The organism is Anoxybacillus sp. UARK-01 (assembly GCF_002075365.1).
Taxonomy (GTDB): Bacteria; Bacillota; Bacilli; order Bacillales; family Anoxybacillaceae; genus Anoxybacteroides; species Anoxybacteroides rupiense.
On record NZ_NASY01000054.1, the window covers coordinates 1 to 43,398 of the forward strand.

Below are 43,398 nucleotides of genomic sequence, written 5' to 3' on the forward strand. Positions count from 1 at the left end.
ATTGTGTAAACGTTTACAATTTAAACGCTTTACATCGCTAAAATATCTTGATAAAACCTAATTTAAAAATGTTTTGATCTAATAGTCTAGCATATTGAAAATGTTATTTTTTTATTACGTTTATAAAACGTCTTATATTATTCTCGTATTATTAAGAGGGGTGGAGAAATGAAACGAGGGATGAAAGTTGGAGATACAGCTGTTGTGGAGGTGGTTGTCACTCCTGATATGTTTGCGCAATTTGAAGGCCATGTCGTTCATCCGGTTTATTCGACGGTTTCGATGGTGTATCACATGGAATGGGCATCGCGAAAAATTATATTGCCGTATCTTGAAGATCATGAGGAAGGAATGGGGGCAGCTGTTTTTGTTAAGCATGTGGCCCCAACTCTGGAAGGATCGACGGTAACCGTTACGGCCACGGTAACGGAGCTTCGCGATCATGTTGTGATGACGAAGGTGGAAGCGAAAAATGGCGAAAGATTGATTGGTGTGGGCGAGGTCAAGCAAGTCATTTTGCCAAAGGAAAAAATTAAGGAGATGCTTCAAGCGACACTACATTCATAGGAGGAAGAGGGAATGAATGCGGTTACAAATGAATGGAAATCCATTGATTTATTTACACAAATGAAGGAGCATGAGCAAGTCATTTTTTGCAATGATGAACAAACAGGCTTGAAAGCGATTATTGCCATTCATAATACGACGTTAGGGCCGGCTCTCGGTGGCTGTCGTATGCAGCCGTACCCTACTGTTGATGCAGCGCTTTTTGATGTGCTTCGCCTTTCAAAAGGAATGACGTATAAATGCATTGCGGCCGATGTCGATTTTGGTGGAGGAAAGGCGGTTATCATTGGTGATCCGAATAAAGATAAAACACCGGAATTGTTTCGAGCGCTGGGCCAGTTTGTTGAATCGTTAAACGGCCGTTTCTATACAGGAACAGATATGGGGACAACTCCAGAAGATTTCGTACATGCGATGAAGGAAACGGACTGTATCGTCGGTGTGCCGCAAGAGTATGGCGGAAGCGGTGACTCCTCCGTTCCGACAGCGTTGGGTGTGATTTACGGCCTGCAAGCGACGAACAAAGCGTTATGGGGAAGCGACGACCTCCAAGGCAAAACGTATGCGATTCAAGGGCTTGGCAAGGTTGGTTATAAGGTGGCAGAGCAGCTGTTAGAAAAAGGTGCCAATCTTTATGTTTGCGACATTAACCAAGCGGCTGTTGATTCGATTGTTTCCTATGCGAAAGAAATCGGCGGCTCGGTAAAAGTGGTACAAGGTGACGAAATATACCGAACCGATGCAGATGTGTTTGTGCCATGTGCTTTTGGAAATGTTGTCAACGACGACACCATTGATGCATTTAAAGTAAGAGCCATTGTCGGTTCTGCCAATAACCAATTGCTTGATGTACGGCATGGTCAGATGCTGCAAGAAAGAGGCATTTTATACGCGCCGGATTATATTGTCAATGCAGGTGGCCTCATTCAAGTATCGGATGAATTATACGGCCCAAATAAAGAACGCGTGCTGCAAAAGACGAAAGCCATTTATTCGACGCTTCTTGATATTTATACACAAGCGGAAAATGAACAACTTACAACGATCGAAGCTGCGAACCGCTTCTGTGAAAAGCGGCTGGAAATGCGAAGCAGAAGAAACAATTTCTTCTCTCATAAAAAGCGTCCGAAATGGGATATTCGTCTGTAAATAATGAAGAAAAGAGGGTGATGGGATGGAACAGCAATTTCCAATGATTCAAGTGATGAATAACGATGGGGAACTTGTAATGACAGAATACCGTGAACAAATCACAAAAGAATTGGCCATGACCTTTTACCGCCATTTAATGCGCACAAGAACGTTCGACCGAAAATGTGTCAGCCTTCAGCGGCAAGGACGAATCGGAACGTATGCGCCGTATGAAGGACAAGAGGCAGCGCAAGTCGGCAGTGCGCTCGCGCTAAAGGATGATGATTGGTTGTTTCCGACCTATCGCGATCATGGGGCAACGATGACGTTTGGCCATTCGTTAACCCGCATTTTGCTGTATTGGAGAGGCCGAAACGAAGGGTGCGTTCCGCCAAACGGCAAGAAAATCTTCCCGCCAAGCGTGCCGATTGCGACGCAATTGCCGCATGCAGCGGGTGCAGCGTATGCAGAAAAAAGAAAAGGAACAAAAAATGCGGCCATCGTTTATTTTGGAGACGGAGCGACATCGGAAGGAGATTTCCATGAAGGTTTAAATATTGCCAGCGTCTTTCAAGCGCCAGTTGTCTTCTTCAATCAAAATAATCAATATGCGATTTCTGTGCCGATAACAAAACAAATGAATTCGCAAACGATCGCGCAAAAAGCATTAGCATACGATATTCCGGGTGTTCGCGTCGACGGAAATGATGTGTTCGCGGTATATTTTGAAACACAGAAAGCGCTTGAACGGGCAAGAAATGGTGAAGGACCGACGCTCATTGAAGCAATCACATGGAGATATGGGGCGCATACGACAGCGGATGATCCGACAAAATACCGCAATCAAGATGAAAGCAAAAAGCGTCGCGAGCTGGCTGATCCAATCCAGCGTCTTGAGCGATTCATGAAACGAGAAGGCTTTTGGGATGAAACGTGGGCACAATCGGTTCAAGAAGAAGTGGGACGGGAAGTCGAGCGAGCAATAACGGAAATGGAAAACTACCCAGAAGCCAAATCGGACGATATGTTTGATTACGTATTCGCTCAGCCAACGTGGACGATTGAACAACAAAAGAATGAATATAATGCATGGAAACGGGGGAGTATCCGATGACAATGGCGGTTAAAACAAATACGTTGACGCTTGTTCAGGCAGTGACAGATGCGATGCGGACCATGTTGCGTGAACGGGATGATGTCCTTGTGCTTGGAGAAGATGTCGGCAAAAACGGCGGAGTATTCCGCGCCACTGACGGGCTGCAAGCGGAATTTGGAGAAGATCGGGTGATCGACACGCCATTAAGTGAAGCGGGATTTACGGGCGCGGCCATCGGCATGGCGGTTAACGGATTCCGACCGATTGTTGAAATTCAATTTTTAGGATTTATTTATCCAGCCTATGAACAAATTATGACACATGCATCTCGAATCCGTTCGCGGACAATGGGACATTTTACGGTGCCAATAGTCATTCGTGCGCCCTATGGGGCGGGAGTGCGCGCGCCCGAAATCCACTGTGATAGCACCGAAGCCCTATTTACCCATATGCCGGGAATCAAAGTCGTTTGCCCATCGACTCCGTATGATGCAAAAGGGTTGCTGATCGCGGCTATCGAGGATCCGGATCCCGTTTTATTTTTAGAACCGATGAGATGCTATCGTTCATCTCGCGAGGAAGTGCCGGAAGGAAAATATACGATTGAGATTGGCAAAGGAAAAAAGTTGCGTGAAGGGGACGATGTGACGGTTATCGCTTGGGGAGCGATGGTGCCGGTAGCCATGAAAGCAGCGGAGGAAGCGGCGAAAAAAGGTATTCAAGCCGATGTCATTGATTTACGCACCCTTTATCCGCTTGATCGGGATCTCATCGCCGAATCAGTACAAAAAACAGGGCGCACGGTCATCGTTCAGGAAGCGCACGCGACAGGCGGAGTGGCCAACGATATCGTCTCAATTATCAACGATACATCATTCTTATATCAAAAAGCGCCCGTTGAGCGAGTGACGGGTTTTGATGTCCCTGTGCCGTTTTTTGCGCTTGAGGATTACTATTTGCCGACACCAGAACGGGTATTGCACGCAATTGAGAAAGCAGTGAAGTTTTAGTTGGAGGGGGTATAGGAAATGTTGGAAGTCAAGCTTCACGATATTGGTGAAGGAATGACCGAAGCGGTTGTCATCCATTATTTTGTCAAAAAAGGCGATGATGTAAAAGCCGATCAGCCGCTTGTCGAGGTGCAAACGGATAAAATGGTGGCCGAAATTCCTTCGCCAGCGGCGGGGACCGTCCTTGACATTTTCGTTCCAGAAGGTCAAACAATCGCGGTCGGAACGACATTGTTGTCTTTGCAGACGGAAGCGGTTGGACATGAGCAAGCGAAGGAGCAGGCCGCTGTGACGGTCGAAGCGGAAGTCGAAATTGAAAGCGAACCAGTCATAGGCGAGCCTGCCAGAACAAATGAAAGCAAAACAAAACCACAACGAATTCTTGCTTCGCCATACACAAGAAAAATTGCGCGTGAGCATGGCATAGATTTATCTCTTATTCAAGGAACAGGACCAGCAGGACGCATTACTGATGAAGATGTGTATCGCTATCTTCAAGGGCAACAAGCGCCAACACAACAAGAACAAGCAACACGGCTAGCTGCTCCAGCGGCCGAACGCGAGCCTGCGTCCGTTACGGTGACAAAAGAAGAAACGAAAGAGGAAATGATCATTCCGTTCCGTGGCCGCCGCAAGCAAATCGCGAAAAAAATGACGCAATCGCTCTTTACCATTCCGCATTGCACGCATTTTGAAGAAATCGATGTAACGGAGCTTATTGCGTTGCGCGAGGAATTAAAGGAACATAATGTGAACATTTCGGCAACAGCGTTTTTCATTAAAGCGCTCTCGTTGGCGCTGAAACAGTTCCCGATTTTCAATGCAAAGCTTGATGAGGAAAACGAATGCATCCGCCTTGAGAAAGAACATCACTTTGGCATTGCGGTTGACACAGAAGAAGGATTGATTGTTCCGGTCATTAAAAATGTTGAAAAGAAATCGTTGCGCCAAATTCATGACGAAGCGAAAGCGTTGACAAAGAAGGCGATGGAAAATCAATTGTCATTAGCTGAAATGACAGGCGGAACGTTTACGATCAGCAATGTCGGCCCGCTTGGAGGAAGCATTGGGGCAACGCCAATCATTAACTATCCGGAAGTGGCGCTTGTGGCGTTCCATAAAACGAAAAAACGCCCTGTCGTAATGGAAAATGATGAAATTGCTGTGCGCTCGATGATGAATCTTTCGATGTCGTTCGATCATCGCGTTGCCGACGGAGCGACAGCGGTCGCATTTACGAATTGTTTTGCCAAACGAATCGAAAATCCGAAATTGATGTTGATGGAGTTGATCTAAATGGTCGTAGGAGAGCTTGCTCACGAACGTGATGTCGTTATCATCGGCGCGGGTCCCGGGGGATATCATGCGGCGATTCGCGCCGCACAGCTTGGACTCACCGTCACATTAGTCGAAAAAGAGGAGCTTGGCGGCGTTTGTCTAAATAAAGGATGTATTCCATCGAAAGTGTTTGCTCACGCGGCGCAAAGCATGACCAGCGTTCATCACATGAACGACATGGGGATCGAATGGGCTCATGTGGCTTTCCATCCTGGAAAGCTTCAACAATATAAAACAAAAGTGATGAGTCAGTTGCGTCAAGGTGTGGAGGCGCTCTGCAAAGGGAACAAAATCGAAGTCATGAAAGGAACGGCTTCCTTTTTAGCGGAGGATCGGATCGGGGTGGAAAAGGGGGATGCGTTTGATGTGTACCGGTTCCGATATGCGGTGATCGCCACTGGCGCTTCGCTCGTTTCGCCGGCTTCTATCCATGTGGACCACAAGCGTGTGTTGAACGCCTACTCTATTTATGGATTAGAAGAGCTTCCAGAGCATCTTGTCGTCTATGGCAGTGATTATATAGCGCTTGAAGTGGCAACAAGCTTTCGTGCCTTTGGCGTCAATGTGTCGCTTATTTTAGAAGCCGATGATTTCGCTTTCGATTCTTCGATTAACCGCGAATTGCAGCGTTTGCTTAAAAAAATGAAAGTAAAAGTCTATAAGAATAGCCGATTGATCAAAGCAGCGAACGATGGTGAACAAGTGACTGTTTCCTTGTCTGTGAAGGAGCAGGAAACAGTGACGATTGAGGGGTCTCATCTGTTTGTTTCGTGCCGTTTGCAAGCGAATATCGAAGAATTGGGCATTGAACGTCTTGATCTAGAGCGGACAGAAGAGGGATTTATTCACGTGGATGCTCAGTCTCGAACAACGTTACCGCATATTTTTGCCGTGGGGGATGTGACAGGAGGACCAGCGCTTGCTGTCAAAGCGATTAAGCAAGGGAAAGTAGCGGCGGAAACGATGGCAGGAAAGCAATCAGAAGCAGATACGACGTTTCTGCCGACGATCGTTCATTCGATTCCGCCGATTGCCAGCGTCGGGATGACGGAAGAAGAAGCCAAAGAGCAATATAAAGACGTTCGCATCGGACAGTTTCCGCTCATTGGAAACGGCTATGCAAGCATCATCGGACAAAAAGATGGCTTTATTAAAGTGATCAGCGATGCCGACAGTGAAATGGTGCTCGGTGTCCATATGATGGGGGCCGGAGCGATTGAACTCATTTCAAGCGGAGTGATCGGACTTGAAATGGTAGGCCGCGAGGAAGATTGGAAGTTTCCACTTTATCCGCATCCAAGTATCAATGAAAGTTTATTGGAAGCAGTTGAAGCGCTGGGTGCTGAAGCGATTCACCTTCCACCGCTGAAACAAAAAGGAGCGGTCTCAAGCTGAGACGGCTCCTTCAAAAATATCACGATGATGTTTTAAAAGAGTTTGTTGCACTTTAGCGAGAGAAGGTGCTCCGTTTTCAAATGTATATGAACCAAGACGAACCAAAGAGTATTCATTGCCAGGATCGAAAACAACTTCGACAACCTCTTCACTTCCGTCCTTCATTTCTTGAATAAAACCGATATCCGATACCTTTACATCTACTTTTTTATATTTTTGCAATAATACATGATACCCTTTTTTTAGCTCTTCCGTAAAAATGGCTTCCGTGCTGATCAATTCATGAACAACCATTGTTCAACTCCCCCGATTTTCTAAAAATGATCCATAGAGAATATACGACTAATCTATGAAAACATGAATCCTGTTTCGCTAACGTTCACAAAATCGTCATATCTATTTGAACGTTATGTGACAGACTGTTTTTGTCTTTATATTCAAGCGATGTGGAACTGGATAGATTCAGAATTGAAAAAATGGACATCAATAAAAAAGCGAAAATATTTCAAGGAATGGAAAGCATGACGGAAAAGTGACCAGATGATCAGCTGATTTTGCCGATCGTTTTTGTTATACGGATCCGTGCTGACAACGACTTTGGAAAACGGCCTAAAGTTTTATCATATAAGAACATGTTGAGTTTCATCTATATGAAGAGGCGAGTGATGAAGCAAGAATTCAATGTATTTATAAATGAGGAAAATTTTGATATGATCACAAAAAGATAGAGAGTGATCGTTTTGGTTAGAAGGAGAGAATCGAATCGTAAGAAAGAATGTGAGAAGGAAAGGAGAAGCTCATAGATGCAGCGGGCAATACTCATGTATTGGAGCGGGACGCGGGGGAGGTTCATTGGCTGAAAAATGGGCTCCTGCATCGATGATTTCTCATGTTTGATTGAATACGGGCGAGAAAACGTTCAGAGAGGAGGAGAATGGAGATTACGCTCATTCGTCACGGAAAATCTGCGTGGCAGGAAAAAAAGCGATGGATGAATTCCGCGCAGTTTGCTCAATGGATTGCCGCGTATGACGCCGCAGGCATATGTCAAGATCATCTGCCTCCCAGCGAGACACTGAAGAAAGCTCGGAAGGCCAGCGTTTTCATTACAAGCTCATTGCCGCGTGCTGTTCAATCAGCTGAACATCTTTCTCCTTTGTGTGTGGTGGAAAAAAACGAACTATTTCGCGAGGCAGAATTGCCTGTTCCATTTTCTTCTATCCGTTTTTTGCGGCTTCCTGTATCTTTATGGTTGGCGCTGGCGAGAATTTGTTGGTTTTGCGGGTATTCTCCCGGGGTGGAATCCTATTCACAAGCAGTGGTTCGTGCTGAGAGGGCTTCCCAGCTTCTCGTGGAGTATGCGAAACTTCACGAAACGGTAGTCGTTGTTGGGCATGGCTGGTTTCACAAGCTAGTAGGAAGACAGTTGATAAAAAAGGGATGGAAATGTTGTACAAGCAAGAGCACTTCTTATTGGCATGCTTGTACATATATTGCAGAATAAATGCTTTGATCCTTTATCTTTCATTCACATATTTTCCCTAATTCTGTCATAAAAATGAATCAGAAATGCAGAACGGGAGAGGGGAAAGTGCGTGAGGGAGAACGAAAGCCATCATGAAGAGACAAGCGAACAAGAACAAGTGAGTCAAGAAGAAGTAGTGCCATCGCGCCAAAGGATGCGAAAGCAGATTGTGTGGCACAAACGCTATCGAGCGTTTTTATGGGCTGCGATTTTGGGAGTTGTTTTTTGTTTTTTTATTGGTGTGATGATGAAAGGGTATGCTGCACTAAAAAATGAAATGAGCAAGGAAGCGGCCGTTCATCAATTTGAACAAGCGCTTAAAAAGAAAGATGTGCGCACATTGAAAAACTATATTCGGAGCGAGGAAATCACGGTGAACGAAAAAACGTTGGCCCCCTTGTTCACATATGTCGATCAGCATCCAAAGGCATATGAGATGCTTGAACGTGATTGGGAGCGGCAATGGAACGAAAAGCATGTCTATATAAAAGGGCTGACATCCATACCGCCCATTTTTACGATGAAGGTGTATGAAAAACAATTTTTTTTGTTTCACCAATACGTGTTTGAGCCGACCCTTTATTCGTTTGTTATTCGTCAAGAAGAGGAGGCTACGGTGCTTGTGGGTGGTAAAGCCGTTCAAGGCCAACCGACAAAAGAACCGTTTGTGAAGAAGTACGGTCCTTATTTTCCTGGCCTGTACACAGTAACGATAACGACTAAAAAGGAAACGAAAACAAAAAAAGTGGTTTTATTTGGCGGCAAGCGAGTACATGAGATCCAATTTTGAGAGAGGGAGATCCATCAAAAGGGATCTCCCTCAATACGTAAAAACAGCATGAACAATAGCGATAATCGTTACATCCTGTGTTTGAATCGGCGGAGCGGCAGATGCGGCGAGAACAGTCGTTCGCGGCTGTGGGGAAGGATGAATCGAAGAGATGGTTTGCTCTTTTAATTCGATTGGGGTGTCGTGTAAAGGAAGGCTGAGCGTGCGGGCAAGAACGATCGCTTTTTCTTGAGCATTTTTGACAGCGAGAGCGAGAGCTTGCTGATAATAGGGCTGTTCATGCGCGAGTTTAAATTGCAGTTCGCGGGCGATATTGGCTCCGTTCGTTACAGCCGCTTCGTAAATCATGCCGACCGTTTTTACATCTTTCACTGTAATTTCAAAAAGATGTTCGACCTCATATCCTGCTAACACGGCGATATTGTTTGTATACGTATATTTTGGATAAATTGAAAACGAGATCGTATCGATTTCTTCCTTATGAATGCCGATCGCTTCGAGCGCTTGAATCATGGCGTTTACCCGCTTCGAGTTGCTGGACAGCGCTTCAAGTGCGTTTGTATGTTCTGTGCGAATACCAAGTGTGATCGTTACAGTATCCGGCTTCACATAAAGAATGCCTTGACCAGTGACAGTGATCGTTCGCGAGCGTGGGGCGGCTCCCGGTACGGAAGGTGTGGCGTAATACGAATACGGGTGAGCATCATGCATAAGAACACCTTCTTTCCTCTATGCTGCGTTGCGATGGTCGTCATCTTCAAGCGCATACCAATAATAGATGCGCGGCAATCTAAAATAACACCAATATTCTTGTAACAACGTCAAGCCAACAAATGCACACATTTGCCAATCAATATATTTCATTTTCAATTCTTCATCTCCTTCATTGGCAATCCTTGCTATAGTCAGCATATTCAGGCTTGAAGTTGTCTTATGACTTTCGAAAATGAAACAAAAATCGCAGTTGCTTCGTATCAAAGGGGAGGACATGGTATAATATCAATAATCCATTTATTTAAGGAAGGGATAAAAATGAAACGATTGTTGATGACCCTTTGGCGGTGGTTTGTTTCGTGGAACGTCGGTTTTATAACAGCCACGATCGTTTTCTTTCTTCTTGATTATCAATTTTTTCTTTCATTTATATCAGGAACAGCTGCTATGGTGCTTACCTCTTTCTGTATGAAATGGAGATCGCAGCGAATTCATGCCGGCGATCTCTTAAAAGAAGAAAAAGACTATATACGCACACAACTTGCAGAAGCGCGAAAAAAATGGCGAAGAATGCGGCGGGCGCGTTTAAAGATTCGATCAATGGTGATGTGGCAGCGGATATCACACATTAGTGCTACCGTGGATAAAATGATTCAAGCGGTTGAACGGCAGCCGCAAAAGTTTCGCGTCGCTCAGTCATTTTTCATCCAAGAGCTGGATTCGGCAGTGACGATGATTGAAAAGTATGCCTATCTTATTCACCAACCTGTTCGCAGTGAAGAAATGAAGGAAGCGCTGCGCAAGACGGAAAAGCTTTTAGAAGAACTGGAGAGCTCAGCTGAACAGCAGCTTTTGGCGATCCTTTCGGATGATGTGTTCGATTTAAAAATTGAAACCAAGCTGCTAGAGCAATCGCTTCTTGAAGAACAAAACAAACCAAAAAACACAGAGTGGAGAGAGGAGAAAAAGTATGAAACCGTCCGATAACGAAGCAAAGAACGAACTTCGCGAGCAAGATTGGACAAGCTCGCTTGATTCGCTCCTCGAAAATCCTTTCTCTTTGCCTGCGGAACAAAAGGCAGGATCTGTTGAAGAAGAGCGACCAAACAAGCTGATTGATTCACTTAAGCAGGAACATCGTGAAAAAGCGCTTCAGCTTGCCAAGCAAATTGATCCGAGCAATCAGCAGGCGATCGTTCAGTACGGAGTAGCTGCGCAAGCAGAGCTGTCAAAGTTTTCGCATACCATTTTAAATCATGTTCAGGCAAAAGATGCAGGACCTGTTGGCGAAGTGATCAGCTCGCTGATGACCAAAATTAAAGAAGTTCGCCCAGATGATTTGTTACCGGAGAAAAAAGGCTTCTTGTCGCGGATTTTTGGCTCTGTATCTAAATCGCTTCAAGGGATGGTAGCGAAATATCAAAAAATCGGTGTGGAGATTGATAAAATTGCGGATCAGCTGGAAAGGCATCGTCAGTTGCTATTTCGCGACATTATGATGCTGGAAACGTTATATGAGAAGAACAAAGAATATTTTGATGCGCTCAACATTTATATTGCGGCAGCCGAATGGAAGCTTGAGGAATTGCGAACCGTGCTCATTCCAGAAAAAAAGGAGAAAGCTCAACAATCAGGAAATCAAATGGAAATGCAGGAAGTCAATGATTTATTGCAGTTTGCTGACCGTTTAGAAAAGCGGATTCATGATTTAAAGTTAAGCAGACAAGTCACCATTCAAACGGCGCCACAAATCCGGATGATTCAGCATATGAACCAAACGTTGGTCGAACGAATCCAATCTTCCATTCTCACCGCCATCCCATTATGGAAAAATCAAGTCGTGATCGCATTGACGCTCTTTCGCCAGCAAAAAGCTGTACAAGCGCAAAAGCAAGTAGCGGAAACGACCAACCATCTATTGCTCCGGAATTCAGAAATGCTGAAAACGAACAGCATTGAAGTGGCGAAAGAAAATGAACGCGGCTTGATTGATATTGAAACGCTAAAGAAGACACAGGAAAACCTCATTACCACATTGGAGGAGACGCTCAAAATTCAACAGGAAGGGCGAGTGAAGCGCCAGCAAGTAGAGCGCGAGCTTGTGAATATGGAGGAACAGCTCAAGCAAACATTGTTATCATTAAAACGAGAGGAATAATCAAAAAAGCTGACCGCATTTATAACGATGGTCAGCTTTTTGGGTTTTTATGATTTGGGTCCAATTCTTCTGCCGTTTCCATTTGTACAGAAGGAATCAAAGGCTTAGCCGGATGTTCTTCGGCGGCTTTGCCATCGCGCAATACGATTTGCTGCATATAGGCGTGAAAAGGCGCTTCACCAAGAGCAACAAGCAACGCTGTGAAAAATGAGGCATTCAATACCGCGGCAGAGGCGGTATAAAAGCTGCCAACTCCTATCCATAGTCCAAAAAAGACAAGGCCAAAATCGGCAATTGTTGCTGACAGATTCCCAAAACGCGTTAAAATCCATAAATCGCCAATTGCATAGGCAAAGCATGTCATCACAAGGCTCAGCCATAAAAGCTCCGCCGTGGATACTCTCAGAAATAAAGGAATAATCGAAAAAAATATGGTTGTAAGTAAAATGTACTTAATCACAAGAGAAAGAATATGCTTCATTGATAAACGCCATCCTTTTATATGAATTATTCCGCAGGACGATTCGGTCCGTTCAGCTTCTTATCCCCGTACCCTGTCTTTTTCGGTTGGGAATGGGATGGATTTGGTTGTTTGCAACTTTTATTGTGTGAAGAGTGTGTCATGTGCTCGCCACCTTTTTAACCATATTTCATGTCATCGTTAGTTTGGCCTATTTTCTCCAGTTTATTACAACCATAACGTTTCTTTTTTATTTTCTTTTACGTTTACATTTAAGAATGAATCGCGAGGAATGGCTCAAAATAGAAGGTGAGTAACGGTTGAGTACACTGTCCATCACGATGATGAAGGAGGAAGTTAGTATGGCTGAAAAGCAACAAGGTGATTTGAAAAGAACGGAAGAGATTCAGAATAAGGAAGTTAACGACCGAAGATCTTTAGGATTTTCAGAAACTCATGAACAAGTGAATGATGTATATATGGAAGGAACAATCGATGAGGTGTCAGAAGAAGAGTAAAGTGTTATCGTTAGGATAAGTTATGTCACATTTTATAACATTATTTGTTTTTTATAAGGGAGACATAATGGATCATGAGTTGACACGTAATGAATATAAACGCAACGGAAAAGTTGAATGGACGATAACTGTAAAAATACAGGCCTTAGAAAATTCTCGTGACTTACTTCACATCTCTACGGAGAAGGGGGGACAATGGGCCGTTATTCACGTTTCTGTGAGCGGCATTGTTCATGTAGGCCGACGCTCCAAGCCTGTTAGGTTTCCTCATCGATTATCATGTCAAAAGAACGCCTTCAACAAGGCGTTCTTTTTTATGTAATAATAATTTACAAAAAAATTAAAAATGTAATCGTTTTCTTAAAAAATAATGGTTGCTACCGTGAAATATATGTAATATATTATAACATATATATGTTATGTATAATAACAAAGGAGAAGGGGAGATGAAGATGAGTCCAAAAGAAATATCGTTAGCGCTTGACTCATTATGGGTCATGCTTGGGGCTGTATTAGTGATTGGAATGCAAGCGGGATTTGCCCTATTAGAAGCAGGATCGACGAGAATGAAAAATTCGGGCCATGTTGCCGGAAAACAAATTTTAAGCTTTTCTATTGCTTCTTTGGCGTTTTGGGCGTTTGGTTTTGCGATTACATTTGGAACTGGTAACAGCTTTATTGGAACGGAAGGATGGTTTTTAAAAGAAGGAGATGGGACATTTGATGCGTTATCGTGGGCAAATGTACCTCTGGCATTGAAGTTTTTATTCCAGCTTGGATTTGCAGGAGTATCGCTGGCGATTGCTTGGGGAGGTTTTGCGGAACGGGCGAAACTGGCAGTGTACTTTATATTCGGAACGATTTTTACCGTATTGATTTATCCGGTGATTGGCCACTGGGTATGGGGAGGCGGCTGGCTTGGAGAAATGGGAATGCAGGATTTTGCAGGTTCGACTGTCGTTCATTTGCAGGGAGCCGTTGCTGCGCTGATTGCCACCATTTTGCTTGGGCCTCGTATCGGAAAATTTAATAAGGATAAAACACCAAATGTGATTCCAGGACATAATCAAGTATATACCGTCATTGGCGGCTTTATCTTATGGGTGGGTTGGTTTGGATTTAATGCTGGAAGCACGATGGCTGTAGGAGACGGATTTTTCGGCTATGTCGCTTTGACAACCAATCTAGCAGCTGCAGCTGGAGCCGTAGCGGCGATTGTTACTTCGAAAATTATGATCGGAAAAGCGGATATTCCAGCGATGGTCAATGGTGTTTTAGCGGCTCTTGTTGCGATTACAGCAGCGTGCGCCTTCGTTGAACCATGGGCTGCGGTCGTCATTGGAGCCGTAGCAGGGGCGGTTACATTTTGGACATCTGTATATTTTGAACGAAAAGGAATTGATGATCCGATTTATGCGTTTTCCGTTCATGGCATCGCCGGAGCGATTGGAACGATTTCGACCGGATTTTTTGCTTCACCGCGCTTGGTAGAAATTACTGGAGTGGGGGAAGCGGGACTTGTTTATGGAGGAGGATTCCATCAATTAATCGTTCAGGTTGTCGGCGTGCTGGGGGCAGCTGTTTATGTCGCAGCGGTGTCATTTATTGTCCTGTTTCTTCTTAAGAAAACGATTGGGTTGCGTGTTACGGCAGAGCAAGAAATTTCTGGACTTGATATTAGCGAGCATGGATCATATGGTTATCCAGAGCAATTAGATCCTGTGTTTATCAACCCTTCCACAAAATCAGTGGTTCAACAGTAAAGATGAGGCTGCTAAAGGATCTTATTCAACAAATCAACCAAGCTAAAACGGTGGAGGAGTTAGGCCGTTTTCATCAGGAGCTAGCCTATCAGCTGCGCGGTGTGATGGAAAGAGAGAGAATTCCCTCTCTTTCCTATGTTTTAAGTGATGTCCATGATGCCATCATGAAACAAGCGATCGCGCTTGCCGAGGAAGCGGCTAGACGCGCGTCTGTAGGCAGACCGCCGGCTAGATGGTGCTGGTATGCGATGGGCAGTATTGGGAGAGGAGAGCCGACGGTATGGACAGATCAAGATCATGGCATTCTGTTTGAATGCGCTGCTGAAGCCGAGGAAGAGTGCTATATATTCATTCGTTATTTAGCTGAGATTGGTACAAAGTATTTATATGAGATGGGTTATCCGTATTGTACAGGAAATGTCATGGCGACAAACCGCAGATGGAGTCAATCGATCCGTCATTGGCAGGAACAAATCGCTACTTATATCGACCACCATTTTCCAGATGATATCCGTTTTCTTCTGATTGCGATGGATATGCGTCCCATCTATGGGGCGAGTGAATTAGTGGTGGAAGGCAAACGGTTTTTGATTGACCGGATTCACCACCATTCTCTTTTATTAAAACGAATAGGGGAGCATGTGATTTTTCCGCGGGTTCCGCTTGGTTGGTTCGGCAATTTTCAACTGGAGCGTTGGGGGCCATATAGCGGTTGCTTGCATTTGAAGTACAGCGGCTATGTCCAATTAGTGAATGCGCTGAAGTTTTTGGCTTGTCAAGGAAATATTGCGTCGATGCGGACGAGAGAAAGATTAGAGGAAATAAGTGCCCAATCGCTTTTGCCAGCTGAACTGGCGGAAGCGACGCGCGAAGCATTTTTCACATACGCATATTTTCGGTTGAAGTATTCGCTTGCGATAGACAACAATGAATATGTTTCCGTTCACATTCTTAATCGGCATGAACGAACGCAATTAAAACAAGCCATGAAGATTTCCCGGCGATTACAGCGTTTAGTGATGAGGCGGGCTGGTGGTTTATCCGATGAATGAACAGCAACGTTTTTGGCAGCGAGCGCTTCGCCTGCTGTCCCTTGGAGTTCCGCGCGAAAAAATATCGGCTGCATCAGAAACGGAAGGGCGAACTTTTCAGCAAGAAGCATGGGATCGAGCGATGCTAAATGAACTGAAGAAAAAGCAGATCAGCATGAATACGCGTCTTGAGCAGATTCCTTTTATTATTGTTGACACAGAAACAACAGGATTTTCTCCAAAGAATGGCGATGAAATTTTTGCGCTGGCCGCTGCCAAAACCATTAATGGAACCATGAAGGATTTTTATTTTACGCTTGTTTGTCCGGAAAAAGAGATTCCGGAGCATATTTCACAATTAACAGGAATTACAATGGAAGATGTCCGGCATGCACCGCGTCTAAAGGAGGAAATGAATCATTTTTTAGCATTGATGGGAGAAGGCATTTCAATGGGCTATCATATTGCGCACGACCTTGCTTTTATTAACCATTTCCTTTGGACCAACTACAGAACAAAATGGACGATGCGCTTTCTAGAGCTGCAGCAGGTGATGGAAGCTGTTCACCGCAAGCCATTTTCTACGCTTGATTCGGCCTTGGAGCATTATCGCATTATCTGTGAAAAAAGGCATACGGCTGATGGCGATGTCCAAGCGATGGTGCTGCTTTGGACGAATTTATTGCAAGAGTTGAAACAAAAGCAAATTGAAACATTGCATGATCTATATACGCTACTAAGCATCTATTCATAAAAAAGCTACCGTCCTCGGTAGCTTTTTTACGGTTTTATGAATGGGTTGGCGTTGGTTCAGCATAACCTTCTTTATATTTCGCATCAATCATGCTGCGAATTTCTGAGATAGATTTGCCTTGCTCGTATGCTGTAATGGACTCGGCCGCAATCTCTAAGCAAACTCCGCATTTCGTGGCGTGGTCATCCCATACAACGGTGCCGTCTTTTTTATTTTCGTAAACAAAGCAGTCATAGTTATTTTTATGGCCGGCAGATTGTCCGCACCCGCAGTAGCAGGGAATGCTTTCAAGCAGTTCGCGATGTTGCGCGGCTTGTTGATAAAGAACGGCCATATTTTCATCATAGGAGTTTAAAAAGCTAGGTAAATGATCAACGGATTTTGTTGTTTCTCGTATATCTCCGGAGCTGGTTGTATAGGTTTTGGCGTGCTGTTGATGGTCTTGATCTTTTGCTTTTTCTGTAGAACAAGCGCTGATAAGTAGGCTTAAGGAGAGGAAGCACGCTGCCAAAGATGTACGTTTCATTGCTTTTCATCCTTTCATTCATCATTACGTACTTTGAATCTAGCATAAGTTATGTGAAACAGCAACTTTTTGGCGACGATGATTTTTCGGCGCCGTCCGTCCTCCTATTCGATATCTGTTGCTTTAAGTCGAATGTGATGCGAAAAAAAGCTGCCCTGATATAAAACAGGCAGCTTTCTTAAAAACTCCTTATTTTTCTAAAAAGTATTTTTCGATGTCGTCTAGCATGAGGTTAGCAGCAAGCACACCGCCAGCTGTATTCCAAATTGTATCGCTGACCTTGTATACCTTTCCTTGTTTAGCAACATTTAAGTTTTTAAAGAGTGGATCGTTAATCCATTCTTTTTCTAGCTCGTTCGCTTTGCCATCCCCTGTTTCATAGGTGAAATAGAACAAAATGTCACCATCCATTGCTGGGATTCGCTCTTTTGTGACGCCAGTTTCAGCAAAATCATTTACGTTTTGTGATTCAGGGCGGGCAAAGCCGAGCTGATCTAAAATGATACCGGAAAAGGAATCTTTATGATAGATTCGGACATCGCCCGCCATAAAACGAACAATGGATACCTTCATATGTAACTTATCGCCAAGTTTCGCTTTTAAGTCGGCAATACGTGAGTCGTATTGTGCAATGATTTCTTTTCCTTTTTCTTCTTTATTTACCGCTTTAGCGTACAACATGAAATTTTCTTTCCAACTGCCGCGAAGGGTTTCAGAAAATACAGTTGGCGCGATTGCTTTCAATTGTTCGTAAATTTTTTCTTGACGTAATTTGTTGCCGATAATTAAGTCGGGCTTTAATGCTGCAATGGCTTCAACGTTTGGTTCACTTTCAGTGCCAACCTCTGTTACATCCTTCATTTGTTTTTTGATATGGTCGTACCAAGGGTCTCCAGTCCATGATTTGACAGCCCCGACTGGCGTGATTCCTAAGGCCAAAAGCGCTTCTGTTCCTTCGTTTGTCAAGATGACGATTCGTTTTGGCGTTCCTTTTATTTCCGTTTTGCCCATCGCATGCTCTACTGTATAGCTTTGGGCTTTTTCCTTTTCAGTTGTTTGTGCTGGTTCTGCTTCCTGTTTTCCGCCGCACGCAGTCAGGCTGATAAGCAAAGCAAAAGCAGCGGCAATAACCGTAGTGAGTTTGAAATGTTTTAGCACAGTAAAAATGCCCCCTTTTTTCTTTTTTAAAAAATGATAATCATTTTCATTGACAGATTCAATAATAAAGTCATTGATAACGGTTGTCAATAAGAATTATGATAAAAAATAGGGACTATATCAAATGATAATACTAATTTTAAAAATATAGTTGACTATGAGATTCATTATCAAATAGACTGATAATGACAAGAAACTTTAGTATTTCTATTATTAAGGGAGCAAGTAAAATGTTAAAGACGAATTATGCAAAAGGGTTAGGACTCATGCTGGCGTGTTTGCTGCTTGGATCGAGCATGTGGATGAGTATTATTTTAGGATACACTAACACGAGCTGGAAAATGGCCATAGACGCATTTTTACATAATGACGGTTCAAACGAGCATATTGTCATTACAACTGTTCGTTTGCCGCGCGCATTAATTGGCGCTTCGGTTGGAGCGAGTTTAGCAATGGCGGGGGCGCTGATGCAGGCATTGACAAAAAACCCGCTCGCTTCCCCAAGTATTTTCGGAATTAATGCAGGTGCTGGATTTTTTATTGTGCTTGTTATTACTTTTTTTCATGTAAGCTCTTTTCAGGCCTTTACATGGTTTGCTTTTTTGGGGGCGGCAATAGCGGCTGTTAGCGTATTTGTTATAAGCGCTTCCGGAAAAGAAGGAATGACACCAATCAAACTCACATTAGCGGGGACTGCTGTCGCAGCGCTATTTTCTTCATTGACCCAAGGAATGCTGTCAGCCAATGAAAAAGCGTTAGAGGAAGTGCTGTTTTGGCTTGCTGGATCTGTGTCTGGAAGAAAGCTGGATATGCTGGCCGCTGTTTTTCCTTACTTGTCCATTGCGTGGATTGGCACTTTTTTGTTAGCTCCAAAGGTGAATATATTAATGCTTGGAGATGATGTGGCGGCGGGACTTGGCCAGCGCATAAATATGGTGAAATTGGCAGCGGCCATTCTTGTCGTTTTGTTGGCTGGCGGTTCAGTGGCGGTTGCAGGTCCGATTGGATTCATTGGAATGATGGTGCCGCATATAGCAAGAGGGGTCGTCGGCACGGATCATCGTTGGTTGTTGCCATATTGTGCGCTTATGGGAGGAATTCTCTTAGTTTTGGCTGATATTAGTGCGCGCTATGTGTTAATGCCTCAGGAGGTGCCTGTCGGAATTATGACGGCGCTGATTGGTGTTCCATTCTTTATTTATATTGCCCGTAGGGGGATTTTGAAAAAATGAAGAAGAAATACCTATCGCTTCGCATGACTAATTATCTTTCTTTTCTTATCGACAAAAAAGCAGTCATTATCAGTCTAGTATTATTGATGCTTGGATTAATCGTGTTTTTAGTGAGCTTAGGAATGGGCAGTGCGTATATTTCTCCGTTGAATGTAGCAAAAACGCTTTTTGGAAGCGGAACAGATATGGAGAAAATCGTGATCCATACCTTTCGTTTGCCGCGCGCCATTGTAGCTTTGTTTGTTGGGATGTCGTTAGCAGTAGCAGGGGCCATTTTACAGGGAATGATTCGCAATCCGCTTGCTTCCCCGGATGTACTCGGTATGACTAGCGGCGCAGCAGCGGCTGTTGTTGCGTTTTTAGCGCTATTTAGTGATCAAAATCATTCGTTGACCATTAGCATTCACTGGCTGCCGCTTGGAGCTTTTGTTGGTGCTACGGTATCGGTGTTTTTGGTTTATATGCTAGCTTGGAAAAATGGGATTTCCCCTTTTCGTCTTGTGTTGATCGGCATAGGCATTTCTGCGCTGATGCAGGCTGGAACTACTTTCTTAATGATAACAGGTCCGATTTATCGTGCGAGTCAGGCAAATGTATGGATTACGGGAAGTATATATGGAGCTTCTTGGAAGGATGTCGCTTTTCTTGTTCCATGGGCGCTGATTTTATTGATGATCAGCATTATATCAGCACGTAAGTTAAATATTCAGGAACTAGGAGATGAAATTGCGCTGGGAGTTGGCGTTTCTTTGCAAAGGCAAAGACTTTTTCTTCTCTTGTTAAGCACGGCATTAACAGGAGGGGCTGTAGCGTTTGCTGGAGGAATTGGATTTGTCGGGTTAATGGCACCGCATATAGCGCGAAGACTTGTTGGTTCATCGTTTGGGGCCTTACTTCCTGCGGCTGCGTTGCTTGGCGCGATTTTGGTCATGCTGGCTGATTTAGTGGGACGTACGATGTTTGCCCCTCTCGAAGTTCCTGCTGGTGTGTTTACGGCAGCACTTGGAGCCCCTTATTTTATTTATCTACTATATAAAAGCCGACAATAGTAGAGAGGGAGGAGTATCATGAATTCGTTGCAAACAAAAGAATTAACATTGGCATATGGGGATAGCGTGATTATTAAGGAGCTAGATTTAAGCATTCCGAAAGGCAACATTACGGTGCTGATTGGAAGCAACGGGTGCGGCAAATCCACTCTCTTGCGTTCCATGGCCCGCCTTCTTAAGCCGGTTAGTGGCGCTGTGCTGCTTGAAGGTGAGGAGATTGCCAAGCTTCCCACAAAGGAGGTGGCTAAAAAATTAGCTATTTTGCCACAATCCCCCTCAGCTCCAGAAGGTCTAACGGTTCTTCAACTTGTCAAACAAGGACGCTATCCGTATCAATCTTGGCTACAACAATGGACAAAAGAGGATGAAGCTGCGGTTAATAGAGCGCTTGAAGTAACAGGGATGAAGGCATTAGCTGAACGTTTAGTTGATTCTCTCTCCGGGGGACAGCGGCAAAGAGCGTGGATTGCGATGACTTTGGCCCAAGAGGCGGACATTATTTTATTGGATGAACCAACTACATATTTAGATATGACCCATCAAATTGAGATTCTTGATTTATTATATGAATTAAATGTGCAGGAAAAGCGAACCATTGTGATGGTGCTCCATGATTTAAACTTAGCTTGTCGTTATGCTCATCATATAGTAGCCCTTCGTGATCAATCTGTATATAGACAGGGAAAACCAGAAGAAGTGATTTCATCAGAATTAGTAAAAGAAGTATTTCAAATGGATTGTATAGTGATCCGTGATCCGTTGTTTGGGACACCGCTATGTATTCCGCACGGAAAAGGACGCTGCATTTCTTCGAAAGAAGGAGGAGTGTAATGGAGCTTTCAGACTATGAGAAAAGCCAGTTAAAACCATTTCGTTTTTCCATGAAGCAGACAGATTCACCTTTGTCTATTTGTGTTGCTCAGTTATTCGCTGAAAAGGATTTACGTTACTATTTCGAAAAGCTACAGCAAAAAATGGGGGCACCGAATATGGCAGTGGCCGCTTCGATATTTATCAAGCGCTACAGCTTTGTTGCTGTGATTGCTTTGTATGCCATGTCAGTGTGGAATAAACGGCTGTTTCTTCCGTTTGACCGTATTTATTTAGAAACTGACGATACTGCGGAAATATGGCTGCCTACGTTTCGGATTGAACCTCTTCAATATACACAATCAGCACAAAAGCGAATTCAATGGAGCAAAGAAACAATAGAAGAATTGTTTGCAAATCATCTTTCTCCTTTAATTGGGCAAATCCATCCTATTGCCAAGATTCCTTCTCTTGTTCTATGGGAAAATATAGCCATTTATCTTTTTTGGCTATATGAAACCGTATTAATGAAGGATGAAGTATTTTCTGACATTGCCGTCCAACTTAACGAAGATTTGCAAACGGTCATTCAAACGATGAACCTTGCACGTTTTTGGGAAAAAAGAAAGAAGGTTGGGCGTCGGGTAACCTGCTGTCTCTCTTATCAAACAACAATGGCGCATTCATATTGTAAAATATGTCCATTAAAAAAGGATCATTTCTAAACCTCTCCCGCTTGTGAAAACGGGAGAGTATTTTGTTTATGAATAAAAGGCCAGCTTATTTGTCGTTTTGATTCATGTGTTCTTCGGTTCTCTGACGGTTGAAATCGGGTTATCACTTGCTTGCCCTAGAACGAATGTTTTGTATCCTAATATATGAAATACAACAAAAAAATGAAAGGAATGGCATCTATAAAAAAACTGTAGTTGAAAGAGTGTTGTAACAAGTTTTTTCTTTGCTCAAAACGATCGTTTATCATGTTATAAAACAGGTTTATAGAGAAAATAGCGGTCTATGATTGTATCTTTACAAGAGAAATACGTTTAGACAGATTGGTGATAGGCGCTTTCATCCTGCGCCAATGGACCCGTTTGGCTTCGTTGTCCTTTTCTGCTAGGCGTTTTCAAGCTGAAGACATGACCGTGAATCGATAATATGCAGACAACGTCATCATGAACTTTATCTACAGCCTGAAGCTTAGGAAATTTTTCTTCGTTTTTCGAAAAAAATGGGTTCATTTTGTTGATTTTTGTTGTTATATTAGTAAAAATGAAAGTGTAAGAATCATAAAAAAATGATAAGCAAGAGGGCGACTTTCTGTTGGAAGAGCAAAAAATATACTGGAGAGGTCATTATTCATATGGAAGATAAATTTTCCACTTTTTTTCAACATTTTGTAGAGTCTATTGCCCTCATTGATCCAAATGGGCGTATTATACATATGAATCCGGCTTTTCAATCTCTAATAGGGAAAGAAGCAGGAAATATTCAAGCACTAGGCTTTTCGTTAGAAGATATGGAAAAAGTTCGTTGTGGCCAGGCTGTTCACTATGAAAAACGGGATGTTCAAAAAGCGGACGGAGGATGTGTCACAGTCAGCGCATCGTTTCTTCCGATCCAAAGTGAAACCGATTGCGCCATCTTGTGCGTGTTGCGCGATCGCATGGAGCTCTTGCGAATGGAAGCGGCATTGCAGGAAAGTAAACAGCAACTACGGATGATTGCGGAACATTCGTTTGATGATCTTTTGATTCTTTCCCCTGAAGGAAAACTATTGTATTGTTCATGGTTTCATATATTTGAAGCTTCTGCGGAGTACATGGATATGGAAGCTGTTTTCTCCCGTCATGTACATCCAGAAGATGTAGCAGCGCTGCGTCAAAAATGGGAAAGATTATATGAAACGAAGGAAGAACAATCGGTAGAGTTTCGCAAGAGAAACAGGCATGGTGAATGGGTTTGGATGCAAGGTTATGGACGGTTTGTTGCAAATGAAAATCAACCTTTTCATTGGTTTATTATCTCTACCAAAAATATTAATGAGCGAAAACAATACGAGGATAAACTTTATCAGCTTACCTATTTCGATCCGCTGACAGGCATTGCCAATCGAAGATATTTTGAAAAATATATTTGGCAGTTGATCGAACAGCAGAAAACGTTCGCCTTATGCTATCTTGATTTTGACAAGTTAAAATGGATTAACGATCATTTTTCTCATCAAGCAGGAGATTACTTTTTAAAAGAAGCGGTTAAAAGAGTAAGAAACGCATTGCGCACCGCTGACTTTTTTGCTCGAATTGGCGGCGATGAGTTTGTCTTGCTATTACCTGACATGACGAAAGAAGCAGTGTCTCAATTCGTGGATCAGCTGATTTGCGCTTTCCATCAGCCGTTTCATTATGAAAAACAAATGATTCAGTCGACGCTTTCTGTCGGTATTTCTTTTTTTCCAACGGACGCGGTGGATGCCAACGAATTAATGAAATATGCCGATCAAGCCCTTAGCTACGTGAAAAAGCGTGGCAAGAACGGTTATTATTTTTACCAGCCTGTCCAAAATCGAGCGACTATCATTGAGCGGGATCTCCCGTTTGCCATTTTGCGGGAGCAGTTTTATTTATGCTATCAGCCGAAAATTGAGCTTGGGAGCGGGACGGCGATGGGGGTGGAAACGCTGCTCAGATGGCGGCATCCATCCTTGGGTGAAATCCCGCCGTTGGAGTTCATTCCGCTGGCAGAACAAAGTGGATTTATTTTCGAAATTACATTATGGGTTCTAGAGCAAGCATGCCGTCAAGTGAAGCAATGGCAGCAGCATTTTCATCATTTGAAGCTGGCTGTAAATTTATCTCCTTTTTTATTGAACCGTAAGGAACTGATCGGACATGTGACCTATATTTTAAAGGCAACAGATTTTGCGCCGGAGCATTTGATTTTAGAAGTGACAGAAAGCGGATTGATGGAAAATATTGAAACAGGAAAGCATATTTTGACTGAGTTAAAAAATATTGGCGTGCAAGTGGCGATCGATGATTTTGGAACAGGCTTTTCCTCACTTGCCTACATCCGTAACTTGCCAGTGTCGCTTTTAAAAATTGATCGCAGCTTTATCCAAGGGATCGCGGACAATTCTAAAGATGCCACCATTGTTGATACGATTATTCATTTGGCGAAAAGCCTTGATATTCAGGTGCTCGCAGAAGGTGTGGAAACAAATAACCAGCTTTTGCTTTTGCGGCAAATGGATTGTGACTTTGCACAAGGGTTTTATTTCAGTAAATCATTGGAGGCGGAAAAACTGCAAAAATGGCTCGCGGACTATAACAAAACGGCCTTTCAAACCAATCGCCCCCTCTAAGCGAAGAGAGGGGTTTTTTGTTGTAACCTATCCAAGGGGAAGCCGCTCGCTTGGAAATGACATGTAGGTGGGAATGGCCACCAATACTCTACTCATGTATTTATGAAGGTGAATCGATCGATTCGAGCAAGGAGAATGTTCATCCTTCCGGTGGTGATCAACTTCATTCAGCCAAGGGCGCCTGTAAAGAAAAAGGAATATTTACGTGGATCAAGAAGTAAAAAAGATAGCGCTAGAGAACGGATACCCGAGCCGTGGTTGGCTAGGGGATTTTCGAGAGACGGAGGAGAAGGAGCATGTTGACATTATACGTCACAAGACATGGAGAAACGGAATGGAATATCGAAAAACGATTGCAAGGCTGGAATGATTCGCCATTGACGAAGAAAGGGAGAGAGGATGCGCTTCGTCTTGGAAAAAGAATGGAGAAGATTGATTTAACAGCGATTTATACAAGTACAAGCGGACGGGCTCTTGAAACAGCCAAACTCATTCGCGGCGAACGTTTGATTCCTATGTATGAAGATGAAAGATGGCGAGAAATCCATCTAGGTGATTGGGAAGGAAAGACACATGAAGAGATTCAGCAATTTGATGCTCTGCGGTTTCACCATTTTTGGAATGAGCCTCATGTATATCAGCCGGCGCGCGGTGAGGCGTTTAGCGATGTGCAGCAACGCGCCTTTGCGGCGTTAGAAAGCATTATTGAACGCCACGCGTCAGGCGATATTTTAATTGTCACCCATGCGGTGGTTTTAAAAGCGTTGACGACTCTTTTAAAAAACGCGCCGCTTGAGCGGCTTTGGGATCCACCGTACATTTATGGTACGAGTGTAACAACGATTCAAGTGGAGAATGGAGCGATGATATTGCTTAGTGAAGGTGATGCGTCGCATCTCGAGGAAGTCAAGCATGTATAATGAAATGTCCCGCCTATTATCGAAAGAAGGCGGGACATTTTTTCTTATAGAAGATCAAACCATTGCACGATGTGAGTGGTTAAAAAGGTAACGGCAATCGCGATACTCGTTGGAATCAAAAAGGCGAGCAGCGTCCATTTTTTGCTTTTTGTTTCTTTATAAATATTAATCAATGTTGTGCCGCATGGATAGTGAAGTAAAGAAAATAACATCATATTTAATGCGGTCAGCCATGTCCAGCCGTGATCAAGGAAAATTTGCTTTAACGAATGAAGATCATCGACTTCTGTTAATGCCCCTGTTGATAAATATCCCATGAGCAAAATAGGCAGCACAATTTCGTTAGCTGGAAGACCCAAAATGAAAGCCATTAAAATATAGCCATCAAGTCCAAGTTCACGTGCAAATGGATCAAGCCAATCCGTAATGTAAGTCAGAATGGTCGTGTCACCAATGTGAATGTTCGCCAATATCCATGTTAACACACCGGCTGGAGCAGCGACAGCAACCGCACGTTTTAGCACATACACGGACTTATCTAATGTAGCACGAATAATGGTATCCCATATTTTAGGCCGACGATAAGGCGGAAGCTCAAGTGTATAATGAGTCGGCACGCCGCGCAATGCGGTTTTAGATAAAATCCATGAGACGGTGAGCGTGACAATAATTCCAAACAGAACCATGGCGACGACGACTCCTGCGGTAACAAATGTTTTCCATCCGCCTGTATAGCCTGCCGCCATAAATAGAGAAGCGAGTAAAATGAGCGTTGGCCATCGTCCGTTACAAGGGACAAAATTGTTGGTTAAGATAGCCAGCATACGTTCACGCGGCGATTCAATAATGCGTGTCGACATAATGGCAGCGGCGTTGCAACCAAAGCCCATCGCCATAGTGAGAGATTGTTTTCCGTGCGCTCCTGATTTTTTAAAGAGACGATCCATATTAAAGGCTACTCGCGGAAGATACCCATAGTTTTCTAACAAAGCAAAAATCGGAAAGAATATCGCCATTGGCGGCAGCATAACACTCACCACCCAAGCGGTTCCGCGGTATAGACCTAATACGAGAATTCCATAAAGCCAGTCTGGAGCGTGCAGCTGTTGAAAAGCAAGACCAATATAGCCTTCAAGCCAATTAAAAAAGTTTGCCAGCATACTTGAAGGAACATTGGCGCCGGCTACCGTAATATAAATGACGATCGCAAGCATGGCCAGCATGATGGGAAATCCCCATATTTTCGAGGTGAGCACACGATCTAGTTTCTCGGTCTCATCATGCTTCTTTTGTTTAGTATAGTGAACGGATTCTCGGCAGATCGCCTGTGACGTTTGAAAAAGGGCGGAAACGATCTGCTCACGCGTATCGCCATCTGTCAAGCTTTGTGCCCGGCTCATTAACTCCTCAAATGGATTTAGTGGAGCAGTTGCACGCATAGTGGGGCACCTCCTTTAGAAATTGCCGCGGTTCCTTTTGTAGCGATTGAAGGAGAGACATATCCCCATCTAACAGGCGAAGCGCGATCCAACGGGCAGGATAGTGGTCGCCGATCACCTGTTTGACAAAAGGGACCAGCTTTTCAATTTTTTCTTCAATTGTGCGATTGTACGAAATTTGTAGCGGATTGGTTTGAATATCCCCACGAACCATTTGATCGATGGTATCTAGGAGTTGATCAATTCCTTCTTCATTGCGTGCAGAAATAGGGACAACAGGAACGCCTAGCTTTTGTGAAAGCTTGTGGATGTCTATTTGTATTCCTTTCTTTTTGGCTTCATCCATTAAATTCACGCAAACGATCACTTGACTTGTCATCTCTAATACTTGAAGCGCTAGATTCAGATTTCGTTCCAGAGCTGTGGCATCTAAAACAACGAGTGTAACATCTGGTTTAGCGAAAATGATAAAGTCCCGCGCTACTTCCTCATCAGCAGAATTGGAATATAATGAGTACGTTCCGGGAAGATCCGTAATCTGGTAGCTTTGACCTTTATAATCGAAAAAGCCTTCCGCATGTGCAACGGTTTTTCCTGTCCAATTGCCTGTATGCTGCCGCAATCCAGTTAATAAATTAAATAATGTGCTTTTTCCGGTGTTCGGATTTCCTGCCAAGGCGATTGTATATTGATTATGATTGTTGCTCATTGCGCATCCTCTCCCCATAAATGTTTGAGCTTTCTTCATTTCGTAACGCGATGGTTGTATGGCTGACCCGATAAGCGGTTGGATCGCCAAGCGGACTTTTCTGCAGTACGAGCACCTCGTTTCCTGGTACGAATCCTAAGTCAAGCAATCTTCGCTTCATCGTTCCCTCGATTGCGATTTTTATAATTCGAAACCGTTCTCCTGGCTTGGCATCAGATAATCGTTCAAGTTTTGCTTGGATCACAACAGTTGCCCCCTCATTAATAATTTGTACTAGTATTATAATTTTTCCCTAGACCAACTTTTATTTTTATATTATTCAGCGATGGTCATTTTGTCAATGATTTTGTTTGTTATTCTTTTATAAAGGTGAGGCAGAAAGCGATACAGCGTTTGTTTTTTCTTTGGATGAAACGAATAACGCTTAGGTCTTTATAGGGTGTTATGGATATCTAAAAATGGAAGGAAAAAGAAAAAACGGTTTGTTGGTTTCTGAACATGGTCTTTTCAGAGATGCTTCGTTTTATTTGAAGTTGCTTTTGTTATTCGGCAGTTAAGCGAATATGATGATGGAGAGGTTTTTGTTTGTCGAAAAAGACAGAAAATCGTTGGGCGAATCGAGGAAAAGTCGAATCTTCGAGTTACACTTCTATTAGAAAAAATGTTATTATAAAAATAATCTGAATTTTAAATAAAGAGATGCTTGGGAAACAAAGGGGAAAGGTGGTGAATTCTGCGCAAAACAGCACGTTTTGACGCGGACGAAAATGAAAACGGTTACGGATGGGACCATACTATGGACGCCAACAGAAGAACAGATTCAACAGTCGAGTATCTATCGCTATATGAATTGGCTGCAAGAAAAAAAGGGAATGAAACTGCAAACGCATCAACAGTTATGGACATGGTCGGTGGAGCATTTAGAAAAGTTTTGGGAGACAGTATGGGAGTATTGTGGGGTGCAATCCTCGCATCCGTATCAATGCGTGTTGGAAAAGCGGGCTATGCCGGGAGCACAGTGGTTTCCAGGAGCGCGCCTCAATTATGTTGAGCACGTTTTTCGTCATGCACAAGACGAAAAAACGGCGCTGATTTTCCGCTCAGAGAACATCGCACAACGCGAGATCACATGGAAAGAGTTAAAGGAGCAAACAGCGGCGGTTGCCAGCGCTCTCAAAAAATTAGGCGTCAAACGCGGCGATCGCGTGGCTGCTTATATGCCGAATATTCCGGAAACCGTGATCGCCTTTTTAGCGTGTGCCAGCATTGGCGCCATTTGGTCAAGCTGCTCCACTGATTTTGGCGCCGGCAGCGTTATCGACCGTTTCCAGCAAATTGATCCCGTCGTGTTCATCACGGTGGACGGGTGCCAATATAATGGGAAATCATTTGACAAACGCGATGTGATGAACGAGCTTCGCCAAAAGCTTCCATCGCTCAAGAAGACGATTCTTGTATCATATTTAAATGAACAAACAAAAGCGCCAGATGATTCTGTTTGGCTATGGAGCGATTTGATTCAGGAACAGAGCCAGCTTTCGTACGAGCATGTTCCGTTCGATCATCCGCTTTGGATTTTATATTCGTCAGGGACGACAGGACTGCCAAAGCCGATCGTTCAAGGCCATGGAGGAATTTTGCTGGAGCATTTGAAAATATTGATGATTGAACAAAACATGACGGCTGACAGCACCTTTTTCTGGTTTACCACAACAGGATGGATGATGTGGAATTTTTTGATTGGCGGTTTACTGGTAGGAGCCAAGGTTGTGCTTTATGACGGAAGCCCTACGTTCCGTGATGGCCACATTTTATGGGAGCTGGCCGAACAAGCTCAGATCACTCATTTTGGAACAAGTGCCGCATTTATTAATATTTGTATGAAGCTAGGAATCAGCCCCAAAGAGCAGTACGATCTTTCTTATTTACAAGCGGTTCTCTCGACGGGATCACCGTTGACGACCGAAGGATTTGCTTGGGTGTATGAGCATGTTAAAAAAGATGTTTGGTTAGTGTCGTGCAGCGGCGGAACCGATGTGTGCACCGCGTTTGTCGGCGGCTCCCCGATTTTGCCTGTGCGGGCAGGGATGCTGCAATGCCGAGCGCTCGGTGCCAGCGTTCAGTCGTTTGATGAAAATGGTCAGCCGCTTATCAATGAGGTGGGTGAGCTGGTCATTACCGCTCCAATGCCTTCCATGCCGCTGTTTTTCTGGAATGATGAAAATTACAAGCGTTATAAGGAAAGCTATTTTGACACATATCCGGGAGTTTGGAAGCATGGGGACTGGATTAAAATTGATGAACAGGGAAGCTGCGTCATTTACGGACGTTCCGACTCCACGATCAACCGCGCTGGCGTCCGCATGGGAACAAGTGAAATTTATCGGGCGGTTGAAACGGTTGACGGAGTGATCGAAAGCTTAGTGATTGACTTGGAGATCATGGGGAGACAATCCTTTATGCCGCTATTCGTTGTGCTTCAGCCTGGAAGAAAATTAGATGAGGAATTGAAGCATAAAGTGAAGGAGGCCATTAAAACAAAAGTGTCACCGCGATTTATTCCAGATGAAATTTATCAAGTGGAACAAATTCCGAAAACGTTGAACGGAAAGAAAATGGAAATTCCGATCCGCAAGGTGCTATTAGGCTTTCCGCTTGAAAAGGCGGTGAATGTCGGTTCGATGGCGAATCCGGAGTCGCTTGACTTTTTTATTCAGCTTGCTCAACAACTAGAAAGCCGAGCACTGAATGGATAAAAATAAACAAACGGAAGGCTGTTGTTCATAGCAACAGCCTTTTTCATGCCGAGTAAACGGTCTTTGAAACATCATATGCTTCTGTCGGCGATTCGTCATAGTTGTATGAGCGATAGCGTTAGCTGTAAGATAGATATCGCTATGATGTTCACAAGAAAATAGCAGAAACAAAAAGGAAGGCGTTGATTGATCGCCATATTGACTTGGATGAGGTGAATGATCGTGGTATATAAAGGAAAAGTCGTCGTCATTACCGGAGCGTCAGGTGGCATTGGACGAGCGCTTTTGCAAGCATACGCGGAGCAAGGCGCAACGGTTGTTGCTGTCGATAAAGCGAAAGAAGTGGAAGTGGTCACAAGCAGACTGCAAGCGCAAAAGTATGATGTTCATCCATACGTGTGCAATTTAAGTGTTCCGGATGAGATTGTGAAGATGTTTGAGCAAATCAGGGAATCGTTTGGCCGAATGGATGTGCTCATCAATAATGCCGGATTTGGCATTTTCGTTTCGCCGTATGATTTAACCGTCGAACAGTGGGATGATGTTATCCACACGAATTTGCGCGGCACGTTCCTTTGTTCGCGTGAAGCAGCAAAAATGATGCGAACGCATGGCGGCGGGGCGATCGTGAACATTTCTTCGACGCGGGCGCTCATGTCGGAAGCGAACTCGGAGGCGTACGCGGCTTCCAAAGGCGGTATTTTATCATTGACGCACGCTTTGGCCGTTTCGCTTGGACCGGATCGTATCACGGTTAATGCGATTTGTCCTGGATGGATCGAAACGGGTGATTATGAACAGCTGCGCGATGAAGACCACGCCCAGCATCCATCCGGCCGAGTCGGGAAACCGGACGATATCGCCCGCGCTTGCTTATATTTGACAAATCCAGACAACCATTTTGTCACGGGGATTCAATTGGTCGTCGATGGCGGAATGACGCGGAAAATGATATATGTGGAGTAGCAGAAAACGATAAATGAAGAGGTTTTCACAAAGGAGCTGTTAGTATGGGATAGCTCCTTTGTTGTTTTTTGTGGTTGTGTTCGGCAAGAAATGCGCAGAGAAGATTGTTCAATACTATAGTTTTAAAAAGCGAAAAGTTTGTCAGTGGATACGTTAAAATAAATCGTCATTAATGGATGAAATGTCGCGATTCTATGCACATGTGGTCTAAGGAAAATCGATGATTGGGAGACGAATCTAATGATTGACTTTTACGTTAACGTAAATTAAAATAAAATTCAGAAAAATAAAAATATAGGTGAACTCGATGAATTTCTATACCATCTCCCAATTGTCGCAGGAATTTGACATCAGCACGCGGACGATTCGTTATTATGAAGAGCGCGGGCTCATTGTACCGATCCGCACCGAGTCGGGCCAGCGCTTGTACACGAAAAAGGATCGGGCTGTGTTAAAGCTTATTTTGCGCGGCAAGCGGTTTGGCTTCTCGCTTGAGGAAATTCATGAAATGATTTCGCTTTTTGACAAAGATCGCACCGGACGGAAGCAGCTTGAAAAAACGATTGAATATGGTGAGCAGAAGCTGAAGGAGGTGAAAGAGCGGATCGATGATTGGCTGCAGCTGAAACATGAAATGGAAACGATTTTAGAAGACTTTAAAACAAGATTAGAAGAATTGGAGGGAAGTGAATGAACATTTCTGAACTCTTGGCGCGAAATGCGCGCAAATTTCCGGAAAAAATCGCGATCATTGATGGAGACGCGGTTCTTTCATACAGGCAAGTGGATGAGACGGTCAATCGCCTCGCTTCGTCGCTGCAAAGGCTCGGGCTGAAGCGAGAGGATAAAGTCGTTTTGTATATGCCAAACACGAAAGAATTTGTGTATGCCTACTTTGCGGTTTTGCGCCTCGGTGCGATTGCCGTTCCGGTCAACGCCCGGCTGACGGCTGAAGAAGTGCGCTATATTGTCGAGCATAGCGAAGCGAAAGCGGTCATCGCCCATGATTGGATTTATGAAGCGCTGGCGCCGCTTGCTGGCGATTTCGATCTTCTATGGATCAAAACCGGCGAGGCGAAAGACGGCTGGCGGTCGCTCGCGCAGCTCATTCATGATGGCAGCGCGAATTCGATTGCCTGCCCGCTTCAAGAAGACGATGAAGCGACGATTTTATATACATCCGGCACGACAGGGAGGCCCAAAGGCGTCTTATTTACGTACCGCAATATTTTATCTGTCGCTGTCATGATGGCGCTGGAAACGAAAATGGATAAAGACAGCCGCTTGTTGCATATGATGCCGCTCAGTCACTCCGCTCCGCTTCATTTATTTTTTATTGGCGGCATGTATGTTGGGGCCACCCATATATTATCACCTTCGTTTTCCCCAGAAGCATTGTTTCAGCTTGTCGAACAGCACCGCATTACCCACTTTTTCGGAGCCCCTGTCGCTTATCTGCTTGCGGCTAAGCACCCGCTCCTTCATCAGCATGATCTCTCTTCCGTTCAATATTGGACATATGGCGGAGCGCCGCTGTCAGCTGAAGAAGTGCGATTGGTCGCCAAACAGTTTCGCACCGACCGCCTCATGTGCTTATACGGCTTAACAGAAGCCGGTCCGAACGGCACGTACTTGTCGCCGGAGGAACATGCTCACAAAGCGGGCAGCGTCGGCAAATTCGCTGCGCTCAACTGCGAAGTGAAAATTGTCGATGAGCAGGGGCGTGAAGTGCCAGCGGGCGAAATTGGAGAAATTGCGCTCGCTGGCGAAGGAACGATGAAAAGATACTATAAAGACGAAGAAAAAACAGGAGAAACATTAAAAAACGGCTGGCTTTATACGGGAGATTTGGCCCGTCGTGATGAGGACGGCTATATTTGGATTGTGGACCGTAAAAAAGATATGATTATTTCCGGCGGTGTCAATGTCTATCCGAAGGAAGTGGAAGACGTGTTGCGAACCCATCCCGACATTATAGATGTCGCTGTTGTTGGGGTGCCGCATCCGGAATGGGGAGAAACGGTAAAGGCTTTTATTGTTGGGGCAAAACCGATCGATTCACTCGCAGATCGTTGTAAACGCTTTCTATCAGGGAAGCTTGCTGATTATAAAATTCCGCGCTTATATGAACAGATTGATGAACTGCCGCGCAATGCGACGGGAAAAATATTAAAGCAAGTCTTAAGGGGGATGGGCGATGAAGCAGCTGCGCGAAGCTGATCCAAATTTACTGGAGAATTTAAAAAAATATTTAGATCCAGAGTTATATGGCTATGCAGAGAAAGAGCTGGAGAAGTTTTGGCAGCTTTGTATGACGGAATTTGATAAAAGGGCCGTCCATACCGATCGTGAAGGGCAGCCGAGGTTGATCAAATATGATCGCTTTGGAAATGATGTATCGGAGGTGTGGGTCAACGAAGGCTACCGTCAGACGGTAAAGCAAACATATGAATCTGGAATCGTCGGCTATGTTCATAAAACCATTCCAGAGCTTGGCCGAAAAGGTAACTATATTTACTCTTACGCGCAAGGTTATTTGTTATCACAGGTAGAGCCAGGTTTTTATTGCCCGGTCACGTTGACAATGGCAACGGCCTATTTATTGGAGCATTTTGCGGATCAAGAGCTGAAAAATAAATATTTGCCACATGTCATTTCAACAGGAGAAGTCGAACGATATGAGGGAGCCACCTTTTTGACAGAGCGGCAAGGAGGATCGGATGTTGGAGCGAATGAGGTGAAGGCGGTTCCTTGCGGCGATCATTATAAAATTTATGGTGAAAAATACTTTGCGAGCAATGCTGGCATGTGCGGCGTAGCCATGGTATTAGCGCGCATCGAGGGCAGCGGACCGGGAACAAAAGGACTTAGCTTGTTTCTTGTGCCGTGGCGCACGGACGATGGATCGCTCAATGGCATTCAAATTCGCCGATTGAAAGATAAGCTTGGGGTGCGGGCCGTTCCATCAGCGGAAGTGGTGTTTGACGGTGCGAAAGCTTATGTTGTGGGCGATCCGACAAAAGGCTTTTATTACATGATGGAAGCGCTCAATTTATCGCGTGTCTGCAATGCGGTTGCTTCCATCGGCATTATGAAGCGGGCGCTTGATGAAGCGGTACAGTATGCAGAGGAACGATCGGCTTTTGGGCAAACATTGACCTCGTACCCGATGGTGAGAGAAACGTTGGCTCACTTGACGGCGCGCCAAGAAGTACAGACAAGTGCTTGTTTTGAGCTGATTGCATTATTTGATCGCATTATGCAAGCGCCAGAGCAGGCAACGGAAGCAGAAAAAGCGTGGAATCGGCTATTGATTGCCATTTTGAAAATGCGCACCGCTGAAGAGGCGATCGCTTTTGCACACGAAGCGATTGAGATGCACGGCGGCAATGGTTATATCGAAGATTTTGTCACTCCAAGGCTTCTTCGTGACGCACAAGTGCTGACGGTTTGGGAAGGCACCGCTAATATTTTGAGCTTGGAAGTATTGCGGCTCATCCGAAAGCATCGCATTGAGGAACGCTTTAACGACAAGATGCGCGAGCAGTTGGCGGCGCTTCCCGGACATCTTCGCCCGTTGGCGAAGCCGGTGGAAAGCGGATTGGATGAGCTGATGGAGTCATTGCCAAGGCTGCAAGCGATGCCGGAACATGCGCAAACATACCATGCGAAAAAAATAGCCAATCGTTTGTGCGATCTTTATTTAAGCGTGACGGCATTGAAAAACGCTTCGGAAAGCGAACGAAGCGAAATGATGGCCCGCCTCTTTTTGCAGCACATTTGGCCTCAGCATTTACTGGATTATGAGATGCTTGCGGTCAATTGTTTCGATTTGCTAGTAAATAAAAATAAGAAGATGAGAGTATAAGAGGATCAAAAGAAGCTGGCGTATGCCAGCTTTTATTTTTTTATGGAAAGATTGAAGAGAGCGCTTTTTTGCTAATTTTATCGACATCGATCGATGGAGACAGGGGAGTCATATGATTCGGAGATTGACCAAAAGAGATCATTCCGCTGTTTTTCTTTTTAGCGCAAGAAGCTTCTATCAATCTTTTTATCATTGATGATATCGTGGCTTTTGGTTATTAGCAGGATTTCCAAGAATTATGGGGAGACTTTGACGAACAAGGTGCGCTTCGGGCCGTTTTATGGCGTTTTTATGATATTCTGTATGCTCCAGCCGCGTTTGATGCAGATGGACTGAGATCATTCGCCGAGATCCTGCTTCGATCCGATTTTCCGGAAAATCAGAGATTATGGAGCAATTTGAAAAGCATGAATAGGAATGGACTGCGGTGGGATTCTTTCAATAGCTTGCAGTTACATAGAATCTATTATATAGTAGAAGTGAGACACAAAAAAAGCCCCTTACTCCAAAAGGGGGACAAGCAACAAATCAATCTAGAATCAACCTCTAAGTTTTGCCATGCTATTCCAAAAAGGAGGTGATCAGACATGGCCAAAGATGTGCTCTGTGAAGTGAACACTTGCCGCCATTGGGGTGACGGCAATCAATGCCAAGCTGACAAAATCTACATCATTTCTCATAGTTCCCATGAAAAAGCACAAAGCTCTGCAGAAACAGATTGCAAAACATTCGAAGCTAAGTAATGGAGACAGGGAGGTAAGGAGGTCTGTCATTCCTTCCTCCCGCATTTATTCTAACATGAATGATAATCATTATCAAGCGTTTCTTTTATCATTTATTGGAGATTTTTACTCGCTATCTGTGCTTTCAAGGAAGTGGGATTTTTTGTACTCGGCATATGTTTTGCTGCTACATATTCATTGATAAAAAACTTTGATCCGCTGATGAATAACAAAAAATGACGGATGGAGTCGGACACGGACAAAATATATAGCTCAAAACGGTTATCAAATTTTACTTGATAAAGATCAGTTGACTCAGAAGCTAAAAACTCCAACTTATTCAACATTTTTGACACAAAAGCCGACAGAAGAAGAGTATCTGGAGCTTATCAATGATTTTTGGTGGGATACGACTTATGTTGCTAAAGGACTATGGCGCGATGAATTATACTTTGCCAAGTTTATGCTTGATTCTGTAAGCCGATTTCATTATTTACAGAAAATGGTGGAATGGTATATAGGTGTTCAGTATGATTGGAAGGTGAATCCGAACAAGCATGGCCGATGGTTTAAAAGATATCTAGATGAAGAAACGTGGATCGAGCTTGAGTCGACATTTGTCGGAAGCAACATAGAGGATAACTGGACGGCTCTTTTTGGCATGGCCGATTTGTTTACAAAGTTAAGCGCGAAAGTTGGCCAGTCATTAGGCTATACATATCCTAGCAAAGTGGAAGAAAAGATCAGAGAGTATTTGTTACAAGTAAGGCGGTTAGATAGATGTTAACCTGTCGGACTGTTTTTCCACGGTCGGGGCCAGGTCTAAAGACTGACCTTCTGGCCGTGGTTTTTACTGGACATTCCATTTCTGAGCCTATTCCCCCGCTCTGTTAAGAGGCGGAAGCTGTTATGAACGTCTTTTCATGTATATAAGCTTATATTTGTCCATAGCATTCGTTGCTTTTTAGTAAAATAATGGACCACGAACACTGGTCACCAGACATTCTTTTGGAATATTGGCTGAATGGAGGCAACGGTTGTGTTTTTATAAAAAAAGAGCGGCTTGAAAATTTCCTTTATGGAAACAGGAGATTTCGATATAATGGGAAAAAGAAGATAAGGCAAGAAGAGCGGGTCATAACGATGCGAGCCGCTTGCATTAAGCAGCCAAGTGTTCTTGACTGCGAATATGGACAATTCATAGTGCAGCGCACGTTTCTTATTTTGTCTGTCAATAAGTCTGAATATTCAGTTTATTATTGAACGAATAGGAGCTTCCGTGCAAATATCAAAGGTTTCATCAACCGGTTTCGCGATAAAAGAGACAGATGCTGCTTTGCTTCCCTCTCTTTCGTTTCAAAATATAGATAAAGAGGTGACAACGATGAATTTGCCAATGCAGCTTGAGAGAAAGGCAAGGACAAAAAAGAGAATTGCGATCTCGCTCGCTAGTGTATTGCTTGTTGCGATCGTCGCATGTGTGGCGATTTCCGTCTATGTTGGATGGAATTTAACGCATAAAGAACGAAAACCGATTTTAGAAACACCAAAAGATTATGGACTTGCCTATCAAGATGCCACCTTTATCAGCAAAGACGACGGGCTTAAGTTGAAAGGATGGATTATAGAACCGACCAAACAGGCTCGGATGACGATTATTTTTTCGCATGGCTACGGCGGCAACCGCTACGAGCCCAATGTTCCTTTTTTGCCGTTGGCTCAATCGCTAGCGGCGGAAGGATACCGCGTTATGATGTTTGATTTTCGAGCAAGCGGTGAATCAGAAGGCGATATGACTACGATTGGCGCAAAGGAAAAATACGACTTGCTTGGTGTGATTGATTATGCAAAACATCATTATTCTGAGCCGGTCGCGCTTTATGGTGTGTCGATGGGAGCTGCCACCTCCATTTTAGCTGCGGGAATGGATAAAGATGTAAAAGCGGTGATTGCTGACAGTCCATTTAGTGATTTAGAAAGCTATTTGCGCACTTATATGCCTGTATGGACCCATTTGCCCAACGTCCCATTTACTTACTTAATTATAACGCTTATTCCTATGTTGACAGATTTAAATCCGGCGGAATCAATCCCTATAAAAGCAGTGGATCAGATAGCACCGCGTCCCGTCTTATTTATCCACAGTAAAGATGATCCGTCGATTCCATACAAGGAAAGTGTAAGCATGTATAATAAACATCGCGATGTTTTTGAAATTTGGCTCACTGAAAAGGCCAAGCATGTGAAAAGCTTTGCGATGTACAAAGACGATTATATTCAAAGGGTGCTTCAGTTTTTAGAAAAAGTACAAAAGGCAGAATGATGACGTTGAACGAAGGATTTATGGAACGGGATTCTAGTTGCAAAGCGATCTCAAGCATTTTTCGATGTCCTGGCATGTCGACAGCCCTCCATTGTAAATATTCGAAAACTGGTCGTTTTTATTTGGCAAAAATTCTTGGATCAGTATCTTTTTTAAAGGAATAATTTACCTTTATGTAGTATTAACATCTACGTAGCCATTTGTATGAGGAGGGGATGTTTGTGAGCAATCGAAGAAAATGGTTTACTAGTCAGGATGTTGAAGGAATGATCGAGGAATTGGAAGAGTTTGCGACAGAGATAGGAAATCAGGCCGGCAACAGCAAAGATATAGAGAATCGAAGATTTTATGAAGGAATGGCTGTTGCTTGCAAGCTGATGGCGATGAAGCTAAAGAGGGGATTGGAGTATATTGATGAAACATTTTTAAACTGCGTGTATGAAAATATAAAAGCGCTCAGCGAAGAAAAAAGCCAGCATGTATTTGCGCGAGAAATAAAACAACGATGCTCCTTCTGCCTTCAGCACAAAGAGCCGCTCGTACAGGGGCCCTTTGCGTTGATTTGTCGGGATTGTCTGCGATTTGGCATAAAGGTCATGAGGAGCCGAAATGTCTAAAAGAAAAAAGGTGATGATGGATGGCGCGAAAAGTCGAAGTCGTTCCATTTTCCGAACAATGGGCGGAGCAGTTTCGTTGTGAAGCAGACAAAATGAAAGACGTCTTTCAAAACGGGTGCGTTGAAATCTACCATATCGGAAGCACCTCGGTCCCTGGAATGCGCGCCAAGCCCATCATTGATATCATGGTCGAGGTCCACAATCTTGACGAAGTCGATCGTTTTAATAAGCAAATGGCTGAGCTTGGTTATGAAGCATTGGGGGAACACGGGATTGCGAAGCGGAGATTTTTTCGCAAAGGAGGAGAAGAGCGGACGCATCACGTTCATGTGTTTCAAAAGGGGAGCGAACATATCGAGCGGCATTTGGCGTTTAAAGAATATATGGTCGCTCACTCCGATCAAGCCAAGGAATATAGCAAGCTGAAACAAATGCTAGCGCAACAATTCCCTTTGGATATTGGATCGTACATAGAAGGAAAGGATCCGTTTATCAAAAAAGCGGAACAAGAAGCGCTAGCATGGTATCGCAAGCGAAGAAAGGGGAAATCGAGTGCTGCTGAAATGGATTAAATGCGGTGTCTTTCCGGAGCAAAAGCGGAGGTTTTCGTTCGCACAAGAGCAATGGCAGGAATTAAAGGCGATTTCCGGCTTTCTCCAGCAAATAGGTGGCTGGAATGTAAACGATGCGAACGAGGCCTATATTTTTTCGTTCTGGGAAAATCATTCCGCCTACGAGGCATTTATGAAGCGGGATCACGATGAAATCATGGCGAAAAACAACCAGCGTGGCACCTATCATCGTCTTGCGGTTGACTTGTATATGAAAGCATCACCCAATGACGATACTTTCTCTATTATGGAAATGCTGCGTAAAAGCAATGTGCTGCATGTATGGGAGCGCTGCGAACCATTGTCCGGTTCGTGGAGTGCAGAAGAATTTATTTGGTTTCAACATCTGCATGATCATCGTCGCTTGCTTATCGTCCCTGCTATGCCGCTGACGGATAATGATGGGACGACCGTGGCAATTGAAGAGTCATGGACTACGTTTCGTTTTATGGAGGGGGAAGAAACATGAAGTGAAGAAGAGGGCTTTTGGTTTTTGGGTTGTGCCTGCTGCTTTTTCCGGCGCGCATTTGTGCTTCTCCTGCACCTAGTGAAATAACGAAAGCGAAGGAAAAAGCTCCGGTACACCTGATCGGCGTCGTCATCTCGGATCGGTTATATCAAGATCAAACAAACGAGGCCGATCATCCGTCACAAATTCGTCGCATGGCACTGTCAGTCAAGCAGCTGATCAAGGCTCCCCAAGAGCAATCCTTTTCCGAAGTGATCGTATATTATGTTTATAGGCCCTCGTGGATACAGGATGAACTGGGGAGCGTTCCATTAAGTGTCGCGGTTGGTGATGTGGTTGAAGTATGGCTGAAGCAAGGGAAAAGAGGATGGGAGCCTGCTTTAGGGGGATGGACGGTTCAGCATTTATCATATGCGGAAAAGCGCAGCGAACCGATTCCTGAACCGTTCTTGCATATGGCGGAACGCTATATAAAAACCTCTTGGCGTTACCATTCGGGTGGGATGGTATGGGGCGGAGTCATTTTTTTTCTTTTTGTCTTTGTTTTGTTTGTTAAATTGTTTAATCTGGATCGTGCCTCAACAGAAGATCGATGAAAATGCTGCCTTTTAAGGGAATCTATATGCTGGTGCATCAAGCATTGGAGAGGGTATGAAGTGAAAATCATTCTGTTTGATGGCGCTTGCAGCTTTTGCCATGCAAGCGTTCGATTGATTATTGAAAGAGACCCGCACGCTTATTTTCGGTTTGCCTCATTGCAGAGCGAAGCGGGACAAGCGCTATTGGAAGACGATCGAGTGCCTAGCCAGATTGATAGCTTGATATTGATTGACGGAAACACTTATTATACGAAGTCAAGCGCGGCGTTAAAGATATGCAAGCATTTGCGCGGATGGTGGAAGTGTCTATATGTATTCGTTCTTATTCCACGTCCGCTTCGCGATCTTCTCTACGATTGGATCGCCAAAAACCGTTATCAATGGTTTGGGACGACCGATCAGTGTTTGATTCCAACAGAGGACGTGCGAAGGCGATTTTTGCCATAAGGATACATGGATAAGGGAGGAATCAATGAAATTTTATATTGCCTCAAGCTTCGCTAATAAAGAAGTGGTTCGCCTCTGCGCCCGGAGATTGATCGTAAACGGTTTTACACAGACATATGATTGGACAAAAAACGAGCGTCCGACAGCCATTGAACAGCTTTCACAAATAGGGCAAAAAGAGGTGCGAGAGGTGATGGCAGCCGATTTTTTTATTATGTTGCTTCCGGCCGGGAAGGGGAGTCATGTTGAATTAGGCCTTGCGCTTGCATCAGGCAAGCGCGTTTATATGTATTCAGCTGATGAAGACATCTATCATTCGGAAACAACAGCAACATTTTATCATCTTCCTGAAGTCCAAAAATTGGTTGGTGCATTTGATTGTTTTTTGGAGCGGCTCATTTTTCATGAAGAAACGAATGAAGGGGGAGCATTCTGACGGCTAGCATTTCATGAAAAATTGGAGCGTGATTCACGAGCGAATGACGGCCGGCGCTTCCCGAAGTTTCGTTTTATTTATAGAAACGATCACGATCGAAATCGCCAGTCCATCCATTACTTTTCTCGAACGCAAGGGGGTCGACATTTTTCTGTTTGTTTTGCATCAAGTGTTCCAGCGATCGCCGTATGAAAGTAGAGTTTTCGGCGATATTCCGGCAAAGGAGATAGGCGATTGATAGAATTAGGGAGAATCAAAGACAAAAGGCTTGTAATGGAATCGTAATAGATTTGTAACTGCTTTTTATTCTTTTTGTCATTGATTCGCCATTTTCTTTTAATATAATGATCCATGTTCGTAGAAACGGAGACTATCAATACATCGGGAGGAGCAACATGAAAAAAACGGCGATTTTTACAGGGACACTGATCACGTCTTTATTAGCAGGACAAACAGCTTTTGCTAGCAGTTACACAGTTCAAAAAGGCGATACGCTTTGGAACATATCGAACCAGTATCATACGACGGTTGAAACATTAATGCAAATGAACGGTTTAACTTCTGATCTTATTTTTCCTGGCCAAACATTAAAAGTGAGTGAGAAAGAAAATACATATGTAGTGAAAAAAGGCGATACATTGAGCGAGATTGCTAATCAATTTCATATAACGGTAGATTCATTATTGCAAATGAATCCAGGAATTTCTGATCCGAATTTTATTAAGGAGGGTCAAATTGTTTATTTAGTAAAACAGGTATCATCATCTACCCAATCTACTGCGCCGTCCTCTGCGAATGGCTATTATATTGTAAAGGAAGGAGACACCCTTTCTGGCATTGCGGCAAAGTTTCAAACTACCATTCGCTCGTTGCTTGCGTTAAATCCGCAGATTGCTAATCCTAATCTGATTCGAGCTGGCCAGTCCATTAAGGTGGCAGGACAGCCAGTCAGTGTTGCCGAACAAAACCAAGCAGTGTCTTCCAGCACAGCGAAAAATGAACAGCCGCAAAAGGTCTCTTATTCAAACGAAAAAGTTTCTGCTGATCCGGTGCAAAACAACACAAAACCAACGACTCTCTCTTTAGCTGATAAAATTATTCAAATCGGCGAAAAGTATTTAGGAGCCAAATATTTATATGGTGCTAGTCCATCCCGCACCGATGCGTTTGATTGCTCTTCTTTTATCATGAGAGTATTTAGTGAAGCAGGAATTGCTCTGCCACGCAGTTCATCGGCGCAGGCGCAAGTAGGGACTCCGATCTCGATCAGCCAGCTTCAAAAAGGAGATCTGTTGTTCTTTGATACAGACTTCAATGGAACGATCAACCATGTCGGCATTTATGCAGGCGGCGGGCAAATGCTCAATGCCACCACTTCAAAAGGTGTCACGTATGTATCAATCAATATGGCCTATTGGCAAGAGCGTTTTGTAAAGGCTGTACGCGTTCTCAACTAATCTATTTAAACATTTATTAGTTGAAACGGCTTTGTTTCATCTTCAAGTTTCCTCCTAATTAATGAATGGAAAAGTGATAAAAGAGAAAAGTCAAACGCTTTGAAATGCATTTACTAGTATGAACGTGTTGCAAAACGCATAACGGGTGCATAAAAGGACGCAAAAAATCCACCGTCTTGGAAATCATATACAGTGACCAAAAACACATTTCCAAGGGGTGGACACTATCATGATTTCCAATTTTGTTATCGAACATGCACTGAATAGCGAAATGGATCCTCTTTTACAGGCTTTATTTCAATACATCGACCAACTTTCTTTACCAGAAACACCTTATATAACCGGGCGACCACCGATTTCGAAAAAATCATTGTTAAAATGTTTCTTTTTAAAAACCTATTTTTCCATTGATTCTTTACGTCAGTTAGTGGAAACACTCGATCGATTTGGCTACTTCCGGCGTATTTGTGGACTCAAAGAGGTTCCACATCTTTCTACGTTTTCACGTGCAGGTAAGTGGTTTCGAGAACAAGGATTTTCCACATTTAATGCTCGACTTCTAAAAGATTTAGGTGTTCGGTATCCCAAAATTGTCATCATCGACCTGTACGTCACTCCGAAGCAGTTTTTATGATGCTCAAGCGAGATGGGGGATTCCGACTCGGTATAA

At 43.9% G+C, this 43,398-nt stretch carries 45 protein-coding genes and 2 pseudogenes; 38 read left to right on the forward strand and 9 right to left on the reverse strand.

Annotated features, from left to right (window positions below; genetic code table 11):
* Positions 1 to 168: 168 nt before the first annotated feature.
* From B6A27_RS16720 to lpdA, 6 genes are read left to right on the forward strand one after another with little or no spacing between them, the layout of a single operon-like run.
* Positions 169 to 567: a thioesterase family protein gene (locus B6A27_RS16720; protein ID WP_080862706.1), complete on the forward strand. Its 399-nt coding sequence runs from the start codon at positions 169 to 171 to the stop codon at positions 565 to 567.
* Between the two features lie 12 nt (positions 568 to 579).
* On the forward strand, positions 580 to 1,716 hold the full coding sequence (locus B6A27_RS16725) for a Leu/Phe/Val dehydrogenase (RefSeq protein WP_044746418.1): 1,137 nt from the start codon (positions 580 to 582) through the stop codon (positions 1,714 to 1,716).
* Positions 1,717 to 1,741: 25 nt separating this feature from the next.
* Positions 1,742 to 2,812 carry a pyruvate dehydrogenase (acetyl-transferring) E1 component subunit alpha gene (pdhA, locus tag B6A27_RS16730; protein WP_066148585.1) on the forward strand — a complete coding sequence of 357 codons (1,071 nt, stop codon included), beginning with the start codon at positions 1,742 to 1,744 and terminating at the stop codon, positions 2,810 to 2,812.
* Positions 2,809 to 3,804, forward strand: a complete 996-nt coding sequence (locus B6A27_RS16735; RefSeq protein WP_044746420.1) for an alpha-ketoacid dehydrogenase subunit beta — start codon at positions 2,809 to 2,811, stop codon at positions 3,802 to 3,804. Before pdhA ends, B6A27_RS16735 begins: the two co-directional genes overlap by 4 nt.
* A 21-nt stretch (positions 3,805 to 3,825) precedes the next feature.
* Complete coding sequence (locus B6A27_RS16740) at positions 3,826 to 5,100, forward strand: dihydrolipoamide acetyltransferase family protein (RefSeq protein ID WP_080862737.1); 1,275 nt, start codon at positions 3,826 to 3,828, stop codon at positions 5,098 to 5,100.
* Positions 5,101 to 6,537 carry a dihydrolipoyl dehydrogenase gene (lpdA, locus tag B6A27_RS16745; RefSeq protein ID WP_080862707.1) on the forward strand — a complete coding sequence of 479 codons (1,437 nt, stop codon included), beginning with the start codon at positions 5,101 to 5,103 and terminating at the stop codon, positions 6,535 to 6,537.
* On the opposite strand, the gene B6A27_RS16750 is transcribed toward lpdA, so the two are convergent.
* Complete coding sequence (locus B6A27_RS16750) at positions 6,529 to 6,831, reverse strand: hypothetical protein (RefSeq protein ID WP_044746422.1); 303 nt, start codon at positions 6,829 to 6,831, stop codon at positions 6,529 to 6,531. The two genes, lpdA and B6A27_RS16750, sit on opposite strands and share 9 nt — an antisense overlap.
* A gap of 640 nt (positions 6,832 to 7,471) precedes the next feature.
* On the opposite strand from B6A27_RS16750, the gene B6A27_RS16755 reads away from it, so the two are divergent.
* Entirely contained in the window at positions 7,472 to 8,041 is a 570-nt protein-coding gene (locus B6A27_RS16755; RefSeq protein ID WP_080862708.1) for a histidine phosphatase family protein, read from the forward strand.
* A 91-nt stretch (positions 8,042 to 8,132) separates the two neighbouring features.
* Entirely contained in the window at positions 8,133 to 8,852 is a 720-nt protein-coding gene (locus tag B6A27_RS16760; protein ID WP_080862709.1) for a TcaA second domain-containing protein, read from the forward strand.
* A 30-nt stretch (positions 8,853 to 8,882) separates the two neighbouring features.
* Here B6A27_RS16760 and B6A27_RS16765 read toward each other — a convergent pair whose 3' ends face one another.
* Positions 8,883 to 9,563 carry an SIMPL domain-containing protein gene (locus B6A27_RS16765; protein ID WP_080862710.1) on the reverse strand — a complete coding sequence of 227 codons (681 nt, stop codon included), beginning with the start codon at positions 9,561 to 9,563 and terminating at the stop codon, positions 8,883 to 8,885.
* Between the two features lie 18 nt (positions 9,564 to 9,581).
* Positions 9,582 to 9,722 carry a hypothetical protein gene (locus B6A27_RS18740; RefSeq protein WP_156450522.1) on the reverse strand — a complete coding sequence of 47 codons (141 nt, stop codon included), beginning with the start codon at positions 9,720 to 9,722 and terminating at the stop codon, positions 9,582 to 9,584.
* 162 nt (positions 9,723 to 9,884) lie between these two features.
* Between B6A27_RS18740 and B6A27_RS16770 the strand changes: the two genes are divergently transcribed.
* Positions 9,885 to 10,553: a 5-bromo-4-chloroindolyl phosphate hydrolysis family protein gene (locus B6A27_RS16770; RefSeq protein ID WP_080862711.1), complete on the forward strand. Its 669-nt coding sequence runs from the start codon at positions 9,885 to 9,887 to the stop codon at positions 10,551 to 10,553.
* The gene (locus tag B6A27_RS16775; RefSeq protein WP_080862712.1) at positions 10,537 to 11,724 is read left to right on the forward strand and encodes a toxic anion resistance protein; all 1,188 of its coding nucleotides are present in this window, start codon (positions 10,537 to 10,539) and stop codon (positions 11,722 to 11,724) included. Before B6A27_RS16770 ends, B6A27_RS16775 begins: the two co-directional genes overlap by 17 nt.
* A 31-nt stretch (positions 11,725 to 11,755) precedes the next feature.
* On the opposite strand, the gene B6A27_RS16780 is transcribed toward B6A27_RS16775, so the two are convergent.
* Positions 11,756 to 12,205, reverse strand: coding sequence for a YndM family protein (locus tag B6A27_RS16780; RefSeq protein ID WP_080862713.1), 450 nt, complete (start codon positions 12,203 to 12,205; stop codon positions 11,756 to 11,758).
* A gap of 341 nt (positions 12,206 to 12,546) precedes the next feature.
* On the opposite strand from B6A27_RS16780, the gene B6A27_RS16785 reads away from it, so the two are divergent.
* The 4 genes from B6A27_RS16785 (at position 12,547) to B6A27_RS16805 (ending at position 16,250) form a co-directional block, all read left to right on the forward strand.
* Positions 12,547 to 12,702 (forward strand): YozQ family protein, encoded by a 156-nt coding sequence (locus tag B6A27_RS16785; protein ID WP_161491052.1) that lies wholly within the window; start codon positions 12,547 to 12,549, stop codon positions 12,700 to 12,702.
* Between the two features lie 452 nt (positions 12,703 to 13,154).
* A complete protein-coding gene (locus B6A27_RS16795) occupies positions 13,155 to 14,465 on the forward strand; it encodes an ammonium transporter (protein ID WP_080862738.1) in 1,311 nt (436 codons plus the stop codon).
* Between the two features lie 2 nt (positions 14,466 to 14,467).
* The gene (locus B6A27_RS16800) at positions 14,468 to 15,517 is read left to right on the forward strand and encodes a DUF294 nucleotidyltransferase-like domain-containing protein (RefSeq protein WP_080862716.1); all 1,050 of its coding nucleotides are present in this window, start codon (positions 14,468 to 14,470) and stop codon (positions 15,515 to 15,517) included.
* Positions 15,510 to 16,250 carry an exonuclease domain-containing protein gene (locus B6A27_RS16805; protein ID WP_066148730.1) on the forward strand — a complete coding sequence of 247 codons (741 nt, stop codon included), beginning with the start codon at positions 15,510 to 15,512 and terminating at the stop codon, positions 16,248 to 16,250. Before B6A27_RS16800 ends, B6A27_RS16805 begins: the two co-directional genes overlap by 8 nt.
* 34 nt (positions 16,251 to 16,284) lie before the next feature.
* Here the strand turns inward: B6A27_RS16805 and B6A27_RS16810 are convergent, their stop codons facing one another.
* Together B6A27_RS16810 and B6A27_RS16815 are read right to left on the reverse strand one after the other, a co-directional pair.
* Positions 16,285 to 16,776: a PCYCGC motif-containing (lipo)protein gene (locus B6A27_RS16810; protein WP_080862717.1), complete on the reverse strand. Its 492-nt coding sequence runs from the start codon at positions 16,774 to 16,776 to the stop codon at positions 16,285 to 16,287.
* A gap of 189 nt (positions 16,777 to 16,965) precedes the next feature.
* Positions 16,966 to 17,934: an ABC transporter substrate-binding protein gene (locus B6A27_RS16815; RefSeq protein ID WP_080862718.1), complete on the reverse strand. Its 969-nt coding sequence runs from the start codon at positions 17,932 to 17,934 to the stop codon at positions 16,966 to 16,968.
* A 230-nt stretch (positions 17,935 to 18,164) separates the two neighbouring features.
* Here B6A27_RS16815 and B6A27_RS16820 point away from each other — a divergent pair, with 230 nt between their 5' ends.
* From B6A27_RS16820 to B6A27_RS16850, 6 genes are all read left to right on the forward strand, one after another.
* Complete coding sequence (locus B6A27_RS16820; RefSeq protein WP_080862719.1) at positions 18,165 to 19,166, forward strand: FecCD family ABC transporter permease; 1,002 nt, start codon at positions 18,165 to 18,167, stop codon at positions 19,164 to 19,166.
* Positions 19,163 to 20,215: a FecCD family ABC transporter permease gene (locus B6A27_RS16825; protein ID WP_080862720.1), complete on the forward strand. Its 1,053-nt coding sequence runs from the start codon at positions 19,163 to 19,165 to the stop codon at positions 20,213 to 20,215. The genes B6A27_RS16820 and B6A27_RS16825 overlap by 4 nt, the downstream gene beginning before the upstream one ends.
* A gap of 18 nt (positions 20,216 to 20,233) precedes the next feature.
* Complete coding sequence (locus tag B6A27_RS16830; protein ID WP_080862721.1) at positions 20,234 to 21,046, forward strand: ABC transporter ATP-binding protein; 813 nt, start codon at positions 20,234 to 20,236, stop codon at positions 21,044 to 21,046.
* Positions 21,046 to 21,750 (forward strand): IucA/IucC family C-terminal-domain containing protein, encoded by a 705-nt coding sequence (locus B6A27_RS16835; RefSeq protein ID WP_161491053.1) that lies wholly within the window; start codon positions 21,046 to 21,048, stop codon positions 21,748 to 21,750. Before B6A27_RS16830 ends, B6A27_RS16835 begins: the two co-directional genes overlap by 1 nt.
* A gap of 638 nt (positions 21,751 to 22,388) precedes the next feature.
* A complete protein-coding gene (locus tag B6A27_RS16845; RefSeq protein WP_080862724.1) occupies positions 22,389 to 24,389 on the forward strand; it encodes a sensor domain-containing protein in 2,001 nt (666 codons plus the stop codon).
* Between the two features lie 296 nt (positions 24,390 to 24,685).
* On the forward strand, positions 24,686 to 25,309 hold the full coding sequence (locus B6A27_RS16850) for a histidine phosphatase family protein (protein WP_080862725.1): 624 nt from the start codon (positions 24,686 to 24,688) through the stop codon (positions 25,307 to 25,309).
* A 44-nt stretch (positions 25,310 to 25,353) separates the two neighbouring features.
* On the opposite strand, the gene B6A27_RS16855 is transcribed toward B6A27_RS16850, so the two are convergent.
* The 3 genes from B6A27_RS16855 to B6A27_RS16865 are packed head-to-tail and all read right to left on the reverse strand — an operon-like array spanning position 25,354 to position 27,701.
* Positions 25,354 to 26,748: a nucleoside recognition domain-containing protein gene (locus B6A27_RS16855; protein WP_080862726.1), complete on the reverse strand. Its 1,395-nt coding sequence runs from the start codon at positions 26,746 to 26,748 to the stop codon at positions 25,354 to 25,356.
* Positions 26,717 to 27,457: a FeoB small GTPase domain-containing protein gene (locus tag B6A27_RS16860; protein ID WP_080862727.1), complete on the reverse strand. Its 741-nt coding sequence runs from the start codon at positions 27,455 to 27,457 to the stop codon at positions 26,717 to 26,719. Before B6A27_RS16860 ends, B6A27_RS16855 begins: the two co-directional genes overlap by 32 nt.
* The gene (locus tag B6A27_RS16865; protein WP_080862728.1) at positions 27,441 to 27,701 is read right to left on the reverse strand and encodes a FeoA family protein; all 261 of its coding nucleotides are present in this window, start codon (positions 27,699 to 27,701) and stop codon (positions 27,441 to 27,443) included. Before B6A27_RS16865 ends, B6A27_RS16860 begins: the two co-directional genes overlap by 17 nt.
* Positions 27,702 to 28,224: 523 nt before the next feature.
* Here B6A27_RS16865 and B6A27_RS16870 point away from each other — a divergent pair.
* The 18 genes and pseudogenes from B6A27_RS16870 to B6A27_RS16955 form a co-directional block, all read left to right on the forward strand.
* On the forward strand, positions 28,225 to 30,213 hold the full coding sequence (locus tag B6A27_RS16870) for an acetoacetate--CoA ligase (protein WP_080862739.1): 1,989 nt from the start codon (positions 28,225 to 28,227) through the stop codon (positions 30,211 to 30,213).
* A 216-nt stretch (positions 30,214 to 30,429) separates the two neighbouring features.
* Positions 30,430 to 31,179, forward strand: a complete 750-nt coding sequence (locus B6A27_RS16875; protein ID WP_201722579.1) for an SDR family NAD(P)-dependent oxidoreductase — start codon at positions 30,430 to 30,432, stop codon at positions 31,177 to 31,179.
* Positions 31,180 to 31,486: 307 nt separating this feature from the next.
* Positions 31,487 to 31,873: a MerR family transcriptional regulator gene (locus B6A27_RS16880; protein ID WP_066148640.1), complete on the forward strand. Its 387-nt coding sequence runs from the start codon at positions 31,487 to 31,489 to the stop codon at positions 31,871 to 31,873.
* Positions 31,870 to 33,399 (forward strand): class I adenylate-forming enzyme family protein, encoded by a 1,530-nt coding sequence (locus B6A27_RS16885; RefSeq protein ID WP_080862729.1) that lies wholly within the window; start codon positions 31,870 to 31,872, stop codon positions 33,397 to 33,399. Before B6A27_RS16880 ends, B6A27_RS16885 begins: the two co-directional genes overlap by 4 nt.
* Complete coding sequence (locus tag B6A27_RS16890) at positions 33,377 to 35,047, forward strand: acyl-CoA dehydrogenase family protein (protein WP_066148644.1); 1,671 nt, start codon at positions 33,377 to 33,379, stop codon at positions 35,045 to 35,047. Before B6A27_RS16885 ends, B6A27_RS16890 begins: the two co-directional genes overlap by 23 nt.
* Positions 35,048 to 35,159: 112 nt before the next feature.
* Positions 35,160 to 35,347: pseudogene (locus tag B6A27_RS19180) on the forward strand (GNAT family N-acetyltransferase); the annotation flags it as partial.
* 287 nt (positions 35,348 to 35,634) lie between these two features.
* Positions 35,635 to 35,790 carry a DUF1540 domain-containing protein gene (locus B6A27_RS16900; RefSeq protein WP_080862730.1) on the forward strand — a complete coding sequence of 52 codons (156 nt, stop codon included), beginning with the start codon at positions 35,635 to 35,637 and terminating at the stop codon, positions 35,788 to 35,790.
* Positions 35,791 to 36,037: 247 nt separating this feature from the next.
* Positions 36,038 to 36,556 (forward strand): aminoglycoside 6-adenylyltransferase, encoded by a 519-nt coding sequence (locus tag B6A27_RS16905; protein ID WP_255375098.1) that lies wholly within the window; start codon positions 36,038 to 36,040, stop codon positions 36,554 to 36,556.
* A gap of 597 nt (positions 36,557 to 37,153) precedes the next feature.
* Positions 37,154 to 38,092 (forward strand): alpha/beta hydrolase, encoded by a 939-nt coding sequence (locus tag B6A27_RS16910; protein WP_139788157.1) that lies wholly within the window; start codon positions 37,154 to 37,156, stop codon positions 38,090 to 38,092.
* A 221-nt stretch (positions 38,093 to 38,313) separates the two neighbouring features.
* On the forward strand, positions 38,314 to 38,709 hold the full coding sequence (locus B6A27_RS16915; protein ID WP_231734626.1) for a hypothetical protein: 396 nt from the start codon (positions 38,314 to 38,316) through the stop codon (positions 38,707 to 38,709).
* Positions 38,710 to 38,729: 20 nt separating this feature from the next.
* Positions 38,730 to 39,281: a GrpB family protein gene (locus B6A27_RS16920; RefSeq protein WP_080862732.1), complete on the forward strand. Its 552-nt coding sequence runs from the start codon at positions 38,730 to 38,732 to the stop codon at positions 39,279 to 39,281.
* On the forward strand, positions 39,262 to 39,789 hold the full coding sequence (locus B6A27_RS16925; protein ID WP_161491054.1) for a YdbC family protein: 528 nt from the start codon (positions 39,262 to 39,264) through the stop codon (positions 39,787 to 39,789). Before B6A27_RS16920 ends, B6A27_RS16925 begins: the two co-directional genes overlap by 20 nt.
* 17 nt (positions 39,790 to 39,806) lie before the next feature.
* Positions 39,807 to 40,385, forward strand: coding sequence for a hypothetical protein (locus tag B6A27_RS16930; protein ID WP_066148658.1), 579 nt, complete (start codon positions 39,807 to 39,809; stop codon positions 40,383 to 40,385).
* 60 nt (positions 40,386 to 40,445) lie between these two features.
* On the forward strand, positions 40,446 to 40,835 hold the full coding sequence (locus B6A27_RS16935) for a thiol-disulfide oxidoreductase DCC family protein (RefSeq protein WP_066148660.1): 390 nt from the start codon (positions 40,446 to 40,448) through the stop codon (positions 40,833 to 40,835).
* Between the two features lie 25 nt (positions 40,836 to 40,860).
* Complete coding sequence (locus B6A27_RS16940; protein WP_080862734.1) at positions 40,861 to 41,271, forward strand: nucleoside 2-deoxyribosyltransferase; 411 nt, start codon at positions 40,861 to 40,863, stop codon at positions 41,269 to 41,271.
* 13 nt (positions 41,272 to 41,284) lie between these two features.
* A complete protein-coding gene (locus tag B6A27_RS16945; RefSeq protein WP_080862735.1) occupies positions 41,285 to 41,509 on the forward strand; it encodes a hypothetical protein in 225 nt (74 codons plus the stop codon).
* A 157-nt stretch (positions 41,510 to 41,666) separates the two neighbouring features.
* Entirely contained in the window at positions 41,667 to 42,728 is a 1,062-nt protein-coding gene (locus B6A27_RS16950) for a C40 family peptidase (RefSeq protein ID WP_080862736.1), read from the forward strand.
* Positions 42,729 to 42,957: 229 nt separating this feature from the next.
* Positions 42,958 to 43,398 (forward strand): annotated as a pseudogene (locus B6A27_RS16955) (transposase); the annotation flags it as partial.

What these genes read in the sequence shown, in the direction of transcription:
- B6A27_RS16825 (WP_080862720.1), top strand. Translation starts at nt 19,163, where the DNA reads ATGAAGAAGAAATACCTATCGCTTCGCATGACTAATTATCTTTCTTTT.
- B6A27_RS16735 (WP_044746420.1), top strand. Translation starts at nt 2,809, where the DNA reads ATGACAATGGCGGTTAAAACAAATACGTTGACGCTTGTTCAGGCAGTG.
- lpdA (WP_080862707.1), top strand. Translation starts at nt 5,101, where the DNA reads ATGGTCGTAGGAGAGCTTGCTCACGAACGTGATGTCGTTATCATCGGC.
- B6A27_RS16860 (WP_080862727.1), bottom strand. Translation starts at nt 27,457, where the DNA reads ATGAGCAACAATCATAATCAATATACAATCGCCTTGGCAGGAAATCCG.
- B6A27_RS16835 (WP_161491053.1), top strand. Translation starts at nt 21,046, where the DNA reads ATGGAGCTTTCAGACTATGAGAAAAGCCAGTTAAAACCATTTCGTTTT.
- B6A27_RS16780 (WP_080862713.1), bottom strand. Translation starts at nt 12,205, where the DNA reads ATGAAGCATATTCTTTCTCTTGTGATTAAGTACATTTTACTTACAACC.
- B6A27_RS16880 (WP_066148640.1), top strand. Translation starts at nt 31,487, where the DNA reads ATGAATTTCTATACCATCTCCCAATTGTCGCAGGAATTTGACATCAGC.
- B6A27_RS16875 (WP_201722579.1), top strand. Translation starts at nt 30,430, where the DNA reads ATGATCGTGGTATATAAAGGAAAAGTCGTCGTCATTACCGGAGCGTCA.
- B6A27_RS16900 (WP_080862730.1), top strand. Translation starts at nt 35,635, where the DNA reads ATGGCCAAAGATGTGCTCTGTGAAGTGAACACTTGCCGCCATTGGGGT.
- B6A27_RS16805 (WP_066148730.1), top strand. Translation starts at nt 15,510, where the DNA reads ATGAATGAACAGCAACGTTTTTGGCAGCGAGCGCTTCGCCTGCTGTCC.
- B6A27_RS16945 (WP_080862735.1), top strand. Translation starts at nt 41,285, where the DNA reads ATGAAAAATTGGAGCGTGATTCACGAGCGAATGACGGCCGGCGCTTCC.
- B6A27_RS16725 (WP_044746418.1), top strand. Translation starts at nt 580, where the DNA reads ATGAATGCGGTTACAAATGAATGGAAATCCATTGATTTATTTACACAA.
- B6A27_RS16775 (WP_080862712.1), top strand. Translation starts at nt 10,537, where the DNA reads ATGAAACCGTCCGATAACGAAGCAAAGAACGAACTTCGCGAGCAAGAT.
- B6A27_RS16785 (WP_161491052.1), top strand. Translation starts at nt 12,547, where the DNA reads ATGGCTGAAAAGCAACAAGGTGATTTGAAAAGAACGGAAGAGATTCAG.
- B6A27_RS16870 (WP_080862739.1), top strand. Translation starts at nt 28,225, where the DNA reads ATGAAAACGGTTACGGATGGGACCATACTATGGACGCCAACAGAAGAA.
- B6A27_RS16920 (WP_080862732.1), top strand. Translation starts at nt 38,730, where the DNA reads ATGGCGCGAAAAGTCGAAGTCGTTCCATTTTCCGAACAATGGGCGGAG.
- B6A27_RS16800 (WP_080862716.1), top strand. Translation starts at nt 14,468, where the DNA reads ATGAGGCTGCTAAAGGATCTTATTCAACAAATCAACCAAGCTAAAACG.
- B6A27_RS16720 (WP_080862706.1), top strand. Translation starts at nt 169, where the DNA reads ATGAAACGAGGGATGAAAGTTGGAGATACAGCTGTTGTGGAGGTGGTT.
- B6A27_RS16940 (WP_080862734.1), top strand. Translation starts at nt 40,861, where the DNA reads ATGAAATTTTATATTGCCTCAAGCTTCGCTAATAAAGAAGTGGTTCGC.
- B6A27_RS16910 (WP_139788157.1), top strand. Translation starts at nt 37,154, where the DNA reads ATGAATTTGCCAATGCAGCTTGAGAGAAAGGCAAGGACAAAAAAGAGA.
- B6A27_RS16765 (WP_080862710.1), bottom strand. Translation starts at nt 9,563, where the DNA reads ATGCATGATGCTCACCCGTATTCGTATTACGCCACACCTTCCGTACCG.
- B6A27_RS16820 (WP_080862719.1), top strand. Translation starts at nt 18,165, where the DNA reads ATGTTAAAGACGAATTATGCAAAAGGGTTAGGACTCATGCTGGCGTGT.
- B6A27_RS16810 (WP_080862717.1), bottom strand. Translation starts at nt 16,776, where the DNA reads ATGAAACGTACATCTTTGGCAGCGTGCTTCCTCTCCTTAAGCCTACTT.
- B6A27_RS16950 (WP_080862736.1), top strand. Translation starts at nt 41,667, where the DNA reads ATGAAAAAAACGGCGATTTTTACAGGGACACTGATCACGTCTTTATTA.
- pdhA (WP_066148585.1), top strand. Translation starts at nt 1,742, where the DNA reads ATGGAACAGCAATTTCCAATGATTCAAGTGATGAATAACGATGGGGAA.
- B6A27_RS16845 (WP_080862724.1), top strand. Translation starts at nt 22,389, where the DNA reads ATGGAAGATAAATTTTCCACTTTTTTTCAACATTTTGTAGAGTCTATT.
- B6A27_RS16755 (WP_080862708.1), top strand. Translation starts at nt 7,472, where the DNA reads ATGGAGATTACGCTCATTCGTCACGGAAAATCTGCGTGGCAGGAAAAA.
- B6A27_RS16795 (WP_080862738.1), top strand. Translation starts at nt 13,155, where the DNA reads ATGAGTCCAAAAGAAATATCGTTAGCGCTTGACTCATTATGGGTCATG.
- B6A27_RS16885 (WP_080862729.1), top strand. Translation starts at nt 31,870, where the DNA reads ATGAACATTTCTGAACTCTTGGCGCGAAATGCGCGCAAATTTCCGGAA.
- B6A27_RS16830 (WP_080862721.1), top strand. Translation starts at nt 20,234, where the DNA reads ATGAATTCGTTGCAAACAAAAGAATTAACATTGGCATATGGGGATAGC.
- B6A27_RS16890 (WP_066148644.1), top strand. Translation starts at nt 33,377, where the DNA reads ATGAAGCAGCTGCGCGAAGCTGATCCAAATTTACTGGAGAATTTAAAA.
- B6A27_RS16770 (WP_080862711.1), top strand. Translation starts at nt 9,885, where the DNA reads ATGAAACGATTGTTGATGACCCTTTGGCGGTGGTTTGTTTCGTGGAAC.
- B6A27_RS16855 (WP_080862726.1), bottom strand. Translation starts at nt 26,748, where the DNA reads ATGCGTGCAACTGCTCCACTAAATCCATTTGAGGAGTTAATGAGCCGG.
- B6A27_RS16850 (WP_080862725.1), top strand. Translation starts at nt 24,686, where the DNA reads ATGTTGACATTATACGTCACAAGACATGGAGAAACGGAATGGAATATC.
- B6A27_RS16750 (WP_044746422.1), bottom strand. Translation starts at nt 6,831, where the DNA reads ATGGTTGTTCATGAATTGATCAGCACGGAAGCCATTTTTACGGAAGAG.